The 57,671-nt window shown below is 42.9% G+C and carries 49 protein-coding genes, 2 tRNA genes and 2 pseudogenes (2 of these 53 only partly in view); 11 read left to right on the top strand and 42 right to left on the bottom strand.

Annotation, left to right across the window (positions count from 1 at the left end; all coding sequences use genetic code 11):
• Both FDF36_RS02740 and FDF36_RS02735 read right to left on the bottom strand, forming a co-directional pair.
• Positions 1–304, bottom strand: partial view of a zinc ribbon domain-containing protein gene (locus FDF36_RS02740; RefSeq protein WP_005787827.1) — the 5' portion only. It extends 521 nt beyond the left edge of the window; the window shows 304 of its 825 coding nt (coding positions 1–304); its start codon is at positions 302–304; the stop codon falls past the left edge of the window.
• A gap of 5 nt (positions 305–309) precedes the next feature.
• On the bottom strand, positions 310–1,404 hold the full coding sequence (locus FDF36_RS02735; protein WP_220390244.1) for a Nif3-like dinuclear metal center hexameric protein: 1,095 nt from the start codon (positions 1,402–1,404) through the stop codon (positions 310–312).
• 106 nt (positions 1,405–1,510) lie between these two features.
• Here FDF36_RS02735 and FDF36_RS02730 point away from each other — a divergent pair, with 106 nt between their 5' ends.
• Positions 1,511–1,924: a DUF4891 domain-containing protein gene (locus FDF36_RS02730; protein WP_220390243.1), complete on the top strand. Its 414-nt coding sequence runs from the start codon at positions 1,511–1,513 to the stop codon at positions 1,922–1,924.
• Here the strand turns inward: FDF36_RS02730 and FDF36_RS02725 are convergent.
• From FDF36_RS02725 to FDF36_RS02710, 4 genes are all read right to left on the bottom strand, one after another.
• A complete protein-coding gene (locus FDF36_RS02725) occupies positions 1,917–2,300 on the bottom strand; it encodes a VOC family protein (RefSeq protein WP_220390242.1) in 384 nt (127 codons plus the stop codon). The two genes, FDF36_RS02730 and FDF36_RS02725, sit on opposite strands and share 8 nt — an antisense overlap.
• Positions 2,301–2,390: 90 nt before the next feature.
• Positions 2,391–2,663 carry a hypothetical protein gene (locus tag FDF36_RS02720; RefSeq protein WP_005815829.1) on the bottom strand — a complete coding sequence of 91 codons (273 nt, stop codon included), beginning with the start codon at positions 2,661–2,663 and terminating at the stop codon, positions 2,391–2,393.
• A 7-nt stretch (positions 2,664–2,670) separates the two neighbouring features.
• Positions 2,671–3,465 carry an ABC transporter permease gene (locus tag FDF36_RS02715; RefSeq protein ID WP_005787816.1) on the bottom strand — a complete coding sequence of 265 codons (795 nt, stop codon included), beginning with the start codon at positions 3,463–3,465 and terminating at the stop codon, positions 2,671–2,673.
• 3 nt (positions 3,466–3,468) lie between these two features.
• A complete protein-coding gene (locus FDF36_RS02710; RefSeq protein ID WP_220390241.1) occupies positions 3,469–4,089 on the bottom strand; it encodes an ABC transporter ATP-binding protein in 621 nt (206 codons plus the stop codon).
• Between the two features lie 94 nt (positions 4,090–4,183).
• Between FDF36_RS02710 and FDF36_RS02705 the strand changes: the two genes are divergently transcribed.
• The 3 genes from FDF36_RS02705 (at position 4,184) to FDF36_RS02695 (ending at position 6,804) form a co-directional block, all read left to right on the top strand.
• Positions 4,184–4,711: a ferredoxin domain-containing protein gene (locus FDF36_RS02705; protein ID WP_005787811.1), complete on the top strand. Its 528-nt coding sequence runs from the start codon at positions 4,184–4,186 to the stop codon at positions 4,709–4,711.
• Positions 4,712–4,792: 81 nt separating this feature from the next.
• Positions 4,793–5,908 carry an agmatine deiminase family protein gene (locus FDF36_RS02700; RefSeq protein ID WP_220390240.1) on the top strand — a complete coding sequence of 372 codons (1,116 nt, stop codon included), beginning with the start codon at positions 4,793–4,795 and terminating at the stop codon, positions 5,906–5,908.
• A gap of 11 nt (positions 5,909–5,919) precedes the next feature.
• Complete coding sequence (locus FDF36_RS02695; RefSeq protein ID WP_220390239.1) at positions 5,920–6,804, top strand: carbon-nitrogen hydrolase; 885 nt, start codon at positions 5,920–5,922, stop codon at positions 6,802–6,804.
• A 78-nt stretch (positions 6,805–6,882) separates the two neighbouring features.
• On the opposite strand, the gene FDF36_RS02690 is transcribed toward FDF36_RS02695, so the two are convergent.
• The 3 genes from FDF36_RS02690 to FDF36_RS02680 all read right to left on the bottom strand — a co-directional run bounded on the left by FDF36_RS02690 (position 6,883) and on the right by FDF36_RS02680 (position 10,163).
• Positions 6,883–7,266: a GtrA family protein gene (locus tag FDF36_RS02690; RefSeq protein WP_220390238.1), complete on the bottom strand. Its 384-nt coding sequence runs from the start codon at positions 7,264–7,266 to the stop codon at positions 6,883–6,885.
• A complete protein-coding gene (aspS, locus tag FDF36_RS02685) occupies positions 7,267–9,024 on the bottom strand; it encodes an aspartate--tRNA ligase (RefSeq protein WP_220390237.1) in 1,758 nt (585 codons plus the stop codon). It lies immediately after the preceding gene.
• An 80-nt stretch (positions 9,025–9,104) separates the two neighbouring features.
• Positions 9,105–10,163, bottom strand: coding sequence for a diacylglycerol/lipid kinase family protein (locus FDF36_RS02680; RefSeq protein ID WP_220390467.1), 1,059 nt, complete (start codon positions 10,161–10,163; stop codon positions 9,105–9,107).
• A gap of 219 nt (positions 10,164–10,382) precedes the next feature.
• On the opposite strand from FDF36_RS02680, the gene spt reads away from it, so the two are divergent.
• Entirely contained in the window at positions 10,383–11,567 is a 1,185-nt protein-coding gene (gene spt / locus FDF36_RS02675; RefSeq protein ID WP_005787799.1) for a serine palmitoyltransferase, read from the top strand.
• Between the two features lie 218 nt (positions 11,568–11,785).
• Here the strand turns inward: spt and FDF36_RS02670 are convergent.
• From FDF36_RS02670 to FDF36_RS02625, 10 genes and pseudogenes are all read right to left on the bottom strand, one after another.
• Positions 11,786–12,130 (bottom strand): annotated as a pseudogene (locus FDF36_RS02670) (TlpA family protein disulfide reductase); the annotation flags it as partial.
• 158 nt (positions 12,131–12,288) lie between these two features.
• Complete coding sequence (locus FDF36_RS02665; protein ID WP_220390236.1) at positions 12,289–12,963, bottom strand: ABC transporter ATP-binding protein; 675 nt, start codon at positions 12,961–12,963, stop codon at positions 12,289–12,291.
• 28 nt (positions 12,964–12,991) lie between these two features.
• Positions 12,992–15,328, bottom strand: a complete 2,337-nt coding sequence (locus tag FDF36_RS02660; RefSeq protein WP_220390235.1) for an ABC transporter permease — start codon at positions 15,326–15,328, stop codon at positions 12,992–12,994.
• Between the two features lie 10 nt (positions 15,329–15,338).
• On the bottom strand, positions 15,339–17,567 hold the full coding sequence (locus tag FDF36_RS02655) for an ABC transporter permease (protein ID WP_220390234.1): 2,229 nt from the start codon (positions 17,565–17,567) through the stop codon (positions 15,339–15,341).
• A 193-nt stretch (positions 17,568–17,760) separates the two neighbouring features.
• Positions 17,761–20,160 (bottom strand): ABC transporter permease, encoded by a 2,400-nt coding sequence (locus FDF36_RS02650; RefSeq protein ID WP_220390233.1) that lies wholly within the window; start codon positions 20,158–20,160, stop codon positions 17,761–17,763.
• 13 nt (positions 20,161–20,173) lie between these two features.
• Positions 20,174–22,501: an ABC transporter permease gene (locus FDF36_RS02645; RefSeq protein ID WP_220390232.1), complete on the bottom strand. Its 2,328-nt coding sequence runs from the start codon at positions 22,499–22,501 to the stop codon at positions 20,174–20,176.
• Positions 22,502–22,517: 16 nt separating this feature from the next.
• Positions 22,518–24,863, bottom strand: a complete 2,346-nt coding sequence (locus tag FDF36_RS02640) for an ABC transporter permease (protein ID WP_220390231.1) — start codon at positions 24,861–24,863, stop codon at positions 22,518–22,520.
• Between the two features lie 149 nt (positions 24,864–25,012).
• Positions 25,013–27,437 (bottom strand): annotated as a pseudogene (locus FDF36_RS02635) (ABC transporter permease).
• A 134-nt stretch (positions 27,438–27,571) separates the two neighbouring features.
• Positions 27,572–28,822, bottom strand: a complete 1,251-nt coding sequence (locus FDF36_RS02630) for an efflux RND transporter periplasmic adaptor subunit (RefSeq protein WP_220390230.1) — start codon at positions 28,820–28,822, stop codon at positions 27,572–27,574.
• Positions 28,823–28,860: 38 nt separating this feature from the next.
• Positions 28,861–30,333: a TolC family protein gene (locus FDF36_RS02625; protein WP_220390229.1), complete on the bottom strand. Its 1,473-nt coding sequence runs from the start codon at positions 30,331–30,333 to the stop codon at positions 28,861–28,863.
• A 316-nt stretch (positions 30,334–30,649) separates the two neighbouring features.
• Here FDF36_RS02625 and FDF36_RS02620 point away from each other — a divergent pair, with 316 nt between their 5' ends.
• Together FDF36_RS02620 and FDF36_RS02615 are read left to right on the top strand one after the other, a co-directional pair.
• Positions 30,650–32,014 carry a sigma-54-dependent transcriptional regulator gene (locus tag FDF36_RS02620; protein WP_220390228.1) on the top strand — a complete coding sequence of 455 codons (1,365 nt, stop codon included), beginning with the start codon at positions 30,650–30,652 and terminating at the stop codon, positions 32,012–32,014.
• Positions 32,011–33,288, top strand: coding sequence for a sensor histidine kinase (locus tag FDF36_RS02615; RefSeq protein ID WP_220390227.1), 1,278 nt, complete (start codon positions 32,011–32,013; stop codon positions 33,286–33,288). The genes FDF36_RS02620 and FDF36_RS02615 overlap by 4 nt, the downstream gene beginning before the upstream one ends.
• A 6-nt stretch (positions 33,289–33,294) precedes the next feature.
• Here the strand turns inward: FDF36_RS02615 and FDF36_RS02610 are convergent, their stop codons facing one another.
• The 3 genes from FDF36_RS02610 to FDF36_RS02600 form a co-directional block, all read right to left on the bottom strand.
• Positions 33,295–33,468: a hypothetical protein gene (locus tag FDF36_RS02610; protein ID WP_220390226.1), complete on the bottom strand. Its 174-nt coding sequence runs from the start codon at positions 33,466–33,468 to the stop codon at positions 33,295–33,297.
• A gap of 68 nt (positions 33,469–33,536) precedes the next feature.
• Positions 33,537–33,878 carry a DUF1622 domain-containing protein gene (locus tag FDF36_RS02605; protein ID WP_220390225.1) on the bottom strand — a complete coding sequence of 114 codons (342 nt, stop codon included), beginning with the start codon at positions 33,876–33,878 and terminating at the stop codon, positions 33,537–33,539.
• An 8-nt stretch (positions 33,879–33,886) separates the two neighbouring features.
• Positions 33,887–34,837 (bottom strand): fimbrillin family protein, encoded by a 951-nt coding sequence (locus FDF36_RS02600; RefSeq protein WP_220390224.1) that lies wholly within the window; start codon positions 34,835–34,837, stop codon positions 33,887–33,889.
• Between the two features lie 184 nt (positions 34,838–35,021).
• Here FDF36_RS02600 and FDF36_RS02595 point away from each other — a divergent pair, with 184 nt between their 5' ends.
• From FDF36_RS02595 to FDF36_RS02580, 4 genes are all read left to right on the top strand, one after another.
• Positions 35,022–35,240, top strand: a complete 219-nt coding sequence (locus FDF36_RS02595) for a hypothetical protein (protein WP_005777804.1) — start codon at positions 35,022–35,024, stop codon at positions 35,238–35,240.
• 210 nt (positions 35,241–35,450) lie between these two features.
• Positions 35,451–35,525 (top strand) — tRNA-Pro (locus tag FDF36_RS02590).
• Positions 35,526–35,558: 33 nt separating this feature from the next.
• A tRNA-Pro gene (locus FDF36_RS02585) sits at positions 35,559–35,633 on the top strand.
• 146 nt (positions 35,634–35,779) lie between these two features.
• Positions 35,780–37,021, top strand: a complete 1,242-nt coding sequence (locus FDF36_RS02580; protein WP_220390223.1) for a site-specific integrase — start codon at positions 35,780–35,782, stop codon at positions 37,019–37,021.
• A gap of 183 nt (positions 37,022–37,204) precedes the next feature.
• On the opposite strand, the gene FDF36_RS02575 is transcribed toward FDF36_RS02580, so the two are convergent.
• From FDF36_RS02575 to FDF36_RS02480, 20 genes are all read right to left on the bottom strand, one after another.
• On the bottom strand, positions 37,205–37,750 hold the full coding sequence (locus tag FDF36_RS02575) for a hypothetical protein (RefSeq protein ID WP_220390222.1): 546 nt from the start codon (positions 37,748–37,750) through the stop codon (positions 37,205–37,207).
• Positions 37,740–38,258 (bottom strand): glycoside hydrolase family 108 protein, encoded by a 519-nt coding sequence (locus tag FDF36_RS02570; protein WP_220390221.1) that lies wholly within the window; start codon positions 38,256–38,258, stop codon positions 37,740–37,742. Before FDF36_RS02570 ends, FDF36_RS02575 begins: the two co-directional genes overlap by 11 nt.
• Positions 38,251–38,727: a hypothetical protein gene (locus FDF36_RS02565; RefSeq protein ID WP_220390220.1), complete on the bottom strand. Its 477-nt coding sequence runs from the start codon at positions 38,725–38,727 to the stop codon at positions 38,251–38,253. Before FDF36_RS02565 ends, FDF36_RS02570 begins: the two co-directional genes overlap by 8 nt.
• Positions 38,728–38,809: 82 nt before the next feature.
• Positions 38,810–42,649: a hypothetical protein gene (locus FDF36_RS02560; RefSeq protein WP_220390219.1), complete on the bottom strand. Its 3,840-nt coding sequence runs from the start codon at positions 42,647–42,649 to the stop codon at positions 38,810–38,812.
• A gap of 5 nt (positions 42,650–42,654) precedes the next feature.
• Positions 42,655–43,062 carry a hypothetical protein gene (locus FDF36_RS02555; RefSeq protein WP_220390218.1) on the bottom strand — a complete coding sequence of 136 codons (408 nt, stop codon included), beginning with the start codon at positions 43,060–43,062 and terminating at the stop codon, positions 42,655–42,657.
• Between the two features lie 111 nt (positions 43,063–43,173).
• The gene (locus tag FDF36_RS02550) at positions 43,174–44,346 is read right to left on the bottom strand and encodes an RNA-directed DNA polymerase (protein WP_220390217.1); all 1,173 of its coding nucleotides are present in this window, start codon (positions 44,344–44,346) and stop codon (positions 43,174–43,176) included.
• A gap of 437 nt (positions 44,347–44,783) precedes the next feature.
• Complete coding sequence (locus FDF36_RS02545) at positions 44,784–46,121, bottom strand: hypothetical protein (RefSeq protein ID WP_220390216.1); 1,338 nt, start codon at positions 46,119–46,121, stop codon at positions 44,784–44,786.
• 21 nt (positions 46,122–46,142) lie between these two features.
• Positions 46,143–46,931: a hypothetical protein gene (locus FDF36_RS02540; protein WP_220390215.1), complete on the bottom strand. Its 789-nt coding sequence runs from the start codon at positions 46,929–46,931 to the stop codon at positions 46,143–46,145.
• A 15-nt stretch (positions 46,932–46,946) separates the two neighbouring features.
• Complete coding sequence (locus tag FDF36_RS02535; RefSeq protein WP_220390214.1) at positions 46,947–47,738, bottom strand: hypothetical protein; 792 nt, start codon at positions 47,736–47,738, stop codon at positions 46,947–46,949.
• Complete coding sequence (locus tag FDF36_RS02530; protein WP_220390213.1) at positions 47,728–48,702, bottom strand: hypothetical protein; 975 nt, start codon at positions 48,700–48,702, stop codon at positions 47,728–47,730. Before FDF36_RS02530 ends, FDF36_RS02535 begins: the two co-directional genes overlap by 11 nt.
• A 4-nt stretch (positions 48,703–48,706) precedes the next feature.
• The gene (locus tag FDF36_RS02525; protein WP_220390212.1) at positions 48,707–53,137 is read right to left on the bottom strand and encodes a tape measure protein; all 4,431 of its coding nucleotides are present in this window, start codon (positions 53,135–53,137) and stop codon (positions 48,707–48,709) included.
• On the bottom strand, positions 53,134–53,322 hold the full coding sequence (locus FDF36_RS02520) for a hypothetical protein (RefSeq protein ID WP_220390211.1): 189 nt from the start codon (positions 53,320–53,322) through the stop codon (positions 53,134–53,136). The genes FDF36_RS02525 and FDF36_RS02520 overlap by 4 nt, the downstream gene beginning before the upstream one ends.
• A 29-nt stretch (positions 53,323–53,351) precedes the next feature.
• Positions 53,352–53,852: a hypothetical protein gene (locus FDF36_RS02515; RefSeq protein WP_220390210.1), complete on the bottom strand. Its 501-nt coding sequence runs from the start codon at positions 53,850–53,852 to the stop codon at positions 53,352–53,354.
• 95 nt (positions 53,853–53,947) lie between these two features.
• Positions 53,948–54,691, bottom strand: coding sequence for a BACON domain-containing protein (locus tag FDF36_RS02510; RefSeq protein ID WP_220390209.1), 744 nt, complete (start codon positions 54,689–54,691; stop codon positions 53,948–53,950).
• 10 nt (positions 54,692–54,701) lie between these two features.
• The gene (locus tag FDF36_RS02505) at positions 54,702–55,118 is read right to left on the bottom strand and encodes a hypothetical protein (RefSeq protein ID WP_220390208.1); all 417 of its coding nucleotides are present in this window, start codon (positions 55,116–55,118) and stop codon (positions 54,702–54,704) included.
• Positions 55,118–55,561, bottom strand: a complete 444-nt coding sequence (locus FDF36_RS02500; protein ID WP_220390207.1) for a hypothetical protein — start codon at positions 55,559–55,561, stop codon at positions 55,118–55,120. Before FDF36_RS02500 ends, FDF36_RS02505 begins: the two co-directional genes overlap by 1 nt.
• A gap of 3 nt (positions 55,562–55,564) precedes the next feature.
• Positions 55,565–55,882 carry a hypothetical protein gene (locus FDF36_RS02495; RefSeq protein ID WP_220390206.1) on the bottom strand — a complete coding sequence of 106 codons (318 nt, stop codon included), beginning with the start codon at positions 55,880–55,882 and terminating at the stop codon, positions 55,565–55,567.
• Complete coding sequence (locus FDF36_RS02490; RefSeq protein WP_220390205.1) at positions 55,879–56,199, bottom strand: hypothetical protein; 321 nt, start codon at positions 56,197–56,199, stop codon at positions 55,879–55,881. The genes FDF36_RS02495 and FDF36_RS02490 overlap by 4 nt, the downstream gene beginning before the upstream one ends.
• Before the next feature lie 10 nt (positions 56,200–56,209).
• Complete coding sequence (locus FDF36_RS02485) at positions 56,210–57,325, bottom strand: major capsid protein (protein WP_220390204.1); 1,116 nt, start codon at positions 57,323–57,325, stop codon at positions 56,210–56,212.
• A 2-nt stretch (positions 57,326–57,327) separates the two neighbouring features.
• Positions 57,328–57,671: the 3' portion of a hypothetical protein gene (locus tag FDF36_RS02480; RefSeq protein ID WP_220390203.1), read on the bottom strand. The gene runs 211 nt beyond the window's last position; the window shows 344 of its 555 coding nt (coding positions 212–555); its start codon lies off the right edge, out of view — the gene reads right to left on this strand; it ends in the stop codon at positions 57,328–57,330.

The following is a 57,671-nucleotide window of genomic DNA, read 5'->3' as shown; positions in this document are numbered from 1 at the left end:
CGCGGTTATTACGAACATTGTCCTGCTGTGATTTATATTTCTCAACCGAAGCTTTGGCTGCTTCAATTTCCACTCTCTTACCGGCGATAGCTGATTTGAGTTCGTCTACTTCCGACTTAATTTTGTCGATACGTGTACTCAGACCGGCAATTTCGTCTTCAAGGTCTTGTACTTCCAATGGAAGTTCACCTCTCAACGTTTTAATCTCGTCAATCTTAGATAATGTTGTTTGCAGCTGGTACAAAGCTTTCAACTTCTGTTCCACTGTCAACTCTTTCGGTTCATTTTTAGCTTCTCTTGCCATTTTACTTATAAATATTTAATGGGATTCGTGTTTACCTTACTAAATTGGAGTGCAAAATTAGGAAATAAATCCCGTATTATAGAATAAAAAATTTCTTTTGTATATTGTTCGCTTTCGTAATGTCCTATTTCAGCAAGCAAAATGTCAGCTTCACGACCGAAATAGTCGTGATATTTAATTTCACCCGTGATAAAGACATCAGCTCCGTTACGAACTGCCTGCGGAATAAGGAAAGCTCCTGCCCCTCCGCAAAGGGATACTTTCTGAATCAGGCGGCCTGTAAGTTTGTTGTGCTTCAAACATCCGACTTCGAATATTTTCTTTATTCGCTTCAGGAATTCGAGTTCGGATTCCGGTTCTTCCAATTCACCGACAATTCCTGATCCGACTTGGGCCCAGCTATTGTGGAGAGGATATAAGTCATAAGCCGGTTCTTCATATGGATGTTTGGAAAGCAATGCACGGATAACTTCTCCTTTCTTATATTCAGGCAGGATGGTTTCAATCCGCACTTCTGTCTCGTGATGAAGTTCTCCCACTGTTCCGCAGAAAGGATGGCTCCCTTCCTGTGCACGGAAAGTTCCCTCTCCTTCTGTATTATAACTACACGAATCATAATTGCCTATACATCCACATCCTGCTGTGAACAAAGCATTACGGACTTCTTCGGCCTGGGCAGACGGAACAAATGTGACTAATTTTATCAGACTGCTCTCTTTAGGGTCGAGTATACGTACATTTTTTAATCCTATCTTTTCGGCTATTTTGAAGTTGACTCCGCCCGGAGCATTATCCAGATTGGTATGGGCCGAATAAATAACGATGTCGTTTTTGATTGCTTTCAGAATGCATCGCTCAACATAATCTTTACCGGTGATTGATTTATAACCTTTAAAAATAAGAGGATGATGGGATATAATGAGATTACATCCGGACGCGATAGCTTCATCCAACACAGCTTCGGTAACGTCAAGACACAACAAAGCCCCTGTTGTTTCCGCATCTGTCAATCCGATTTGCAGGCCGGCATTATCAAATCCGTCTTGCAATGGCAGAGGCGCGAACCGTTCAAGGGCGCTTACTATTTCTTTAATTTTCATTTTTAGCAGAAAATTTGCCTGCAAATATAAGAAAAAGATAGCACCTTGCCTTGCTTTTATTGATTTTTTAATATATTTACCTCCCAATTTATAAAGACTCAAACCAATGAAGGCATTTTTACCGTTATTTCTCTCTTTTTTCTTTATTATTTCATGCCAGCAACACAAAGAAACTACTATATCTCCTATCGATGAAGAAGATGAATTGCAAGAAGAGGCCGATAGCCTTCCCCGTGCGACAGCCATTTTTTGGCTTGATAAATATCATATGAAAGAGCTGAAAAAGGACGATGCGCTTACTTTCCGTACGGCTAAGGCTAAAGTTATCATTCGGAATGATGGGACGATCGAACTTCTGTCGTTTGTGGAAAAACAGACCGGAAATGCACAACGGTACATCCGTTATCGACTGAAAGACTTCAAGGTTAAGAAAATCTTGATGGATAACGGCTATATCAATCCGGGTGAACAATACGTCCAACTCCGTTATATACCTGCACTTGCAAGGCGCGTCAAATAGTGATTTCTACTATGTTTCCTTCGGGATCAAGAATAGCGCTTTCAAAATAACCGTCTCCGGTGGTTCGTGGCTCACTCTCGATAACAAAACCATCCTTACGGAGTTGCTCTGTGAGTTCCAATACAGCTTCTTTGTTACCGACAGAAAAGGAAAAATGAGCTAACCCGAGGCAGTCTTTTAATGCAGGTGTTGTGATATCTTGTCTTTGCATAATTTCCAGAGAAGCAAATCCTTGATCAAAGCTGATGAAATAAGATTCAAATCCTTTTTTAGGATTAATATATTTTTCATTACTTGTTCCGTTGAAATAAGTGATATAGAAATTTCTAAGTTCCTCTAAACGGGTAGTCCAGATGGCAATGTGGCTGATGTGCATATTTCTGATAGTATCGATTAATTATTAATATTTGCACAAATATAGTAAATATTGATAGTTATGCTTTGATTTATATCAATAATCATGCAATTATCGTTTCTTTATCATTTTGTTCTTCATTGCATATTTCTCGTCGACTACCCGGTCGGTAGGATAGAATGTAAATGCCATGCGCCAACCTGATTCTTGATAAATAAATTTTCTTCCGCTGGCACCATGAGATATTTTATCGTACTTTTCTTTTAAAAAGCCGCTTATTCCTTGAGGAATAGCCTCTCCGATTTGCAGGAAGTCTACGGTAATAAAAAATCCCGGGATATGTATTTCACTTATTAATTGTAAAATGGAGTCGGTTGATGTCATAGTACGGCTACTTTTGAGATTCTTTGGTTACTTGCAAAATACGTCCGTATTCATCGAACGATTTACGGGATGCCAGCGAGATGGTGATCATTAATGATAACATAGAGGCTGTGAAAGTAATGACCATAATCATCATTTGATATTTTATGGCAACGTTCGGACTGCTGCCTCCCAAAATTTGCCCGATCATCGTGCCTGGAAGTGCTACTAATCCCATAACCGCGATATTGGCAATCAGTGGGCTGAAAGATTTGATAATCGCCTCCCGTATGAATGGTGCCTGTGCTTCCTGACGAGTGGCACCATTGCCCAACAAGTAACAGTACAATTGCTGTTCACGTTTCAATCCACTATAATAAGTGTTCAAGGCGATCACATTGCTTGATAACATATTTCCCATTAAGATTCCGAAAATGGGAATAAAATACTGGGCGCTGAATACATTATCCAGTTGTAATACAATGCCAATAAAGTACATGCCCACCAGCACAACGCTACAGAGAAAACCTACTGATATAGGGATCAGGAGTATTTCACGTTTAAGTCCTGTACGTACCAAAGCTGTTTGTCCGGCTACAAAAATCATGATGATAACCCACAGGAAGTTAATCCATGGGTTATTCCACAGGAAAAGGTATTTCAGGTACATACCTATCAGGAAGAGTTGCACAATCATGCGTGCTGTTCCTATCAGGGTGGCTTTCAGTAATCCGGTTTTGAATTTCCAAAGATAAAAAAGTGGGATTACCAATAACAGTAGCCCTATAAGCAGATTAAAGTAAGATATATCAATAGTTCCCATATACTACAGTGTGATTAGCTGGTTACATCCGTAAGCGAATGTCCGGTCATGAGAAACGGCGAGTATAGCCGTTCCCTTTTCTGCCTGATTACGGAAGAAAGCTAAAACTTTGTCTGTGGAACCGGCATCGAGTGCAGATGTCGGTTCATCTACAATAATCAAAGGTTTTTCCAGCATGGCTGCAACGGCTATCATAATGCGCTGACGCTGACCACCCGATATTTCGCCTACCCGTTTCTGATAGAGCTCTTTGTCCAGTCCTAATTCATCAAAACAAGTGAAAAGCTTTTCTTCGGAAAAAGAGATGTGTCGATTGGCTTTCAATGCAAAAGGAAGCGATATCATTTCTTTTACCCATTCGGAGGGCAGGGCTAACTCCTGTGGAATCCAAGCTATATGTCTGCGTATGGCATCGATATTAGTAGGTTCAAGCAAGATACCTCCTACTTTGATTTTGCCTTTTCTTAATGGGACAAATCCCATGATTGCATTGAGTAGAGAGGTTTTTCCACGTCCTGATTGACCTGCTATGCAAGCTGTCTCGCCTTTATTTAGTCGCATACAAAATTCCGAGAAGAGTATATCCTCGCCGAAAGCAATGCATGCATTGTCTATTTGTAACATCGTGTATCTTTAAATCTATCTTGCAAAGTTAGTCAAAATTCATAATATGTGCGGGATTTCTTTTATCTTTGTGTCACTAATTAATGAACGAGATATGATACTGAACGAACGAGACAGTCGCCACGAACATGTATTAAATGTGGCACGGCAGATGATGACTGCTGCCCGTACGGCTCCTAAGGGAAAAGGAATTGACATCATAGAAACTGCAATTGTTACCGGTGAAGAAATACAGCAACTTTCGGATACGTTGAAAGCCATGTTCGAAGAGTTTGGTATGAAATTCTTTTTGCGGGATGCAGATAATATTCTCCAGGCTGAGTGTATCTTGTTAATAGGTACGCGTGAGCAAGCTCAGGGATTGAATTGCGGTCATTGTGGATATGCTACATGTTCCGGACGTTCTGAAGGTGTCCCCTGTGCGCTGAATAGCATTGATGTAGGCATTGCAATTGGTTCGGCATGCGCTACAGCGGCTGATTTGCGCGTAGATACCCGTGTCATGTTCTCAGCCGGATTGGCTGCGCAACGTCTTGAGTGGTTGAAAGGATGTCGTCAGGTAATGGCTATCCCGGTTAGTGCTTCTTCCAAGAATCCTTTTTTCGATCGTAAACCTAAGTAATATAGGTAGCGAGTGGCATTTATTACTATTGGTGTAGTGTCCGTTCGCTATTTATGATTTATTCTTTAAAAACTAAAAAAAATGGGAATAATGGTTGGTCTTCCTACTTCAGGAGGCACAGAGAAAGATTTGCAATTGAACTTTGGTTTAACTGTCAATGATCAAGTAGAGATGTTAGCCCCCTTCTTGCCTGCAGAGTGGTTTCTGCAAAGTGGTATACAACTAACTTGGCCGCATGCCGGGACAGACTGGGCATATATGTTGGCTGAAGTTCAGGAATGTTTTATAAATATAGCCCGTGAGATTGCGAAACGTGAACTTTTGCTTATTGTCACCCCCTATCCTGAGGAGGTGCGTAAGCAGATCATTGGTACGGTGAATATGGATAATGTACGTTTCCTGAAGTGCGACACGAATGATACTTGGGCGCGCGATCATGGAGCAATTACTTTGATGGATACAGGTGGAGCAAGTTTGCTGGATTTTACTTTCAATGGTTGGGGAGAAAAGTTTGAGGCTCGTTTAGATAATCAGATAACTCGCCGGGCAGTAGAAGCCGGTGCACTGAAAGGGCAATATAAAGATTGTCTGAATTTTGTACTCGAAGGTGGTTCCATCGAAAGTGACGGAGCCGGTACTTTGCTCACTACTTCCGAATGTTTATTGTCTCCACATCGTAATTCGCCAATGAATCGTGTCGATATAGAAAAATATCTTTGCAGAGTATTCCATTTACAGCGGGTTTTATGGTTGGATCATGGATACTTATCGGGAGACGATACAGATAGCCATATAGATACATTGGCCCGCTTTTGTTCTCCGGATACTATTGCGTATGTAAAGTGTACCGACTCTGAAGATGAACATTACGAGGCGCTTTGCAAAATGGAAGAGCAATTGAAAACGTTCCGCACTACATCAGGTGCTCCTTATCGCTTATTGGCATTGCCTATGGCAGACAAAATAGAAGTAGAGGGAGAGAGATTGCCTGCAACGTATGCCAATTTTTTGATAATGAATGATGTTGTGCTTTATCCGACTTATAATCAACCGGAAAATGATAAATTGGCGAAAGAGGTGCTGTGTGAGGCTTTTCCGACATACGAAGTGGTAGGCATTGATTGCCGTGCACTTATTAAGCAACATGGATCTTTGCATTGTGTGACGATGCAATATCCAACAGGAGTGATTAAATAATAAATTAAAGTATGAGAAAAATAAAAGTAGGAATCATTCAACAGGCTAACACATCAGATATTAGGATAAACCTGATGAACCTGGCTAAAAGTATTGAAGCATGTGCCGCTCATGGCGCTCAACTTGTTGTTCTGCAAGAACTTCATAATTCTTTGTATTTCTGCCAGACAGAGAATACGGATTTATTTGAACTGGCAGAACCTATTCCTGGTCCTTCTACCGGATTTTATTCCGAACTGGCGGCAGCCAATCGGATAGTACTGGTTACTTCTTTATTTGAGAAACGCGCTCCGGGACTATATCATAATACAGCTGTTGTCTTTGACCGGGATGGAAGTATTGCCGGAAAATATCGTAAGATGCATATTCCTGATGATCCGGCTTATTACGAAAAATTCTATTTTACTCCGGGAGATATTGGCTTTGAACCGATTGAGACCTCTTTAGGCAAGTTGGGTGTGTTGGTTTGCTGGGATCAATGGTATCCGGAAGCTGCTCGTCTGATGGCGTTGAAAGGAGCTGAAATTTTGATTTATCCTACTGCTATCGGTTGGGAGAGCACAGATACGGATGACGAAAAGAAACGTCAGCTTAATGCTTGGATTATTTCTCAGCGTGCGCATGCGGTAGCCAATGGGCTTCCGGTGATTTCAGTCAATCGTGTCGGTCACGAACCTGATCCGTCAGGGCAGACCAACGGGATATTATTTTGGGGAAATAGTTTTGTTGCCGGACCACAGGGTGAATACCTGGCTCAGGCGGGAAATGACCGTTCTGAAAATATGATTGTTGAAGTGGATCTTGAACGTTCGGAGAATGTGCGTCGTTGGTGGCCATTTCTTCGTGATCGGAGGATAGATGAATATGGGAATTTAACAAAACGTTTTATTGATTGAAATGATTTCTCTCTGATAAAAAAATCCCGCAGAGAGTTTTTACACTTTGCGGGATTTTTCATTATCTTAAGCACTATTTTATCTGAATGTAAGCTTTTTATTAACGATGAAGTTTACTGTTCCGTAGATAAACAGCCCCAGGAATTGTGCCAGATACTCGTTTACATCTCCACACTCTACCAGTGTGACTAAAAACAGGAACTGGGCACTATATGCCAATCCGAAAGCAGAACAGAAGAACAACACCTGCTTCCAAATGTTGTTCTTTTTATTTTCAATCGGAAAGATCCAATATTTACTCCAAATAAAGTTATGAATTTGGGCTACTACGTACGCTGTAATATTGGCCGGAATGTAATCGTATGACAATTCATCCATCATCAACCAAATAACAAAAGCTGTGATTAATGCATTGAGCGTACCAATTACGGCAAATCGAAAAATGCGTACCGACTCTTTCACTTACTCCTTAATATCTACAATCAGGTTCAGTTCTTCCAGTTGTGACGGATCGAGTGCTGCGGGAGCATCCAACATAACGTCACGACCGGAGTTGTTTTTCGGGAATGCAATGCAATCACGGATTGAGTCCAGTCCGGCAAAAAGAGATACCCAACGGTCCAATCCGTAAGCCAGTCCGCCATGAGGAGGCGCACCAAACTTGAAGGCATTCATCAAGAAGCCGAACTGCTCTTGCGCACGCTCCGGAGTAAATCCGAGTAATTCGAACATTTTGTTCTGCAACTGGCTATCGTGGATACGGATTGATCCCCCTCCTACTTCTACACCATTGATTACCATATCGTAAGCATTAGCGCGTACAGCAGCAGGATTTGTGTCCAGCAGATGGATATCTTCCGGTTTTGGTGAGGTAAACGGATGGTGCATAGCCATTAATCTGCCTTCTTCTTCGCTCCATTCAAATAGAGGGAAGTCTACAACCCACAAACATGCAAATGTGTTTTTATCCCGTAATCCCAATTGATTTCCCATTTCTAAACGTAATTCACAAAGCTGCTTACGAGTTTTCATGGCATCATCTCCCGATAAAATCAAGATTAGGTCACCGGGTTTAGCACTGAACGCTTCTTTCAACTGTTGCAAAACTTCTTGCGTGTAGAACTTGTCAACGCTTGATTTCACAGTACCGTCAGCTTCGATACGGGCATAGACCATACCTTTTGCACCAATTTGTGGCTTTTTCACAAATTCGGTCAAGGCGTCCAGTTGCTTACGGGTATAGCCGGCTGCACCCTCGGCACAGATACCGCCAATATATGTGGCATTATCGAATACTGAGAAACCGTGTCCTTTTAGGATATCCATTAATTCGACGAATTGCATGCCAAAGCGAATGTCCGGTTTATCGCTACCGTACAATCTCATTGCTTCGCTCCAAGGCATACGTGGGAATGGTTCGGTCAGTTCGATATTACGGATCACCTTAAACAGGTGTTTGGCCATTCCTTCAAATGTGGTAATCACATCTTCCTGCTCTACGAAGCTCATTTCACAGTCAATCTGAGTGAACTCAGGCTGGCGGTCGGCACGCAGATCTTCGTCACGGAAACATTTGGCTATCTGGAAATAACGATCGAAACCGGAGACCATCAATAGCTGTTTCAGTGTCTGCGGAGATTGCGGTAATGCGTAGAATTGTCCCGGATTCATGCGGGAAGGAACTACGAAGTCGCGTGCTCCTTCAGGAGTTGAACCGATCAATACCGGAGTTTCCACTTCCAAGAAACCCAATTTATCGAGATAACTGCGAACCTCGATCGTCATTTTGTGGCGTAATTCCAAATTTGAACGAACAGCACTACGGCGTAAGTCCAGATAACGGTATTTCATGCGGATATCATCACCACCATCGGTGTTGTCCTCAATAGTAAAAGGAGGAGTAATGGCTGAGTTCAGGATATTCAGTTCCGAGACGATGATTTCAATGTCGCCGGTCGGGATATGACTGTTTTTGCTGAAACGTTCGTTTACGGTTCCGACAATCTGTATGACGAATTCGCGCCCCAATTTATTGGCACGTTCGCAAAGCTCAGCGTCTATTTCTTCATTAAATACTAATTGAGTGATACCGTAGCGATCACGAAGGTCAACAAAAGTCATACCTCCCATTTTACGGCTGCGCTGTACCCATCCCGACAGCTTGACTTGTTTATTAACATCGGAGATTCTTAACTCTCCGCACGTGTGCGTTCTGAACATTTTAATATATTATTTATATTTTTGTTAAAGTAGTCTGCAAAAGTACATATTAATTCGGATTCCGTGTTATTTCCAAAGGTCTATTTTTTAGTAAGTTTTTGTATCAGCTGCTTATTCTTCTTCAGAATAACTTTATTTTTATGTGCTATATCTTCTACTATAGCTTCGTTTATCAATTTAATACCGTTTACGTATTCTTGTGCTTTTTGTAATACGTTGGGATTATCTTTTTTTTTATCACCGGGTACAACTACCCGCAGTCCTTTCTGAATCAGTTCTATTTTGATATCTTCGTCAGCCTGCATCGGATCGCCGTCAAAATGGACAACACCCGGGGAACCGCGATGAATACATAACTTTTTGCAACGGAAAGTTTTAATGCGACTGTTTTGGTCGATTGTTTTGTTGAAGAGCTGAAAGGCCAGTGCCGGAACATCTAATACCGTAAACGGTTCGAGAATGGTTACATCTAACAAACCATCTGTCAGAGTGGCCTGTGGGGCTATATAAGCATTGTTCCCGTATTGAGAAGCGTTGCCGCAAGCAATGAGAAAGGCTTTGTATTTGGAAGTACCGTCTTCCGTTTCCAATTCATAAGTTTCGGGTTGATACTTTAGGCTTTCCTGCAAGGTTTTCTCCAGATAGGTCAGAAGTCCACGTTTGCCGGCATTAGCAAATTTCAGACTTACAAAAGCGTCAAACCCTACTCCGCAGGTGCAAAAAAAGTCTGTGCCATTTATTTTTCCGTAATCTATGATATCGATTATCCCATCATTCAAAATTTCAAGTGCTTTACGCGGATCCATTGAAATTTGAAGATGCCGTGCTAATCCGTTTCCAGAGCCGCAAGGGATAATTCCCAATGCTGTATTGGTGTGTACCAATGAACGGGCAATTTCATTAATTGTTCCGTCTCCTCCTACAGCAACTACTATATCTGCATTTCTATCTGCCGCATTTGCTGCTATTTCGATTGCATGTCCGGCTCTTTCGGTATACACAACTTCCCAAGTATACATTTCCTTATCTATCTTTTCATCCAGTAGACTCAGAACAAGTTCCTTACTTTGTGTACCCGAAATTGGATTAACGATGAATATTATTTTTCTCTTGTTTTCGCTCATGCAAGTTGATTCCATCATTTATATCTTGTGATCGGCAAAAGTAATATAAATATCTTAATTTTTGCCCTTTCACAGCTTTCTAAAACTATAAAGAGTATATTTTTTCATAGAAAAAGAACAGCTAAAAACATATTTTGTTATCTTTGCCCCCTGTTTTAAACACTTGTTAAGGAAAAAGGATTTAGACTATTATATAAAAGATAGTCAATAAGCGAATTATATAAATAACTATTCATGGGATTATTACAAGAGAAGTTAGCTAAATACGACCTCCCTCAGCAGATAAAGGCTAAAGGCGTATATCCATACTTTCGTTGTATCGAAAGTGAACAGAACACAGAGGTGATAATGAGTGGCAGAAAGGTGTTAATGTTTGGCTCAAACTCATACTTAGGCCTGACTAATCATCCGAAAGTAATTGAAGCTGCTGTTGAAGCTACCCGCAAATATGGTACAGGTTGCGCCGGATCGCGTTTTCTGAACGGTACACTTGACCTCCATCTTCAATTGGAGAAAGAATTGGCCGAATTTGTTGGTAAAGAAGATGCTATCATCTATTCTACCGGATTTCAGGTAAATCTGGGTGTGGTTTCGTGTGTGACAGGTCGTGAAGATTATGTGATCTGCGATGAACTTGACCACGCTTCTATTGTTGAAGGACGCCGCCTTTCTTTTTCTACCATTCTTAAGTTCAAGCATAACGACATGGAATCTCTTGAGAAAGAGTTGCAGAAATGTCGTCCTGATGCAGTGAAACTGATTGTAGTAGATGGAGTATTCAGTATGGAGGGTGATATTGCCAATTTGCCTGAGATCGTTCGCTTGTCTAAGAAATATGATGCCAATATCATGGTAGATGAAGCGCATGGTCTGGGAGTTTTGGGTAATCACGGACGCGGTACTTGTGATCATTTCGGATTGACTAAAGAGGTGGATCTTATTATGGGCACATTCAGTAAGTCATTGGCCGCTATCGGTGGCTTTATTGCAGCAGACGAGTCCATTATTAATTATTTGCGTCACAATTCACGTTCGTATATCTTCAGTGCAAGTAATACGCCTGCTGCCACTGCCGCCGCTCGTGCCGCACTCCAGATTATGAAAAACGAACCGGAACGCATCGAGCATTTATGGGACATTACCAATTATTCTTTAAAGTGTTTCCGTGAACTTGGTTTTGAGATCGGACATACCTCTACTCCTATCATTCCTCTATATGTACGTGATATGGAGAAGACGTTTATGGTAACTAAGATGTTATTTGACGAAGGTGTGTTTGTGAATCCGGTTGTGCCTCCCGCATGTTCTCCGAACGATACGCTGATTCGTTTCTCGTTGATGGCTACACACTCCAAAGAACAGATTGATTTTGCTATTGGTAAGTTGGTGAAATGTTTCAAGGCACTTGATCTTTTATAATCCATTATAGAGATAAATAAAGTCAGAGTTTATATCTATGGGTATTAGTTTTGACTTTATTCTTTTAAGCATTGGAATGCTTGAAGAAGAGGTGGTAAAGTGAAAGGCTTTATTACCTCTTTCTTTTTTTAACAAATTACTCTCTTGTATTTCTACTACTACTGAAGTCTGCATTTGTTTATTGCAGGTGAAACCTGAAAAGTGTTGGAAATGGAAGATTATATTTTTACCCTAAAAATCAGTGTCTTATTTTCCCCTTGTTTCAGTCTCTCAGAGAGGCTATCTTTATTATATCCGTACCAAATATCAGAAATTCTTCCATCAGGCGTTACAAGTACATAAAAGGGAATGCCATTTGCTTTGTAACGGATATACAATCCGAATGCTTCTTTGGGATCATTTAGATTGATCCATTTGATATTTTTTTGAGAGAATTTTTTCCATGATTTCTCATCATCAATATTTATACCGATAAAAGTAATTTTTTCTTTCCACATATCGGATAAGATTTCCATCTCGGGAAGTGATTCAATGCAGTGTTCACAAACTCTGCTCCAAATATCGAGTAAAAGGTAATATGGAAGTCATTTGCATGAATATAGCACTCAATTATGCAAATGTATCAAGAAGTAAAATGAATCAAGAATTACTCAGATGTACCGGGTACATTTCTCTCAGCTTGCGTATCCGTGTTAATCTGAGTAATTCTGTTTGAGGAGTGTTAAATAGTAACTTCCGTCACAACTTGACCATCGAATAAATTAATTACCCGGTCTGCGAAACCTGCATCATGCTGGGAGTGGGTTACCATAACGATGGTAGTGCCTTCCTTATTCAATTCGCTCAATAGTCCCATAACCTCTTTACCATTTTTAGAGTCAAGATTACCGGTAGGTTCATCGGCAAGAATCAGTTTAGGGTTGGCTACTACGGCGCGGGCAATGGCAACACGTTGTTGCTGACCTCCGGAAAGCTGTTGTGGAAAATGCTTGCTTCTATGGGTAATGGCCATGCGCTTCATTGCTTTTTCCACTCGTTGTTTACGTTCAGAGGCCGGAATACCCATGTAGAGTAAAGGCAATTCAATATTTTCATATACATTCAGTTCATCAATCAGATTGAAACTTTGGAATACAAAGCCAATAACTCCTTTGCGGAGATTGGTGCGCTGCGATTCTGTATATTTGGATACTTCTTTTCCATTCAGATAATACTCTCCTCCTGTAGGATTATCCAGTAAACCGAGAATATTGAGAAGAGTAGATTTTCCACAACCGGAAGGACCCATGATGGCGACAAATTCGCCCTCTTTTACCTCTACGCTGACATTATTTAATGCCCATGTTTCAACTTCTTCGGTCTTGAAGATTTTTTGCAAATTGATTGTCTTAATCATAATCGTAATTTTTTAAGAGTTTATATTATTATTCGTTTTTTATTATTTCTGCCGGATTGAGATGCATGATTCTGTAGATTTTATAGGCAGTTGTTACAAAGATAAGTAAACCTATCAGAATGAAGAGGTAAATCCCCCATGTAAATCCGGTAATACTGCTGATCGGGCTATCCTTGGTTATGTCTATCACAAGCAACCTTAATAATGGATAAGTGATGGTATAGGCCAGTATGAATTGGATTATATATGCTTTTCCGAACATCAAAGCAATTACTTTCGGAGTTGCGCCGTTTATTTTGCGAATAGCAACTTCTTTCTGCCGGCTGACAGTGTCCATAGAGATAGCTGAGTATATGCTCAGTATAACCAGAAGAGCACTGATGATGCCTAATAGCAGTGAGGCATCGCCCATCAGGTCTCTGATACCTTGTGTTGTACTTCTTCTTATATCCAGTCGTTGTATATCGAGTGGCAATGACTCTGGGACGTAATTACGGCATACCTTTTCTATTTCTGATTTGGCTTTACCAAAACTGCTATCGTCACGAAAACGGATATAAATTACGGATGCCTCTTTAGTCGGGAAGAAAACAGAAATATTGTATTGATTGTGTTCTGAGATGTTCTCCCCGTAACAAGCCTTGTATGTACCTGCTATCCGATAGTTCTCTTTACCTAATTTTACATTTCCGCTTACAGAATCATTTTCCAACTGCTTTTGAAAGGCTTCGCTGATGTAAACCACGTTACTTGTATGAGGTTCGACGATCTCTCCCCGGAAAGGAATCCGGAAGAACTGGAAGTAGCTGGGATCTCCTTGTCTGACTCTGACAGTGAGAGTACGGTGATCGGCAGACTCATAGTCACTGGTCAGAAACGAATTATAGTTGCCGCTCATTAAAGCTGAACTGATATTTTCCACTCCCGGCAACATCTTTATTTGTGATAAAATCGCATCTTTATTTTTGCCAAGAGTAACACTGTTCATTTCAAGGCAAAGCGTAGAATTTGTTTCTTTGTCTGATAGAGGAAGGTACAAAACGCTTCCTACACTATTGAATAAATGTATAGCGATACTCATACCTAGGAAAAAGATACATACACATAGCTGTACGCACATCATGATGTTGCGAAAGAGGTGCCGATGGCTGTTAGTCTTCATGTGTCCGGCAAGACCGGATCGTTGCAAACGCCGGATGGGATATAGCATTACAAGCGTGCAGATCAGTAACAGCCCTATATAAAGTTTAACTTGAATGCCATATAGAGTTTGGATATCTATTGGAATCATTTCTTTGGGCGGAATATAGGTTGTCAGTAGTAAACAGGTACATTCGGATAAGACCAGCGAGAGCAATAAAGAAAATGTCAGCATCCAGAAAGCTTCGGTGAACAGAAGGGTAAATAAACTTTTGGGGCTGGCACCCAGACTTTTCCGCAGGGCCAGTTCACGATTACGGTTGTAGAATGATTGTATGATGAACTTTAGAAAGTTTATCATACCCGATAACAGAATCAGAGAGGATAAGAAGGTAATGAATGCTATGCCTATCATTCGCTGCGGATCGTGATACGAGTCAGCTTCTTTGTTCGCAATGAAATATGCCATTTCATTATTATGAAGAGTTGTTATCCCCTTTAGGCTTTCATTGGCTTTATTCAATCCGTCTGCTGTTTCCAGTGTACCTTCTGTGATGTATCCTTGTTGTTCGTTCCCCTCTCTCAAATGAGAGAAATAGATATCTGTTTCAACATTTAGTGTTTTGGGAAGATTCCTGATAACATTGACAACTTTATAGTATGTGTTTTTATCTTTTTCGCTTTCCTTCAACTTGACTATTTTCAGTAATGTGCCTATCGGGTTGCTCTTTCCGTATACTTTACGGGCACAACTTTCGGACAACACAACTTCTTCCGGAGTTGTGGGAAGAGCATTGCCATATAAGAAGGATGCATTATAATGTGAAAAGAAATTAGGATCAGTATCCATATATGAAATGATGTAAGGCTTTTCTTCCTGCTCCCTATTGATGAATACAACTTCGGCTTCTCTTTGAAAAGAGTGGAAGCAGATTTGCTTAATACCCGGTATGGGATGTTCTGTCAGGGTCCGGATCTCAGAAGAATTGAGACTCCACCCCCATCCTCCTACTTCATGGTTGGAATTGATCATCCGGATTGAAATCCTTTGTTCGAAATTGGGCATATTACGCGATGCTCCATCTATTTCATTGATAAAAAAGTGGATGATGCTGAAACAAGTCATACCAACGGAAAGACAAATGGCAGAAATAATGCTGTGTGTCTTATACTTCAGCAGGTTGCGTATTGCTGTTTTGAGATAATGCTGTATCATATAGTTCATTTTCTCTGATTTATTCGTTTTTAATTACTTCTGCCGGATTAGTCCGTGCAATATAATATATTTGCCAGCTGATTGTAGCTGTTATTATGCCTATTAATAGCATGAGGGGACCCATCCAAAGCCATGGATCGGCATAATCAAACAATATAACTTGATGCTGGCTGCCAATGACCATGACAAAGAGGCTAATTAAACCTCCTACTACCGAAGCTATTAAGAATAAAATCAGGTAATTTTTAGCAAACAACCAATAGATATCCGGTAAACGTGCACCATTAATTTTACGGATGGCAACTTCTTTTTGTTTACGGATAGTGTCAATGCTGATAGCTCCATAAACGCCAAGTACCGTAATCACTAAACAAATGGAAGAGCAGACAACGAACAGCCACATCACCGAGATAGCTCCTAATCCGGTTTGTTCCTCATATAAACTGATGAACTCGAAAGGTTCGTTCTGTGGCAGATATTGATTCATCTCCTTACTCATTTCTGCTTTTACTTCCTTGCGAGAAGCATCAGGAACCAATCGTATATATATTTTCCCGATTTTGTCATTCATGGCAGAAAGCGGTAAAAGAGCCAATTGCTTTGCACTTGGAGAATCGGGACCTATATGAACTAAACCTTTAACCGGATATACTTGGTTTTGAAAGCGAAAAGACTCGGAGGTAGAATCAGCTTGCAAAGTTTGGTATAATTGTTCGTTTACGTAACAAAAAGGTTCTCCCGGTTTGTGATGGCATTTGATGTTCATCAAATTAAAATAATCATCCGAAACGAAGCAGAGTTCGGTAAATCCATACTCTTGGCTGTAATCCCTGTAAGTGTAGGCTGTTTCGGCATTCCAACGGCGTGAGCGCAGGAAGTTTATCAGTTCCGGTTGATTCTCCCGAATGCGATCGTAGCCTCTTATATTTACTACCATAATTTCTTTTTTTGTCTCTGTGCTCAGATTGGGATTGGCTGAAAGATCGTATTCTTTCATTTGCATACGGATGCCGACTGTACCTACGATGAATAGAAAAGAGAAAAGTAGCTGGACGCTCAGTAACGTGTTACGGATGATGTGACGTTGTCCGGTAGTTGTCCCTCCCCTCAATCCTTGCGCTATTGTCTTGCGGGCAATGTGCCAGGAAGAGATGAATGAGATCAGTAAGCTGATAAGCAACAAGCCTCCTATATATTGGCATTCATAAACCCACAATCGATGTGTATCTATGTATAAGTTTCTTTGTATTTCATTAGAAAATGTACTTATAAACCAAGGTAGAAAGCTTTCAGTAATGGACAGGGTAATTATTCCGCAGATCAGGATGATGACAGCCTGTTCAAGGAATAGCAATATGAAAAGTCCCCAGTAAGTAGAACCCAGCGTATTACGTAGACTGATCTCTTTGTAACGGTTGGTAAATGCTCCTATACTGAATGAAAAATAGTTGATCATGCCTACCAATAAAACCAATAGCCCCAAAATAGCAACCCATAATTCAGCGCCTGCCTTATGTTCTGTCTGGCTATCCAGTACTACTTGTGGTATCCATTCCGGATGGTTGGGAAAAAGTCCCAATTTAGGCAGTAATTGTGAAACGTGTTCGGCATCTTCCGGGCGTTTGAGCAGTAGCTTGTGTATCCCAAATGAAGCATTTTCAGGTAATGGAAGAAAAATATCGTAACTGCTGTGATAATTATTCATCCCTGCCGGATAAGGTTTGATAACGGCAATGATGGTATGAATTTTGCCTCTCTGGTTAAGGATCGTTTTTCCCAGCGGTGGGATGCCCCCACAGAATTGTTTGACAAACTCAGTCGTTACTACAGCTTCGTTACCCGAAATACCAAACTGTTTTAAGGAGCCGTCTATACATTCTGTAGGAAATACTTTGAAATAATCAGCATTACATTCTGTTTTGTCCACTTTACAATATACCGTTTCATCTAATGTGATTGTAGATGAAGAATTCACATAAAAAGCAACTGCTTCAAATTTGTCTTTTCCTATTTTCTTTTCAAAATCCTCTATCGGAATATTTACTTGGTAAGATCTTTCTTTTATGTATATTTCTGCCTGATTTTCGTAAGTTGCCAAATCCTTGTTACCTGTGCTGAAAATACGATTATAATAGTTGCATACACTGAAACAGAGCAAACCGGCAGTGATTCCCAATATAGATATAGCAGTTTGTGCTTTGCGTTTAGCCATCTGCCTGAAAACAATCTTTAAATAATGTAGTATCATAGATATATTGATTTCTTCGTTTTAATTATTGTTGTGTAAATACCATGTGTTTTACCGTTAAACTTCTCTTTTATAGTTTCAATAAATATGCCAAACTGCTAAATGATTGTATCTTTGATTGTTAGGTCCTCTTTGCTATCTCTGTTTCTGTGTGATATTGCACGATTGCAGTGCGTATTCGCACTGCAATCATTTATTCACTTTTCACCGACTCCGCCGGATTGATTTTGGCAGCTACTACCACCTGTCGCATGACCGAGAGAATAACGATGATGCAGGTGAAGAGGAATACACATACAAACAGCCATCCGTGAATATCAGTATGGTACGCATAGGTTTCCAACCACCTTTTGATAAATAAATATCCTAAAGGCAGGGCAATTGCGTTACTAACCAGAGTCAGCCATAAATATTCTTTCAGAAATAAGTATAGGATATCTGAAAATTGTGCTCCGTTTACCTTTCGGATGGCTATTTCTTTTTTACGCTGTTCGGTAGAGAGCGATACCAGGAAGAAAACGCCGAAAGAAGAAATCAGGATACAGAGTACTGCCAACAGCAGGAAGATGCGGAACATCGTCTTTTCCGGACGGTTGAACAGTTCCATTAAGGTGGAAAGTTGAATGATCTGCATATCCTCGGAGATTTCTTTTTTACTGTATTGAGAATAGATTTTCCGGGCATATTGCAGTGCTTGTTTTTCATTATCCGGATGTACCTTTATATAGAAATACCTGAATCCATTGTACCCCCTTGCTGCATCAGCATTGTTTTGATACATAAAGAAGACCTTCGACAACGGGTACTGCATCGGACAGTAGTAGAAATCACGTAAAATACCGCTGATTCTGGTGGGTACTGTCTGATTCTCCGAATCTCCGTCATCATTGAGTATAAGACGTCCTGTCAGTGAAGGAATGTTGAGTTCGCGGGCACCGGTTTCGTTGATAACTATATCTCTTGTCCCCTGATCCTGTATCCATTCTCCTTCTTTCATCTTCATTCCGAAAAAGGAAAGGAAATTCTTTTGCACAACGATGCAATTATCTTCTGTTGTTTCATCTGCATTACGTCCCTCGATGGGAAATTGAGTGATAAAACTGCAATACCACTCTCCTCTTAAAACGAGGAGAGGCTGTGTCAGGGCCGTTACATCATCGATGGCTGAGTTTTGTTTTAGGGCTTCTATAAAAGGAGTACAATCAGTGTTGTAGGTTGCATCGAATCCGAGGTCGATCTGCCAGATATGATCGGTGATCAATCCTTTGTCTGTACGGCTCATGAACCGATACTGACTGTAGAACATGCAAGAAGTCAGGAGGAATAAAGAGCCGATGAAGATCTGTCCGATGATCAATCCGTTTCTAAGTGTCAGCGAAGTTCCCCGGCTGTTTCGTTTTAACAGACCGACGATGGGGACCGTACTTAAACCCAGAAATATCAGGCAACATAACGGATAAACCCAATAGGATGCTTTCAGTACTTCTTGCCGGGTGATACTCTGAATGACTCCATTATAATAGCTACTGCTCTCTGCTACCAAACTGGTGTAATCCTTATAAAACGGAAACAAAAATTCGATAAATGCCATTGAAAGCAAAAATGCTATGAACAGGGGGAGGGTCAACTCAAGTAAGTTTTTCCCTATCAAACTGTAGATGGAAGCACCAAGAGTGGAAAAAGTGGCATTATAGCGCGCTTTTCGTTGTTGCTGGCCAATGAATAGCACAAGCAGATTCATTAATGCACTGGCAAATGCCAATATTCCCGCCGTAGCCAAAATCCGGATATGTTGGAGCCTGCCTTTCAGCTCAGGAGAGCAGCGGGTATGAATTTCGGGCAACGGACGCAAATGAAAGCGCCATTCAGAATATTTACTCCATTTGGTATCGGGCTCTTTGACTCTGTAGGCTGCTATCTTTTTACTTAAATGTGCAGCATCAGCCGAAGGGTGTAACCACACATAAGTCGTACTTCTTTTTACTTGATTTGGAGATGGAGTAGCCAGAATCAGGTATTCAAATTTGAAATCACTGTTTTGGGGATAATTTTCCATTACTCCCGCAATGGTATATGATACTTTATCGTTGATTTTCAACTCTTTTCCTACGCAACTACTGTCACCAAAGTAGAAGTTGGCCATTTTTTGAGTCAGAATCACATGATTTACGTTGAATGGAATCTTATAATAGCTTCCTTCGATCAGTTTACATTGAAAGATATCAAAGAAAGTGGAGTCTATTTTCATTCCGATCCAATTTTTTTTATCTTTCTCAAATTCGTATTTTACTTCGCTGACATGGCAAACTTTAGCTATTTCAGGGAAAGTAACCAGATCTTTTTCCACCATCTGATGTATCTGGTTTAATTCTCCTACAGATCCGTCGGCTGTTTTAAATATACCGGTGGTAGTCAAGGCATAAGTCCTTGAACTTTGAGGGTGGAAACTATCAAAATGATATTCCCAGTGATGCCAATACCCGCCTAACAAGAAAGCTGTAAAACCGATAGACAAGCCTATAATGCTTAGGATATTCTGTACCTTATATTTTAAAAGGTTTCTACATGCAATTTTAAAATAATGTTGTATCATATTATTGGATTTTTTATTCTGTTTTTACTACTTCCGCCGGGTTTTCACGGGCGGCTTTCCATACTCTCCAGCCGATGCAGGCGGTTATGATGATACCGATTCCCGTAAAGATAGTGACATACATCGAAACGCCTATGCTGATTTGTTCGACATAATTCTCCAGCCACGCTTTCATGATCACGTAGCTGACCGGAAAAGCAAGGAACGAGGCGCAGAGTAACAATATCAGGTACTCTTTTATAAATATCGAGAGGATGTTGCCAAGTGTTGCACCATTTACTTTCCTGATAGCGATCTCTTTACGCCGTTGTTCGCATGCCAATGTCACTAAAGAGAACACTCCGAATACAGCAATCAGAATACAGACAACAGCTACACAACTTAGTAGTTTCAAAAGGGTCTGCTCCGATTTGAGATAGCTGTCATAGGTCTCCTCCATATTGGATAATCTGATTTTATTTTCCGGATATTCTTTCTGGCATAGCTGTTCAATGTCTTTTTTAAGTTTGGGCCATTCGCTTTCTCTATACTTTATCAATATATCACCTTTGCCCAGGTCGAATCCGGAAAAGCCTTTGGCTATAAATGCGATAGGTTTTATGGGAGTGGTAGGCGATGTCGTATGGAAGTCTTTTACCAAACCGATAACGGTTGTGGCCGTTCCGTTCGGTCTGATTAGTTTTTTTCCAATCGGATCGCTCCAACCAAGTGCTTTGGCAGCTGTCTCATTGATTACAATAGTACTGGCATCTCTCTCTCCTTCTTTCAGCATCTTTCCTTTTAAAAGGCGAATGCCGTAGAACTGTGCTAACTCTTCACTTTCCATCAGTACTTCCATGTCGATCTCTGCATCTCCGGGTTGCTTTCCGTCCCAATCCTTGAAGCACAGACCCATGGATGCTGTTTTGGGTAGTAACGAGAAGTGTCCTTTCAGAACCTGAGTGACATAAGGAAACTGCTCTATTTTATCAGCGGCAGGCAATAGATTGTTTTGCGGATACATGCTTAAAGTCGCAATATTTTTGCGTTCTATACCAATGTCCGTAGTGCTGAGATAATAGAGTTGCTTCATGATGACACTGATGCAGAAGATAAAACAGATACTGATAGAAAGTTGAATAACAATGCTTATTTTGCGTCCCAGATATCCGTACCTGTTTACGGTCTTTTGCTGTATGTTACTTTGTAGTGTTCGTTTGTTAAAATAGAAAGTTACAGGCAGGAATGTGGCAAGAGAACATCCGATGACGAGGGCGAAATATAAAAAAGATTCCCAGTAGATATCGCCTTCTTTTACTCCCGACAATTCTTTGAACGGAGATAATACCAATTCTATCAGGGCCATTCCCATAAGTCCTGCGGCCAACAAGATCAGCAGATATTCTGTAACAAGCAGGATGAACAGATGGAGGTCCGATGAACCGCATACTTTGCGTAATGCCAGTTCTTTGCTTCGCATCCGTAAACGGCTGACAAACAAAGACAGGTAGTTGATCAGCGAACAAAGAATAACTAATCCGCCTACAATTGAGAAGAATAGGATATAGCTGAACTGGATGGCATTTTGGTCAGCCAGTACAGTATAGTGGCACTTACTGATAGGCATAACCATCAGATTCTGTATGCCGCCCTTGCCGTCTGCTTCAAGTTTCGTTTGTTCCAGTTTTTTCTGAAAAGCCTCGGGATTTGCTTCTTTGTGCAATTTTATAAATACATGGAATCCTCCGTTATACCATGAATTATGCCATTGGCGTATTCCTCCTGTTAAAATAGAAAAAGGTAAATTGGTATGCCGGTTCCATCCGTTGACGATCGCACATACGGTTTTAGGGGCACCATACAGCTTGATCTCCTTTCCGATCGGATTTTCCGTACCGAACAGGTCCTTGGCCGCATTCTCTGTCAGTGCTATCCGCTCTTCCGATTCCAAGAAATCAAGACTGCCAGAAAGTACTTGTATCCCGAACATATGCATGAAGCAAGAGTCGGCATTGATTTCATACAGTTGCCGGATAACGCCATCGTCTACTGTCACTTCCTGTTCATAAAAAAGAAAACCGCAGGCATCTTCCACTTCCGGAAACTGCTTTTCTAAAGAGGTGGATACCGGATATGGAATTGTTGTTGTGATGCCTGTGTCACTTAATGCCGATTTCTGATACACCAAATGAATACGGTCGAAATCTTCATGGAAGGTGTCGTATGTCATTTCGTAACGTATCCATAAGACAGCAAGCGCAAAACAGGTAAATCCGATAGCTAATCCCAGGATGCTGATGATACTCTGAGTCTTGTATTTCAGCAAATTTCTACATGCAATTTTCAAATAATGTCGTATCATATTATTAGATCCTTTTTTATTCTGTTTTTACTACTTCTGCCGGATTTTGTTTGGCTGCATTCCACACTCTCCAGAAGATGCTGATGACGATGATGATACCGATACCTGCAAACAGGACGATATATATCCAAAATGGGATGGAAGTTTGTTTGACGTAACTTTCTATCCACACTCTCATCATCCCATAGCTTGCCGGGAATGCTATAAGAGCCGCGACAAGCAAAAGGACGAAATATTCTTTGATGAACATCTGCAGGATACTTCCTATGGTGGCTCCATTCACTTTGCGGATAGCGATCTCTTTGCGTCTTTGTTCGCACGACAAAGTTACTTGCGAAAAGATGCCGAAAACAGAGATAATGACACATACGATAGAAACGATCCCCAACAGGGTCATCAACGCATTTTCGGAACGCAGATATTTATTATACTCCTCTTCCTCGTTATAAAGTCTCAAGAATGAAGAGGAAAAATCTTCTTCTTTCATTTTCCGGATCGTATCTTTGCAGGCTTCCCAGCTCCCTTCCGTAAACTTAAAAAGAATACTGGCACGAGACCATAGATATTTCTGCTCTTCAGTGCGGACAAAGGCGAGGGGGCGTGGAGCGATAGTGGGTGGCAGGTAGCTGAAGTCCTTCACCACTCCTACTACTGTATAATATGTCCGGTTGTATTCGTATTCTGAGTAGAACTGTTTTCCTACTGGATTTCTCCATCCGAACATCAGTGCTGCCGTTTCATTAATGATGACATCTCCGGGAGAATTCTTTTCGGATAGCCACTCCCCTTCTGTCAACTGCAATCCATAAAAGTCGAAGAACTCTTTGCCCGAGGGTATCAGGCCGACGGAATATGTTTCATCAGTGGTTTCATTGAATCCGTCCCAGCCATTAATATCTGTATACATCATAGGTCCTGTAGGGACTATCGGGAAGTAGTGGGGAGGCAGAGCTTCAGTCACCATAGGCAAATTGGCGATCTTAGAACTCCATTCATTAATATCTCCTTTCATCCAGACAGCAACATTGCCTATATTGTGGCGTTCTATTCCCAGATCTGTGTTTTTCAGATAATAGAGTTGTTTCATCATGATAGTGGTGCAGAAGATGAATCCCAGACTGATGATCAACTGTGCTATCAGTCCGAGTCGGCGGAATATTCCGCGCTGGGGACTTCCTTTTTTATTGCGAATACTACTCTGTAACGTACGGCTTCTGAAGTAATATAGAGGAATTTGTGAAATACCGAAAGATAAAATGATGACTGCTAATATGTAAATGATGACTTCTGTATACAGCGAGGTAGCTTCTGATATCTGAGCCAGTTCTATGAAATGGGGTAAGCAGGCCTCAATGAAAGCCATGCCCAGCAGCGAACCGGTTAGCAAGACGATCAGATATTCGACAGATAGCAATGCGAACAGCGAACGGTTGGTAGATCCACAAACCTTTCGGAGTCCCAGTTCACGACCGCGCATTCGAAGACGGCTGACAAACAGGGTCAGATAATTGAATAATGAACATACAATGACCAATACTCCTGCCATCGCAAAATAGCGAATGTAGTTGAATGAAATAACGATCTCGTCTTTTTGCAGATAATCAGAATAGCGGAGCGAAGTAATCGGGGTAAAATTCAATTTACCTAATGTACTCTCTTTCTCCTGTGAGGAAGCATCGAGGCTGCTTATCCTTTTTTGAAGAGCTGATTTGTCGGTATCCGGCAAGATGCGGACAAATATCTGTTCTGAATTGCTTTGCCAGCTTGGATGGTGGCGTGCCGGAAGCAAGGCCCCGTATGAAAGATTTGAATGTTGCGACCATCCGCTGACAACGGCACACACTTTACATGGCCGGCTTCCCAACTCAATCTCTTTTCCAAGAGGACTTTCGTTGCCGAAGCATTCTTTCGCTACCGCTTCGGTTATGGCTATCTCGTTGCTCTTTTTCTTTAGAAAATTGACATTGCCTTGCAGGATACGCACATCGAACATGTGCATAAACGCAGAGTCCACCTCAATGGCCAATAAATCCCCGCCCCTGTCTTTGAATCGAAGATTGGTTTTGAACGGAGATATGCCACATATATCTTCAATCTCAGATATGTTCTTCCGTAGATACTCTATAGCCGGATAGGGCATTGAGTTGCTGAGCGTACCGTCCGTGATTGTGAGTTGCGCCCTTACCATGTAGATGTCATCGGCCCTCCTATGAAAGGTGTCGTATGTCATCTCGTAGCGTATCCATAATGTGGCAAGGGCAAAGCAGGTGATTCCTACAGCCAGTCCGATAATGCTGATAATGCTTTGTGTTTTATATTTCAGCAGATTGCGGAAAGCGATTTTAAAATAATGTCGTATCATTCGGAGTCTTGTTTTTACAAATAGTGTCTCAAGAAGTATGCCAAAGAGGCAATTCGTTGAAACACTATTATTTATGTGCTTGTGATGTTAAAATACACCGTGTGAATTAGCACGATCGTAGTGCGCATGCGCACAAAAATACAAATTTACTACTCTCCTTTCAATACTTTGGCCGGATTGATATTGGCAGCCTTCCGTATTTGCCATATCAGAGTGCCCAGCGATATGAAAGCAGTCACTATGGTGGCAACCGCAAACAGCCACCAGGATATAGGAGCTTTGTTGGCGAATCCTTCCAGATATTTCGAGATGATATACCAGGACAGAGGTGCCGAAATGACGAATGCCACTCCCAGAATAATCGAGTATTTCTTTAACAGAAGCGGATAGATCTCTTTCAGGGTGGCTCCGTTCACTTTACGCAGTGCTATTTCACGATATCGCTGACGGATGTCGAACATGGACAATCCGAACAGTCCCAGGCAAGATATAAGAATGGCAATGACACTGAACAAGGAGTATATCTCGGCAGTTCGCTTATCTTCTTGATACATGGTCGCTATCTCGTCTTCTAAAAAGCTGTATTCAAACTCACCTTCGCCCAGTATTTCATCGTGCAGCTTTTTCAGGAAGGCAATGGCTTCTTGCTTTTTTCCGGGAATGATTTGTGCCATCAGCCGATCTCTATAACTGCCCCGCGGATCTTCGTAAACAATGAAGAGCGGAGGAGTCGTTTTCGATAAATGGCCGATCTTGAAGTCCTTGATCACTCCGATAACCTGATATGGAGGATTCTTCTCCATTTCTTCGGATTTTGAAGAAGACCACCACAATCTTCTTTCGGGTTGAATCAGGGCTGTTTCTATATTGTTTATTTCTAAGAGTGATTTGGCCGATTCATTGATGATCATTTTATAATCAGTCCATTGGTCAACAGAGTCATTCCACAGGCGGCCTTCTTTTAGCTGAAAACCGAACAGTTCAATATATTTATTGCTCAGGCTGCTGTAAATAACTTGCTTGAACTCGTCCCGCTGTGCATTCCGCACATTATTATAGTTGCCGTCCAGTTGATTCGGGTTCTCTCCGTATTCCCAACGGATAAAGAGCGGGGAATGGTCCATCTCTTCTTTGATGTAGGCCAGATTACTTTTCTCTCTCTGCTCCCGTCTCTCCCACTCTTCGTCTGATATATTTATATCATACGAAGAGCGTTCGGCGTATAACTGACATTGAATGATGTCCTTGGTGGTATAGTTCAGATCGGCAGACAGCATGAAGCGGACTTGCTTCGTGAAAAAGAGGGAAACAATAATAAGTACAAAGGTGATGATGTATTGAACGAATAAAAACAGCACACGGGATACGATGGAATGTCCTCCCGCATTTACCGAACGGATAGATACGGAAGGTGAAACGTAGTTGTATCTGATGAATGGATAAATAGAAGTCAATAATGGCAACAGAATCAGGATTCCTACGGATAATGTGGCACTAAATTCCGTATTGGAGGTTTGCGGTATCCGGAGCACATGTTCCATCATGCCACCGGTTATTTCGATAATGCACCAGGATATGCATAGAGCCATGCCTGTCAGGATAAAGTTTTCAGTGAAAATCTGTGCGAATACATCCTTTGCGCCGGCACCATATACTTTTTTGACCCCAAATTCTCTGGCACGCTTGAGCATCATCACTGTATAGATGTTGATGAAATTGAACAAGCCGATTATCAACAAAGCAATGGTGACAACGGCAAGTACTAAGATATTATTGTAGTTGCCTTTCCGGATATTGTTATTATAAACGCGGACAGTCTTATCGAAATAGAAATCTTTTAATGGAAAGAACTGCAGGCGGGTCGGTGCATCCATATGGCACCTTAACTTCATAAACTTCTCGTTCTTGACGTTCAGTTTCTTAAAGTCCGTTCCGGGTATCAGTTGTACCAGACTATTGCTTAAACGCGACCATGAATGTTGCAATCGTTCGGAGATAATCAGGTCAAAATCTAAAAAACTTTTCGTCGTCGGCTCCCCCTATTACCCCCGCAATTGTGATGATGTCCCCTGTGCTGTAAGTCATTGTTTTCCCAATCGGGTTCTCTTCTCCGAACAATCTTTCAGCCAATCGCCGGGTGATGATGGCATCATTTGGAGACTTCAGAGATGAAATGCCGGACACGGACGGATAGGGTAATATCTGCAGAAACGCACTGTCGGTCACTACGGTTTTTACATTATATATCTGTTTCCCGACTGTAATCCTGTCTTCCGGAAAGTTAATCCATCGGGTACTTTTCAGGACAGACGGGTCGTTCAGCGGATCGATAAAGTTGGGGTCGTTATTCCTATCTTCATTACTGCTTATTGTCCGCCTTCCATCTTTGTACTCGATATATAGCAGATAGGTGTTTTCAAGGTCTTTGCAGAAATGATTTACGGTAACCTCCTGATGGATATATCGGAGGATGATAAGTACACAAGCCAGACTCATGGCCAAGCCCAGTATATTGATGAATGTGTATGTTCTGAAACGTGCCAGGGCCTTCCAGGCCAGCCTTATGGTTTTCATGTTTATAATGGTTTTGAGTTTGATTCACCACGGAGTAACACAGAGTCTCACAGAGTTTTAATCTCTTGCTTATTAAAATATTAAGAGAGAACCATCTCTGTGTAACTCTGTGGTGAGTTCGATTCATTTTTATATTACTTAAGTATTAATTCTTCCGCCTCGCCAAAGGTATCATATCCTGTTGTAATGACATAATCTCCGGGCTCTAATCCTCCGGTAATTTCATATTGTTGCGGATTCTGGCGTCCGATGGTGATGGGTGTACGTACGGCTTTGGTTTTAGATGCATTGGTTTTGTAAATCCACTGTCCGCCGGTGGCCTGATAGAAGTTGCCGCGCGGGATGACGATGGCTTGTTCCGGCTGTCCCAATTCAATTTGGACACGGAAACTCTTACCTACACGTACGTTATCGGGCATCTCGCCGGTGAAGACCAGATCGACGTCGAACATGCGGTCTTTTACCTCGGGCACAACTTTGGTGATGCGAAGCGGGTACTTTTTGCCCTGATAGTTGACAGTAGCAGGCAGTCCGGTGGTAATGCGGTCGATGTAGTATTCGCTCAGTGAAGTATGAATCTTATATTGATCGAGTACTTTGATTTCGGCTATACTTTCGCTGGAGCCCACCTGCTGTCCCGGGGTCACTTTCACGAAGCTCAGCTGTCCGCTGATGGGTGCTTTCACTACCAGATTGCCCAGCCGTTCCGTGGCCCGTTCATACTTCTTACGCTCCCGCTCCATATCGGTCCGTATCAGATCTTTGCGGATGATGGTCACGGCCGAATCGTGACGAAGGCTTTCGCGTTGCAGTTCGGCATTTTTAACCTTGTAGTTGTATTCGTCTTCCGACACTTCGAGTTGCGCTTTACTCTTGATACCCATGCGGAATTCTTCTTTGTCCAACGCGAAACTTTTCTTCAGGCGTGCCAGTTCGTAATTGGTTTCCAGCGTCTGTTGTTTCAGGCTCAGGCTTTTCTGTTCCATTTCGATCTCTTTCTCCTGATAAGTGATGCGTTGCTTCTCCCAGTCGTCCCGCTGGTCTTCGATGCTGCGCAGCAAGTCCGGATTCGAGAGGGTCAGAATCGTATCTCCTTTCTGGAGCAGACTGCCTTCCTCGGCTATGATACGCTCTACGCTTCCCGCTTCACGGGTGTTTACTTTAATGGTGAGAATAGGCTGTATCAATCCTTCCACATCGACGTATTCCATAAACTTGTCATCTTTGACTTCGGCCACCTGTATGTTTTCCGACTCGATGCGGAGCTTGCGCGGCCCGGCCGACAAAATGATGACGTAAACAAGGAAAGCGACAAATGCAATTCCTCCGGCTATGTAGAATTTATAGCGGATGTACCAGGGTTTCTTTTCAATTTTAATATCCATATTATTTTGTTTTTTCGATTTGCAGTTTATAATTCCGGTCAGTCTATCAGCAGGTCATAATTCTCGGTAAGCGGTGTTTTACCTTCAAAGTCGAAGAGAGTAAGGCTGCGTAACGTGTAATACAGACTCCAGTAGTTGTAAAGAGCCGTTATGTAGTTGCGGCGTGCCTGGTCCTTCTCGGTGATGGAAGCGTTCAGATCGAGAATGGTCGACTTGCCCAGCAGATAAAGTTTGCGGGCCACGTCGCTGCGTCGTTGAGCTGTTTCATCGGTCCGTGCGGCTATTCTGACCCGCTGGGCCTGAAGATTAAATTGCTTCACCAGTTTGCGTACGTTTAGTTCGAAATCGGTCTTGTCTTGTTCCACCTGTGTGTACACAAGGTCGCGGTTGGAGCGTGCCACGCGCACTTTGCCCTTGCCCCGTCCCCAGTCGAGGATGGGTAGTGCTACACTCAGGCTGACGTACTGCTGGTCCAATGGCCTCTTGTAGGCGCTTCCCAGCTTGTCGGCAGTTTGTGTCAGGCCGAAACGCAGATAAATATCCGCTTTCAGTCCGGCATTGGCACGGGCGTACGACACGTTGCTTTCGCTCTCCAGTTTCCGGCGTATCATGTTTTGTATTTCCGGACTGTTTTCGTTGGCCAGTAATAAGGCTTCGTGCAGTTCTACACTGAAGTCGGGTACGTGGTCGTTGATTTTCACCTTGAGTTCCTCGTCACTCTGAATGCCCAGATACGAGCGTAACTCCTGCATGCAGTTGTCCATCTCGATACGGGCATTCATTCGGTTGGTTTCTTCGGTCAGTTTGTTCAGTTCCAGTTGCAGCATTTCGTTTTCGGTGATGGTACCGATGTTGTAGCGTCCCTGGGCATATTGATAGAGTGTGTCTGCGTTAGCGTAGTTGGTATTGGCGGTTTCGTAATTGCTTTGTGCGGTGGCAAGGTTAAAGAATTTTTGAGTAGCACGTGTGGCTACTAGTTCCAGTGTTTCTACATACGATTTCTTTGCTTCCCGGTAGCGGACCGGTTCGATGCGGCGATCCCACTTCAGGCTGTTATATCCGAAGAGCGACTGACGGTAGCCTATATTAATAGGTGAAGTCTGCCAGGCTGTCGTGTGGTCGCTGAAGATATCCATTCTTTGTGCTGCCGTCTCCACAAATAGTGAACCGCCGGTCCATGGAATGTTCTGTGTTAAATTCAGAGTAAGGTCGGTGCTGAGCATGTTTTGTTCTACAAATTTCACGGTTCCGTCTCCCAGTGTTACCTTATTGATAGCCCGGTTCAGGTTCGGGTCCGAGGTCAGGCTCAAGGCAGGCAGATAGTTCGCCCTGTAATATTTATAGTTCCAGTAGGCTGAGCGGAAACTGTGGCGTGCGGTTTGTGCGTCGGGTGACTGAAGCTTGGCAAGCTTTACGGTTTCGTCCAGCGAGAGCTCCATCGTGCGTTCCTGTGCAGTTGCCGGAAAGATATAACTGCATCCGGCAATGATAAGTATCGTTTTCAAGTTCATTGTGCATTTCTTTTTCTATAAACCATTCAAAAGCCGTGCCATACGTGTAATATTTTGTTTATTAGTAGTTTGCATCTTTATTCCTTACTGCTTTCGTGTGCATATACGCACAAAAATAGTGCGAATTAGCACACACAACACATGGATATAATATGTACCTTTGCCCTCAGGCTAAAGGTAAGTGAATATATCTGGCTTACTTTAGCATCATTACATGGTAAGATAAGATGTACGAGATGTATAACCGGTACACGACGAGTTGTACAACTGGTATATCCTATCCTTTAAAGGAAAGTAAATTAGCTCGTAATATAACATGGGACAGCTTGGAAAGATATTAATTGTAGACGATAACGAGGATGTATTGTTCGCCCTCAATCTATTGCTCGAACCTTATACTGAAAAGATTAAGGTGGCTACTACTCCCGATCGTATCGAACACTTCATGACTACGTTCGGTCCGGACATCATCTTGCTCGATATGAACTTCAGTCGTGATGCCATCAGTGGCCAAGAAGGATTTGAGAGTCTGGAACAGATTTTGAAAATCGATCCGCAGGCCATTGTGATCTTTATGACGGCTTATGCCGATACGGACAAGGCCGTGCGTGCCATCAAAGCAGGTGCAACGGACTTTATCCCCAAACCATGGGAAAAAGAAAAACTGCTGGCTACACTTTCTTCGGGCATGAAACTCCGGCAGTCACGCCATGAAGTGAATATGCTGAAGGAACAGGTAGAAGTGCTGAGCGGACAGGGTGGACCCGAAAATGAGATTATCGGTGAATCGGCGGCTATGCAAGAGGTGTTTTCAACCATCAACAAGTTAAGCGAGACGGATGCCAATATCCTGATTTTAGGTGAAAACGGTACCGGAAAAGATGTGATTGCCCGCTTGCTGTACCATTGTTCTCCCCGATACGGCAAACCGTTTGTAACGATCGACCTGGGGAGTATTCCCGAACAGTTGTTCGAAAGCGAATTATTCGGATACGAGAAAGGTGCTTTCACCGACGCACGCAAAGCAAAGGCGGGACGCATGGAAGTGGCGACAGGGGGTACTCTGTTTTTGGATGAAATAGGTAACCTTTCGCTCCCTATGCAATCAAAACTGCTCACTGCGATAGAGAAAAGGCAGATCAGCCGGTTAGGCTCTACTCAGTCGGTACCTATCGATGTCCGCCTGATCTGTGCGACTAATGCCGATATCAGGGCAATGGTGGATGAAGGTAACTTCCGTCAGGATCTGCTCTATCGCATCAATACGATAGAAATTCATATTCCTCCTCTACGGGAGCGTGGCAACGATGTCATTCTGCTGGCTGAGTTCTTTTTAGAGCGCTATGCCCGCAAATATAAGAAGGAGATGCACGGGCTGACGCGCGAGGCAAAGAATAAGTTGCTGAAGTATAATTGGCCGGGCAATGTACGCGAGTTGCAGCATACCATAGAGCGTGCCGTGATTTTGGGTGACGGCTCCCTGCTGAAGCCTGAGAACTTTCTTTTCCACTCTTCTGTCCGGCAAAAGAAAGAGGAAGAGGTACTCAATCTGGAATTGCTGGAACGGCAAGCAGTAGAGAAAGCCATGCGTCTGAGCGAGGGGAACATCACCCGGGCAGCCGAGTATCTTGGTATCACCCGTTTCGCTCTTTATCGCAAACTTGAAAAACTGGGCTTATGAAACGTTATTCCATCAGTGTGGTGCTGCACATTCTATTGTTGGTGGTGCTCTCCATTGGAGGATACTTGCTGTTCTGTTACGAATTATGGTTCAGCACTCTGATTGTGGGCATCCTGCTGATCGCTACAGGCGTTCATCTCTATTCCATCCAGATGAAATTGGCAGGCATGATGAGACGGCTGACAGACTGCATCCGCTTCAATGACATGACGCAGAACTTTCAGCCGCCGTTTAAAAGCAAGATGATGGTTGAACTGGCGGACGAACTCTCTCAGACGCTTAGGTTGTTCCGCGGACGCCTGCTCGAGGAAGAAATCAAGCATCAGTATTACGAGAACCTTTTAAATAAGGTAGATACGGCTGTGGTGGTGACCGACCGTTCGGGCCGGGTGGAATGGATGAACCGTGCGGCCGTGGTACTGGTCGGACAAGAATCCCGGTTGCCTCAGGAGTGGCTGACCACTTCCTGGAACGAGACGCAGGTGGTACGCATCCGGCAGCAAGGAACTTCGGTAGAGATGGCGGTATCCTGTACTTTGTTTGCCGCACAAAATAAGGAAAGACTGTTGGTCAGCTTGAAAAACATCCATTCGGTATTGGAACGTAACGAGATGGAAGCCTGGCAGAAGTTGATACGGGTATTGACTCATGAAATAATGAACTCTATCACTCCTATCATTTCATTATCCGAAACATTGAGTGAGCGCGGAATACCCGAACGGCTCAGTGAGAAAGAATACAGAGTGATGTTGCAAGCCATGCAGACCATCCATCGGAGAAGTAAAGGTCTGCTCGATTTTGTGGAAAACTACCGTCGGTTGACTCGTATCCCCACTCCTGCCTGCACATCGGTAGCGGTGGATGAGCTCTTTTCCGACCTCAGGAAACTCTTCCCTGATTCGTTCATTCATTTTGCAGCAACACACAGGGGGGCCACTCTGTACATTGATCGTGCCCAGATAGAGCAGGTGCTGATCAATCTGATTAAAAATGCCAAAGAGTCCTGCGGACAAAATACTGCACCGCATATAGAAGTAGAGTTGGAACAGGTCCCCGGAAAAGTTTGCAGTCTTATGGTGCGTGACAACGGTGAGGGCATTCTTCCGGAAGTGATAGACAAAGTATTTGTTCCGTTCTTTACGACCAAGCCGTCGGGGTCCGGCATCGGGCTCAGTTTATGTAAGCAGATCATGAATCTGCATGGCGGTACCATTACAGTCTCCTCAGAAATAGGGAAAGGAAGTTGCTTTACATTGATGTTTCCGGGAAGATAGGGGCTGTTAACCCCTATCCAATCCGCTCATGTCCGGATTAAGTTCTTTTACTGCATCGCGCACTTCTTTCTTGGTGGCTTCGCTGTAGCTTCCGGTTTGCTGTACGGGAACTTTGTCTTTAAGCACTTTTTCAGCCTTTTTTTGTTCTTCTGATGAAGCTTTTTCTTTTTCGGTATTCATAAGTCCGATCTCCTTTCTTTTATTAATAATGATATAAACGCCATTACAGATGGTTGGTTCACTATGTTTTAGTTATTTTCTGTTTCCAATTCTTTAATTTCTTTGTTGAGAAACACCGATAATATGGTTCTTACAACGACAATACCTCCCAGAATAATCAGTTCGTTCATTGTAGGTTCCAATACCGTTTTCAAAATGTCCGAAGCGATTAGGAACTCCAGTCCCAACAGTAGGTAAGTGCCGAACACGGCTCTCAACTTCCGGATATTGGTCGGAGTGTAGGTTCCGGTTATTCTCTTCAGTTCATTGATAATGAAAGAGATAATGGCAACAAGCGCACCATAAGTCACGATCAGTAAACTGATGACACTGATGATAGTAGCAAGCAGATTTAAAAATTGTGTAAGCATAAGAGTTGTTATTTTTGTAATGGATAAAGTGGGTTACCTGTTTCGTCTACTTCGGTCCAGTCCTTTACGCTGACGGAGGGAATGGAAACAGAACTGCCGTTGATCACCGCACTGAATAAGTAAGAATCTCCGGCTTTCAACTCTCCGCTTGGGACAGGGATCTGAACGCTATAAGTTTTCGAATTGTTGTTTCCATCTGTTTCCACTTCAAGCGTAAGTGTCATCGGATCATTGGTTTGCAATGGAAGCATGATATATTGCGCCAGAAATCCATTAATGCCCATTTTATCGGGTTTGTCATATGATGTTGCGGGAGGAATAACTCCGGTGGAGAGTGTCATGTTCGCTCCTGGAACCGGCGGAGTGATAGTAGCTGATAGTAGCCTGCTTAATTGAATACCATCTCCGGCAGAGACTTCAACAACAACTTGTGTACAGGCATGCTGGAATACAATGGGAATATTGATCTGTGCACTGCTTACATCCTGGTCGGTACTGCCCCACCAAAGATAATCGATGCCATTGAATAAAGGTTCTGACTCTTGTCCGGTAAAAGAAGGTGGTATGGTTGAGAAGTTGTCGGATACAGCGTAAAAATTATAGATACCGTTCGCAAGATACATTTTATACCCGTCTTTTCCGGATAATACCCCCGGAGAGGAAGTGATGTACAATCCTTCGGCAAACAGAGTTTCCTGACTGGTGGTACTCTGTGTCTTTTGATAGGCGTACAAAGTGCTTTTGATTCCTTTTTTCATAGGAGACATGGCACGGGTCAGGTTTCGGCTTTCGACAGAAGCATTGAAAGTGACGAGTGTCGTCTCCTTTTGTGGAGTTTCGGGAAGGTTATCTTCTCCGTTGCCATAAATAATAGTGGTATTTTTGGCACAGCCGCCTATAAACAAAGCCATACCGGCAAAAGCAATGAAATACATAGGTTTAGGAATTCTAAGTCTCATGATATTTGTTTTTATAGTGATGTTTCTGTATTATACGTTTGAAACGGGATTTAGTTCACAGCTTTCGGAAATATTGCCGGAAAGTACCGTTTAAAATCTATCTAATAGTATCAAACTTCATTAACAGAGAGAACTTTTTCTATGTTTTATTGTCATTATAGCATAACAATAAAATGTAGAACATATGGCTAAAGTAATTAATAGGGATGTACCTATCGCAGAAGAAAATACCACCCTGACCGGTCAGCCGGCATCGAACATGTATGATGACTGGAGTGAAGAGATGGTGGATCGTGCAGACAATGTGTATGATGATACCAAAAAGAAGCCTGCCCAAAGCAAAAAGATAAGAGAAAAGAAGATCAAGGAAATAGATGAAGTTATCAAAGAGGATCTTGAATAACTTGTCTCTGTCGTGTGTTTAGCATAAAAGTCCTGATTCTGACGGAATCGGGACTTTTTAGGTTAATAGCTTCTATTTTTCTTATATATCCAAATATGTGACTGATAGGATGTTAAAAAATAAATATGAAAAAATACTTCTTTCACTATTGCATATTTAAAAATAGTCCCTATCTTTGCACCGCTTTTGAAAGGAACTTCCCTGTAAGAACGGGGTGTAGCGCAGTCCGGTTAGCGCACCTGCTTTGGGAGCAGGGGGTCGTGGGTTCGAATCCCGCTACCCCGACGAAGAAAAGAGAGGTTCTTGAAAGAAGCGTATCGGGGTGTAGCGCAGTCCGGTTAGCGCACCAGTTTTGGGAACTGGGGGTCACAGGTTCGAATCCTGTTACCCCGACAAGGAAATAACGCTGATAATTAAGTTTTAAAACTTGGCTATCGGCTTTTTCTTTTGTCCGATAGCCATCTTAAAAAAAAGGGTGTTTTTGCACATTTTTGATTGTTCGAGATTGAAAACGCTGCAAAATCCCTGCAAATTTAATTATGGCATCTATAAAATTCTACTTCGACCAGCGTGCGAAACGGAAAGATAATAAGTTTCCGTTGAAGGTCAGCATTTCGCACAAGCAGCAATTCGCATTGATAAGCCTTGAAGTGTTCTTGTTTCCCGAACAATGGGATGCAGGGAAAGAAAAAGTCATAGGCCATCCCAACAGATTGTTTCTGAATAACTATATAGCCCGGCAAAGGCTTAATGTTGAAACGGAGTTATTGAACTTGAAAGCATCCGGTTCCTTGGATGCACTAACCGGGAAACAAATAAAGGACAGAATACAGCAAGTTTTGAACGGCCATACGGAAGAAGTCAAAAACACTCCCCCTCTGTTCGTAGAACGTTGCAGGAAATTTGCAGGGGAAAAGACGAACCCAAGAACAAAAGAGAGCTATTTATATACTCTTAGCAAAGTCATGGCCTTCTGCGATAAGCCGGAAGAACTGACATTTGAAGATATATCGTTTACATGGCTCAAAGACTTCGATTTCTACTTGTCTGAAACGTCTGCCGTTAATTCTATCAGCATACACATGAGAAATGTTCGTGCGGTCTTTAATGACGCTCTAAATTCGGAAGTAATCACTTGCTATCCTTTCCGCAAATATAAGATAAAAAGCGAGGCCACTGTAAAAAGGTCACTGTTACCCCAGCAACTCGTTACTTTCAGAGATTACCCATGCGAAGAACATCAAAGGCAGTATTTGGATGCGTTTATGCTCACCTTTTACCTTATTGGGATAAATACCATTGACTTATGTAATTTAAAGGAAATACGCAACGGGCGCATTGAATATCGCCGGGCGAAAACAAAGAAACTGTATTCAATAAAAGTAGAGCCGGAAGCAATGGCGATTATTGAGCGATACAGAGGAAAAGGGCAACTTTTGGATATTCTTGACCGATATACTAACTACAAGGATTACGCCCATAGACTTAACGAGAACTTGCAGGAGATTGGAGAAGTTAAACTTGTAGAGAAGGTCATCAAAGGGAAAAGAAGGCAAGTAAAGGAACGCAAACCATTATTCCCGGATATTACGACGTATTGGGCGCGCCACACGTGGGCTACGATAGCCCATAAAATAGGCATACCGAAAGATACAATATCAATGGCTCTTGGGCATGAGTTCGGATGCAAGACTACCGGCATTTATATTGATTACGATATGGAAAAAGTGGATGAAGCAAACCGGAAGGTGATTGACTATATTAATAACTTCGGAAAATAGAGTTATTTTTATCAAATCTTTGCGTAGTGAGACTTTCTTGCGTCCGCTTGATAACTTATCAGCAAGGGAAAGAAAATCAATTTAAGGCAAGAAAAAGCCCGGACTTTGGAAGAAGTTACCGGGCTTTTAAGCGGAATAAGCACTTAGTGCTATAATCCACAACAACGATGCAAATATAATCATTTATTTGTAACCACCTTCCGTTTTTTTAATTTTCTTCACTATATAGAAGATAATTAATGCAAGAAAGGATAATGCAAAGGCACACCAGCCTATTTGTTTGAATTGGGTGCTTTCTTCCCTTTCATCTTCTGTCTCACTATTTGAAGCCTGCTGTTCGTTTCGGTTGGTATCTTCTGAAACTCCTTTATTAATGTTTGTTTCGGATGATGTTTCCGTTCTTTTTGCGGTTTCTTTTTTCGTGGTGGTAGTTTCCTCACTCTTAATTGGAGGTTTCCCGGTTTCCGGGTCAACTGGCTTTTCAGTATCATATTCGGTTTTTGTTGTGGTGGTTACTTCGGTGATTTCTTCTTCTCCTTTTGACTGTTTAACCTGCTTTACAGACGTTGTATCAGTCATTTGCGTTTGCTCGCAACTTTGCGCAAAAGAATTGCTTTTCGTCGCTGATTTATGCGTTCCACAAGAAGCGAAAAGAACCAGGACAAACAAAAGCTGCAACGGACATCTTAAAATGCACGATGCAATCAATTTCAAAAACTTATCCAACATATTGCAAGCTATTAATACGGTTCAACCACCCTTTCTTAAACTTGTTATTCGCCGGACGTTTACGGCAAATATCTTCAATGAATTGTATGCGAGCCTCACTGATTTCCTCAAACAGTTCTTTGGGGTTTCGAGCGTTCAAGGCTGCAAGTGTTTTGGCTCCCACAATTCCGTCAGCGGTCACACCAAGAACTTTTTGAGGTATCTTGATTCCATTAACCCCCGAAGCCCAAACCCAATCAACAAGGATATTAGCAACTGACTGCGATTTAATGTTATCGGCCTTCCATCTATCCCAATACAGTGTTTTAAGAATTTCCGTCCAATCTTTGTCCGATAGGTTTTTCAATCTTTCAACTGTTGGTGCTGGATAACCTTTCTTTTTGCAATAAGTCGCATAGGTTCCAATAGTTACACCTCGATTAGTAGCCCCGCCCAAATCGTCCGGGTCATCCACAAAGCCGCCTTCCCATCGTAGGATGAACGGCGCAAGTTTCGTTACATCAGCCATTTTTGACCTCCTTTTCTGAATTTAAGTATTCGGCAATAGCCTTCGCAAGTTCTTCCGGCTCTGCCTTGTTTTTGGCAATTTCAGCCGCTAAAGCTGCTACTTGTTTCATTTCCCTACGTTCCTTGTCGTTTGCTGGCTCCATGATACTTTTCACTTCAATAGCACCTACGAAGATTGCCCCAGCAAAGACGATAAACGGGAAAAGCGGCGCACTCCAACCGCTAAAATTGTTTAGATACCAAAAGCCCATAACCTGCATTGCATCAAGCACAAGCAAGGCCAATAGCATATTGTAATACCGGGCAATTTTAGCGGTTGTTCTTTTCCATCCATTGCTTGTAATAGGTTCCCCCCTCAATTTCGCTTTTCTTGTACCTGCCCAAAAGTCAAATCCAATGAAAAAAAGCGGAGTAATCAGTATTACAAGCGTAATGAAAAGGACAATGATTAATTGATTGTAATTTTCCATTTCTGTACTTTTTTCCTCAAAACTACCAAATAACGCTTACAATGGAAGCGTTATTAAGATACAATTAACCCTCTTTATTTAATTAAGTATTAGAAAGGACTTTTGTATCATTCGATACTCTGAACCATTTTTTAAGAAACGCACTGTATCTCATAACACAAAATGCGGAACCGCCTTTATAGCACGCTATTTGAAAATCTTCCACTTTAATGGCAAACCATTTCCACTTATCATCTTTGCCTTGATTGGCATATAGGCCGTTGACTATAACAGTCAGTTCCATACCGTCCTCAATAGCACCCTGCAAATGTATTCTTCTTGCATTTTTTGTAATATTAGGATAATTCAATATCAAATTATTGTAACCCAAATTACAATAGTAATGACCGACATTACCACCCGCTGCCTCCCAACTTGGCCCCGGATTAACGAAATCAAAATTATCAAATGGGTCTTCAGGAACATCTAATGTGCTATCTGTTGGCATATTTATTGTTATGAATGGTGTTTTTATTCGTCCATTTACCATCAAGTTACCCACTTTATCCCATGAAATATTTTCATTTGCTAAATAACCGCTTCCGTTCTTGTTTAAACAGATGCTTTTATTCCCCACTATAAGCCCGTTGGTGTTAATTATATTGCTAATAAGCTGGGAAGTAACTATTGCAGTAGCTTCAATCAACATAGTATTAATCTTTCCCCCACTGATAATGGTTTTCCCTTCTGTTGCAGCCTTTTCCAAAGCTGCAAAATTGGCATACCCAAGGTTTTTAGCAACATTGTCTTTGACGGTCAACGAAATGCCATCAGCATGATTATAGGCTTCATCCGAATACCCTTTCAGCGTGTCTTGTATCGCTTTGTAGGCAGCTTCTACGGCAGTATTAAAGCTGGCGTAGGCAGAATTGAAGGCTGCAAACTTACTGTCAACGTCCTTCTTTTCCGCCGCTGTCGTTTTACCGTCGGAAATGGCGGTGTTTATTGAAGAAATAAGGTTGCTAATGGCACCGAAAAGCGTCACCTTTGCATTGAGCAAGTTCGTTTTGGGTGTCCCGGACAAATAAGCATTTGTATATAGCTTGTTATACGTGGCTTCAACAGCCGATTTCGTTGCATTTACAGTATTGATATATTTTTCAATAGCTTTTGCCTCCGAGTCTTCAATAATTCCATCAGCGAACGCACCATCTACATAGCCATTCAAATCGACAACGGCCTTATTTGCTTCGCCTGCACTATTGGCGGCGTCTGCGGCAGCTTTCGCAGCATCCTTGGCAGCTTGTAGGGCTTCATCCGAATACCCTTTCAGCGTGTCTTGTATCGCTTTGTAGGCAGCTTCTATCGCTTGGGACATAGAAGAATACGCGGCGTTGAAAGCTGCGTATTTGGCATCCACATTTTGCTTTTCCGCTTCGGTAGTTTTTTTGTCTGCAATCGCGTCACTAATGGCTTTCAACAAATCGTCAACAGCACCCATAAATGTAATTTTCGCATTGAGCAAATTTGTTTTAGGTGTACCTATGAGATAGATGTTTGAATACAATTTTGTGTATGTAGCTTCCACGTCAGCCTTGGCCGATTTAACTACATTTATGTACTTTTCAATGGCCTTCGCTTCGGCCTCTGTGATGATACCATCCGCAAAGGCTCCGTCAACATATTTATTGAGGTCTGAAACTGCATCGTTCGCTTTATTGGCTGCATCGTTCGCGTTGGTAATATCCTTGCTTACTTCTTCCCATTCGTCAAGGTTCTCCAATCCGGATGAACCGGAAGCAAACTTAATTTTGCCTCCAATTTCTTCTTTTATGAGGTCAAAGTAAGTTGTTCCGCTTGGGGAAACAATGCGTTCAGTTGTCACCCTTCCCGGAAGAATTTCGGTAAACCCGTAAAGCTCAACAAAACTTCTTGTACCGTCATACTCGCTGTTTAATACCCCAACAAGTAAATGATAATAGCCACTTATTTGCTCCATTTTGATTGCGGTTTCACTCAAAAGAAATGTGCCTGTTTCCTCCGTCTTGCTCACCTTGGCATATAGGTAATACTTGGCATCTTCGTCAACCAACGACGCTGAATTGTATTCGGCCATCTGCCAAAACTTGTATTCATTCGTCTTATGAGAAGAAGAAAGGATTTTAATATCAAGCGTCATGTGTTGAATGAGACCGGAAGGAACGTGCAAAACTCTGGCTACTTCATCATAAGTTATGTTATGAGAAACTTGTACCGGGTTCGCCTTCGACATAACAAAACGAAACTGCAAACTTTCATCGCCAACCAATAACTGCATTGTCTGAATAGCTATCGGATTGATAGCCCCCGAAAAGTTCAACAGCGCATCTTCGAGCATCCGCATGGTTTCCTTTGCATCCCGGAACCTGCGTTTGGTAAACTTCAATGCGTCCTTATACTTGTCATCAATAATAACTTCATTCTGTCCCGGCTTGTTTAAGTCGCTGGATATGGAAGAACCCGCCGTTGTGTTTGATAGTTCTATTTCCGGCATATACGGCTTGTTTACATATCGTTTCACTCCGGTAATACGAATTAAGGAGCCTTCCTTCATGAATTGTTCATCGGAGAACAGAACATAACCGCCCAAGATTATCTTTCCGCCTATCTGTAACCAGCGTTTCTTTGCCCAAATCCCGTCAAGGATTCCGGTGAAAATGAATGTTTTATCTTCATGCTCATAAAGATACTTCGCGGCCTCTCTGAACATATCCCAGCTTGCACCCGTTCTTGTGGTATTATCGCAAATGTAAGCATCAGGCAATTGGATGCCAAACACCGCATAGGTATCGCCCGGCTGGGGTGTAAATGTTGAGCCGTCGGGCATGGTAATTCCGTCTATCTCTTGCGGAATAATCTCAAAGCGTTTTCCGGCCTTTTCCTTTCCCGCAACGGTCTTAGGCTCATGGAAGTATTTTACTTCAAATTCGCCACGTCCTGCAAGCATACCTGTTTGGAAGATGATAGTCATGTTTTCACCTTCAATCAAGTAATCATTAAAGTTTAAATCATCCGGTATCGAGTTGTCAATGAAATCATAAAAGTTCTTTTCTGCATCAACCTCAATAACGCTTCCAACTGTACCTTCCCGGCTGGGGTAAATCTCCGAACAATCCAAGCTATCTTCATGTGCGGTTGTTAATGCCCTATTCGCGTTCATTACAGAAAGCCCGTCAGCGGAAGTTATGTATGTTCGGCCTCCGTAGTTCAATGTTTGAGACTTCGGCAGAAGGAGTTCTTTGTTTCCGTATCTGCTGAAATCAATATTTCTGTCTGTACCCTGTACCAAGAGAATTTCAACCGGGACATCGCCCGTTTCACGTCCAACGCCTGTCTTAAATCCGTTTCCCTTCCCGTATGAGAGAACAAGCGGATTATTCTTGTTGTACTCAACTTTGCGTAGATGAACCGTTTTGTTTGTTATCTGCCATTCCGTACCCAATTGGCTTGCAAAGTCATTAAGACCGTCAAAAATGTAGGTATGATTGTATTCAAAGGTAACTTCTTTCCCTTCAATACATTCGCCCACACTCCAACCGCTACTACGGCGATTGGCATTTGAAACTAATAGTTCCAAGTGCTCGCGAGGCGTTGCGGTATATGAAAACTTTATTCGATTATCAACCGGATTGCGGATTTTCCATAGCTTCAAATCCGCTTGGTCTGTTTCCAAAATCAGCGTATATTCAAAGTTACGGGTTCCATGCTTCGTGAAATTACTATCTTTTTTCAAAGAATAATATTCCCCGCCAAAGGAACAATAAGAACCTACCGGGATTTCAATATATTCAGAGGATGAAAAGTAAAGCGTTAAGCTGTTTTCACCCATTATAGCGTTGTATGAATAGCTGTCATCCGTTACCGGAAGAACTATTTCTTTATTTCCATTGTACAGTGTAATCATAGTTGTTACCTTTTATTCCGGCGCGCTTTCTCAAACATCTTTTCAAGTTCTTTCTCGTTTGGCTCAAAAGCATCGCCCGGAGCGTCAATCAAATAATAAGCTCTATCATCGCCAACAGAAAACATACAGCTTTCGATTGGGAATACAATTTCTCCGGTGTCCTGCTGGTGTTCGCGACAATCTTCAAGGAAATGTGTCAGCACTTCCGAAGAATGCCAGGTAACGCATAAAACACCCGATATGCGCAATTGCATACGGCAATAAAATTCGCAATTCCTCACGTTGCTCTTTTCTTCTTTTTTGAAGTCGATAACGTCGAGTTTAACCCGCTTATCAATAAGCTGGGTTATATCAATATAGGAGCCGCGAAAGCCGCCCCTATATTTTACGGCAATAGAACTAATCTTTGGCATTACTCACCTGCAAGAATTACGTCAATTTGTTCATCAGTAAATCCATTCTCAGATAAAACAGTTCTCCATTCTTCCTCTGTGGGTTCATGGTCTGCTTGTACGGCAACGAAATCAGCACAAGGGACGGCCACGATAGCGCGTTGCTCGTTGTCCTCTGCTGTTTCTTCCTGCTCTATTTCGCGGTGATTGTAAAACCGTCTGTATTCGTCTATTCCCGGTTGAGGTACTGACAACTTCATTGTCTTTACTTCTACTTCCCTTGGCATATCTGTCGATGCGCCGAAAAACTTCACTGTGCTCATTTTTTAATTGTTTTAAAAGGTTATAACTATCACAATACTTCAACATTCCTAAATAGCTGCAAATGCTGTTTCTTTCATACATTCCGTTGATGGCCGGACGTTTATCAAACTCATTTAATTTGCTGGCAAAGCGCATTGATGTTGCTTTACGTAGCCGAATATTGTCCTTATTCACTGCATATCCGCAAAAGTCAATTCGCCGGGCGTTTATCGGAAATACTTCTACCTTTCCGAAGGTGATACCAAATTGAGCCGCATATTTTTTCATTTGAGGTATCCATTCTGCCGCCTTTTCTTTGCTTTCGCAAATAATAACCATATCATCCACATAGCGGGCGAAGTATTTCACGCCAAGCATCTGCAGAACGAAATAGTCAAAAGGTGTCAAGTAAAAGTTGCCATTATTCTGCGAGGTCAAAGCCCCGATAGACACGCCAACTTCACTTTCCGGCTGATAGCTCCTTATTACTTTCTCAAATAATCGTAGAGCCGCCTCACCTTTATATTTCCAGCGTATAAGCTCAATCAACTTCTGTTTGTTGATGTTGGGATAATACTTTTTGGCATCCAGCTTGATTACATACTCAAAGCCGCTTCGGTGCAAGTCTTTACGCACTTGCTTGTTGGCTTTTAGCGTTCCCCTGCCTTTAATGCTTCCAAACGTCCGGTTTATAAATTTCCGATGAAGGGAAAAGTGATAAACCAATGCTTGGTGTACAATCCTATCTTCAATTCCAACAGTATGAATTTGCCGCCATTTACCCTCTGTAAATAGCCAAAAGGTACGGCCAGCATCCGGTTCCCAAGTTTCATTAAGCAACCGCCTTTGTAGGCTCTTTAGGTTTGCTGTTAAATTGTTTCCAAAATCAATAACATCTCTGCGTTTGTCCTTCCCATCGCCCGTACTGCACAAACGCCAACCATTGTACAGGCTGTTAAAACTCGCTATCTCCTTTAAATCGACAAATGTTCTTTTACTCATAACATTTCATTTAGTTTTATAGAAGGTTGCTTCCTTCTATGCGGGTGGCTTTCATACCTGCGTACAACTGCATCGCTACTAACCAACCGTCCGTGTAGCATATTTCACTCGCCCTTCGTTTTTTGAATCCTGTCCGGGCGGCAGGGAATTTCCCTGCAATTAGTGAGGCCACTTGCTCTCCGAGAAAATTGTTTTTTTAATATCTTTACTTCGCTGCTACAAAGCATTTAGGAGTTAGGGCACCCCCGTAGTTCGCGTTCGAGTTCGAGGCAACGTTGTTCGAGTTCAAAACCGACACACCAAGTTCGGCACCGTTGTTCGCACTACCAACACCAGCGGGAGTTGAGAGCAAAGCCCACGGGACGGACAAGCCGCCCCGATTTCGATTTCAATTCATTCGGTTTTCCGATTTCCAAGACCGATTTTGCTTCACTTCGTTACGCCACTACCGAGCCATCGGGTGTCGTGTCGGTCGGATCATCGGAAGCAAGGGCACCCCCGCAGTTCGCGTACGAGTGCGAGGCAACGATGGTCGAGTACAAAACCGACACACCAAGTGCGGCACCGTTGTGCGCACTACCAACACCAGCGGGAATATAAACCGTACCAGCACCGGGAGAAGCAACACGCCAAAACCTATCGCAATGTCCGGTTGTACTTGAACCGCCCAACATGGTAGGTATCAAGGTGTCTTCAAAATCTTCGAGAATATAACCACCATCTGAATACCCTGATTGTACAGCGGGTTCCGTACAGATAGCTTCATAGTCTGCGGTAACAGTGAAGGCAATCTTTGAAAGGTCTTTGCAGCGATACCAAGTGCCGTCCTTCTTCAAATATCCGGTTTCCCAAATCCAATATGGCCCGGAAAGCATATTTTCACGCCATAACCATTTACAAGGTTTTACCGTTACTTGCGAAGCGGCGGAGTTGGTGACACTGATGCTCTTTTCACCTTTGTGCCCGGTAATACTCATAGTTTCTCCGGTCTTATGGAATTGGGCGTATGATGATTGCCCGCCGTTATCCGCCTGCGTGAATTTACCCCACCAATCCCAGCTAACAGTTGAAATACCGGCATAAAGACTTTGGGAATTGAACGTTTTTTCAAGCAACCAAAAATACATTCTGTACACTTCCCGGTCTTGGGTTGCTATATCACGGAAGTTTTCACCAAGGTTCTTGGCAAACTGATGATACTGTGTCAAGTTGTAGCTTTGAGTAGTCCATTTCCCGGCATTGGATAAAAGAACTTGCTTTCCGCCTTGCGTTTCTACGGTTCCGCCGAAAAGGTTGAGAAAACGGCGGCGAACATACTTGTAGCCTCGTACCTTCTTAGTTGAGAACTTGAAAATCTTCTCGTTTGTCACGGCATTGTATTCATACTTCTTGTAAAAACCGCCACACCGTAACATGGCCTGCAACGTCCAATCGTCAAGCGTAGCCGGAAGTCCGTCAACGGTCTTTGCAATGTCATTCCCATTAAGATAGGCTACAATATTGCTATTGCGGTCAATCAGTACCGGATATGCCGTTGCTGCAATGGCATCAATCATACCTACATTGTCAACGATAACGGGCGTTGTACTTGTCTGTCCGCTGTATCGTTTCAGAGTGACGCGGTTCAAGGGAACATCTGGGTAAACTCCGTTGCTATCCGGCTGGGCGGACGCAATCTGTTCGAGCGTACAACGCTTTGATGTACCGTCTTGAACTATTTCAATACTTTCCGCACCTGTCAAGGTGGTTACTAATTGCATTTCTGAAATCTTCATATTACATTGATATTTAAAAGTTTAACATTCTATTGCTGTCCCGTCCTCTGCTGTTCGGGCTGTTCCGTTCTCTGTTGTTCGGGCTTGAAGTGCTCTAAACTTCACTGTTACTTGTTTCCAAAGGGCTGATGATATTGTGGAAATAACATTGATAACCACATTTCCGGCCTCTGTGGGCGATGATACAACCCCATCGGGAGTAACTGAACCTTTCCCGTTTAAAAGCTGGAAAATGACGCTCTGATTGGCTGTTTTGGGAAACAAATCTTTTCTTATGATAGGCGAAGAACCTACAACGGCGTTAATCGTTTCCTCAACTACAAGGGTGGCTGGTATTCCGGCGAATACATCAACGCCGCTAATCTTTGAAACAAGGTCATAAGCATCTTGCGCGGTTTTTGTAGCGGTTCTTACTTCGGAAAGAAGGCCGCGAAGGGTGGCAAGTTCCGTTTCTGTGCCAGCAATAAGGCCGTTTACAACTTCGGCAGCGGCATTGGCACTACTTGCGGCTGAACCTGCATTTGCGGCCTGTTGTGTGGCTTGAACAACGGCAGCTTCGGCCTTCTTGACAGCTTCCAACGCCTTGTTGGTTGCGTCCAATGCTTTTACGGCGGCTTCGGTTGCTTGCGAACCTTTCGCGATACAACGCCACCAAGCCGTTTCAGTTATGGCGTGCCCGGTGTTTTCGTCCTTCAATGATAGGTAGCAACTATCATCTGTTACGATGAAGTCAAGGCGAGCGTATTTGACTGTGCTCGAATAACTTCCCTTGTCTGTAAAGGCAACTTTGCCCAATGGAATTTTTGTCATAATCGTATTTTTTAATTATCCAACATTCAAAACCAGCATCCCGGTAGCTTCGTCAAACTTGAAAAGTTGCGGGCTGACTTCATCTTCAAAGCTCATATAGAGCACCAAATCGTCCTCTATGGCGAAGGTGGGATAAATGACACCGCCTTTCGCAAGTACACCCGTATCAACGTAGGCTTTCTTGGTTTCATCCCATTTCCACCAATTACCATTGTCGCCCATCTTCGGCGGATTATCCGCCTGTTCCTTCGCCCGGCCAGCCTGTGTATTAGCGTTCCCGGTAGCTGTCTCTGCGTTTTTCTTGATAGTGGCAAATTCAGTCACGCGGTTCTTCTCAACATCAACACGAGAAGTTTCCGCCGTAACACGGGCGGTTTCAGCGGTCACGCGGGCTTTCTCCGCATTAGCGCGGTTTGTTTCGGCAGAAGCGCGGGCGGTTTCAGCATTGGCACGGGCAGTTTCAGCCGTAGCTCGCGAAGTTTCGGCGGTCACGCGGTTCTTCTCAACAGTCACGCGGGCAGCTTCGGCGGAAGCACGGTTCTTTTCTGCATTAACACGGGCGGTTTCATTGCTTTGCCGGGTGCTTTCGTTCGCCTCAATTTGCTTCCGGGAATTATCCGCCGCCGTTGCTGCATCATTGGCCTTCTTCGTTGCCGCAACTACGTCATCATAAGCCTTCTTGATAAATTCAAGGCTCACCTTGACGCTTGTCTGTACACCGTTCACCATCTTAACGCCAATGGTGTACAATCCTACCATGCTATCAGCAAGCGTTAATTCGCTGATTTTCTTCTTTTTAATTGGCATAATCTTTCAAGTCTATATAATATTCACCGTCCTCTGTTACAATCAATTCGCCAGCCTCCGTAGCAAGAAGGTATTCAACACCATTTACCCGAAAAGAAGTAAAAGTCAATGTCAAGGTAAATTCAAGCCAAACCCGGTCACCGGATAATAGCTGAAACTTAGAAGCTGATAAGCCATTGAAATAGCAGGGATATTCTTCGCCAAGGCTTTCAACGTACAAATAGCGTTCTGAATCCTTGTATTCGTAACCTTCGTTGTCGTACTTCGTCGTGAGCTTTGTTAAGTCATATACAAGCGCATTAAGGTTCCGCCACATGGTTGTTACATTTCGGCAGCGCATCCAGCATTTCAAAGCAACATTCTTCTTTTCAAACACTACTTCTTTACCGTCATAGGTTACACCTGATTGGCTGGGAACATCAATCAAAAGGTTCTTCTTCACAGAAGGCATTTTGATTATCTCTGCATCGGAACCGTCCAAGATGAAAACGCCATAATCAGAGAACATTTTCCCGTCAATGTCGTAATCTTCCTGCGCTGGTATTCCGCCATCAAATAAAGGCTCCAGGTAGTTGTACCCTTTCATCGGAAAATCATCGGAGAAAGACAAGGAAAACGTTTCTATATTCCGGTGTATTTTCTTGCTGGGATTGGAAACTAAACGTAAATGCCGGGCGCATCCCGCTTCGATAAAATTATATTCATGGTAGGAACCATCGGAAACAAGGGCTATAAAGTCCATCGTCTTGAAGTAATCGCAGCAATAGAAATTAATGCTAAACTCCAAGGCGTTGAGGACGGGCGATGATAGGTCAACTTCTTCGCCATCATCTTCCGGCCAAACATTCTTGTCAAGCTCTTTAAAGCGGGGAAAGGCTATCAATCCATTGTAGCCGTTATTGGCAACAAATAAGCCATACGCCAAATAAGCGTCCTTTCCGTCAATGTAAAACTTCCCTTTCATGATGTTACTTCTTTATGGTTACGCCTCTTGTATTGATACTTTCTACCCCCTTTTTTATTGAGTCGTTTTGCTCTATGACCTTATCAGTCTTATCGCATAACTCCTTGGTGTTCCGGTCAATACTTGTCAGCTTTTCAAGTGCTTGTGAACTTACAGCAACAAGAACTTTCACGTTCTCGTTAATCGTGTATGTATGTCCCTGTATAGTGGTTACACGCCCACTCATTTCATCAACGCTATCCTGTGACGCTGTAATCCCGGTTTTTGAACTTGCTTTCCGTTCTTCTTCGTCCGGCTGGAAAATATTAATGCCTTTATTAGCGGCCATTTCTTGATACTTTTGCAGAAGAGCGTTAAACGTTTCTTGTTGGGAAAGAACCCCGCTTGTAAGCCCGTCAAGGATTGACACGTAACTATTGAATTTTTGTTCGTCGGTTAAACTGTCATCTTTCATAACTCCAAGCATTTGTTCCTGTGCCTGCTCGATATACGGTGCAATGGTAACGGTGTAAATCATTTCCTTTGCAAGTTTTTCAAGCATCCCGGAAACGCTTTTAGTAAATGCTTCGGCAGCATCCGTCCCGTTCTTAAAAGCATCTACAAGGGCATCGCTCATTGTATTACCCAATTCGCCGAAGATGTCAGTCAAGTAATCCTTTACAGCCTGCAATGCTTCTTCGGCCTGCTTTGAGAGGTCAATCATGTTCTGCAACGCCGCCTTATCTTCGTCGGACATCGTGCGGGTGCTTATGATTGTTTCGGCAAGCGAAGCATTGAACTTTCCGTTTTGGTCTATCAGTTTTGGGTAAACGCTAAGAATAGATGAATAAATGTCTTTTCCCTTTCCCCAGCCAAACAGACCTGTTTTCTTGTGTCCGGTCTTTATCTCAATATCAGCAAGACCGGCATACGCTTGTTTTAAAGCTGCATTTGCATCCTTTACACCGAAATACCTTTGCATGAAAGTCGCTTTCCTCTGCTCTGCTTTCTGTGCATAGGTTCCGGCAAGTTCTTTGTTAAGGTCTGCAATGGCTTGCTTCATGACCTTTATTGCGTTCGTTGCCTTTCCGTATGCGTCTGTCCCGAATATGGTTGTTGCTCTTTCATATTCTAAGTTTTGTTGCATCAGGAGAAGGTTGTATGCGCGTTGCTGGGAAATGGTTTCTTTCATTATCTCCTTCAACGCGGCTTGGTGTCGAGCTTCTGCAGCAAACGCCTTCCCGATGAAATTTGCGGCTTCACCAACAGCGGCGGCGATACCGCCAACAATACCACCTTTGGCGAACCCTTCGCCGATGTTTGAAACAGCACTCATGACATCTTGCACTGTGTCCATAGCTTCGGCGGCTCCATTGTTCCCCATCGCTTCAAACATATCAGAAAGACTTCCGGCCATATTGCCCACCATGTTAGCGGCTTCGGCGGCAGCTTCGCCAATTTTCGCAAGTTTGGCCTCCGTTGATTTGTTCCCGCTATCTTCGCCGGATTTAAACAAGTCCTTGATACCTTTTATCAAAGCGGAAAACGGGTTCTTCTTCACCCCAGCCGAATACAGTTGCTCAACCGCGTCTTGTATGGCCTTTATATCTTTCGGGGACGCTTTCAAGGCTTTTAGCTGTTCAGCGGTGAACCCGAAATTGGGTGTAATATCTTCGGCCTTCGTCTTGGAAAGGTAGGAAAGCATTTGTTCTGTTTGAGACATAATTTTATTTATCTCTGAAACAGATTTATTAGATGCGCCCTCAAACAGTTTAACAAGCAAATCTGATGATTTCTGCATTGTGGCAATCTCTTCATCATTTACGCTTTTAATTGCCTCCTTGCGCTTAATTTCAAGCTCTACAAGTGCAGCATCCTTCACGTCTTGGGCAATATCTTTTCCGTCAACCGTTTTCCCGTTCTCAATGGCTTTCCGTTCAGCGTCATACTGTTTGTTGATTTCAGTACGGCGTTGTTCGTAGTTCTTGTATTTATCAAACAAATCCTTCAACAGCTTATCATTGGCCGTTTTTTGGTATTCGTTGGCAACATCGGTGTATTCCTTCAACTGCTTTTGCTGGGATGCAGACAAATCGGCAACGGTAGAAGAAGGAGTGAAAATTTTGCCTTCTTTTTTGTAGTTGGGATTTTCGTTAATCCATTCCTCACGCTGCTTGTCTTGAAGCTCTTTAACCCATTGTTCTTGGCGAAGTCTGTTTGCTTCAATCAGCCTATCATAATTGAGGTCAATTTGTTCTTTCTCCTTCTCAAAACCTTCTTTCAAACCGTCAATACGAGATTGGCGAATTTCAAACGCTGACTGCTTTTCTTGGTTAGCAAGCTCTTTGTCATATTCCGCAATTTTTTGCAGGCGTTCGGCTTGTTCAACTTTCAATTCGTTGGCTTCTTCCTGCGCTTTCTTGGCGGCATTTTCTTTTTTAGAGCTTGTTTCACCGCCCATATTCTCATACTTCTTCTTGGCGGCGGCTTCTTCCTGCCTGGCTTTTTCCAAAGCGGCTTGATAGGCAGCTTCATCCGGGTATTTTGTGCGGTCATTCCGCCCGGCAATTATGTCTTTCGTGGCCTTCTTCGCGCTTTCCCATGCTGCTTTGGAGTCTTTCAAAAAGTCTTTAGCTGCATTTTCCTGCAATGATTTGGCACGTTCGTTAAGCATTTTAATGCGCTGGGCAAGTACATCGGTACTCACGGGAACGGCTTCCCCTTGTATCTTCGCCCACTTCTTCCCGGTATCTTTAGCAAGTTTGAGAAGGCTGGAATAATTTTCAGCCATTTTCTTTGCTGTATCAGCGTTCATGCTGCTTACAGTAGTTTCCCATTTATTTTGCGCGTCGGCTCGAATTGCTTCTGTGTCCTTGTTTATAGTACCTTCCATTGATTTTATCATTTCTTCAATGGCAGAGTTGTATAGCTGGAAGGTGCCGCGACTTTTCTGCACTTCCGGCTTGTATTTCTTATCGAGGTCGGAATACTTCTTGAAATCGTCATCGGACATTCTCATGCGGCCATATTTAGTGTATTCCTTGCGCAATCTCAAATATTCCTTTAAGTCAGAAAGACGCTTCTTGTCATCGGTCAAGTTCTCGACACCTTTCAAGGTTTTTTCTTCGCGGAGTTCATTGTTATAAGCCTTGCGCGCTTCCGTAAGGTGCTCAATCAGTTCTTTTTCAGTTTTATATTGCTTGAAAATAGAAGGCATTAAGACCTTTAACTCATTGAACTTTTCGTGCTTTTCTTCCTCCGTTGTATTTTCGTCCTGAATAGCTGTAATAAGTTCCTCAATCTTGGCCTTGCGCTGTTTTAATAAATCGGCCTGCGTTTTCTCTCTATCGTTCACCCGTTCCAATTCATCGGCCAATACGGTGCTGCTCTTTGAATAGGCCAAAGTTGCTGTTATCAATGCACCCAAAGCGACAGCCGCAAGAACATAAGGATTGGCAAGCATTGTTTTATTGAGTAACTTTTGCGCCTTCTCTGCGAGCATAAGAACTTTGATATTCAATGTTTGGGAAATGGTGTAACCCTTTTCGGCTTCGGTTGCTAAGATAACAGCAACTTTGTACATTCCATAAGTAGCAATCATTCCCATTAAAATACCGCCCAGCTTTTCGTAGTTCTTAACGGCAGTAGTCGCAAGCGAAATTCCTTCTGTAATAACGGTTTGGCCTTTCTCGCCCATGTCGTTAAGTGCATCTTGTATCGCACCTTCCAAGTTGGAAATACTACCACGAATACCCTTGCTTTGCTTTTCAAGCATACCGTTGAACTTGCCGCCTTCGGCAGTGGCATCCGCAAAGGCTTTGGCAACCATATCGGCAGAGATAGCCCCCTTTGACATTTCATCTTTGAGTGTCGCAACTGATTTCCCGGTAGTCTGCGCCATTACGGTAAGCGGGTTGAAACCGGCATTAATCATCTGCAAAAGGTCTTGCCCCATCAGTTTGCCCGTTGCGGACATTTGAGCGAAAGCAAGCGTCAATGAATTAAAGCGGTCTGCATTACCCATTGAAATATCGCCTATCTGTTTTAAGGTTGGCATAACCTTATCCAAGTCAAGGCCAAAGCCAAGAAGTAGTTGACCGCCTTTTGCAAGGTCATTCAACAGCAACGGAGTATTGACCGCAAAATCTTTCAGTTCGGAGAAGAAGGCGTTGGCCTTATCTTTACTTCCTATAAGGGTTTCAAAGGATATTTGAAAGCTCTCAATTTCACTTCGTGCGTCAATGATGGCTTTCCCGAAATCTTTCAAGGCTCCCACAGTGAAATATCCCGCAATCCCGGCACCTATGGTACGGAAAGTTTTGTCAATCTTCGCACCTTCGGACACAGCTTTGTTCCCGATAGACTGAAAAGCATTTTCAGCCCGTCTTGCATCCCGGAGCATTTGATTTATATCCAGCCCAAGGGAATAACTTTCTCTACCGTTGTCAGTGTTCATCTTACTTCTTCTTCTTCGTCAAAATCATTGAAATTATCCGGGTTGTTAGCGTCAATACTATCGTCCCATTCTTCCTGTTCACTTGCTCCGTCGTAGCTGGGCAATGAATAACCGTACATGATTAAGTTTTCGTAGCTTATTTCATTCAGAATGTAATCCGGCGTTAATCCAAGGTTTTTAGACATTCCGAGAATGACAGCCCAAATACTATCGTTTAGCTCGCCTTTTCCTTTGTTCTTCGCAGTATGTTCGCTTCGTTTAGGGAAGTTATAACACTGAAAAAAAAAGCGATATGCTGCATTTCAAGGGTTTGTGAAATCAGCGTCAAAAGTTCCTCGTTGGTGCAGTTATCCAACAGTTCTTGGGCAATCTCCTTTTGCTGGTTTACCTCAAATGTTTCAACCTTCTTGTAAAGGCCGAAGAAATGTTTGGTAACACGTTGCCGTGTGGCAATAAGACCTTTTCTGCCAAGAATAAGGATTGCGGCAATATCTCCGATAGCTTCGCAATCTTTGGCGTAGGCAAGCACATACGACAATACTTCATTCTCGCTTTCTATGAAGGGAGCAATGGGCAAAGTAGCAATGTACTTCGATACCTCGATAATCGTACCAGCAGAAGGACGGGCAACGGTGTAAACCTTATCGCCCAGAGTTATTTTTGTAGGTTCCTGCAAGACTGCATCAGAAACTTGCTTTTCAATTGTATTCTTCATAAAAATGGAGTTTTAAATTTAGTGAGCTTCCGGGAGTTGAACCCGGCTTTCACCCGTGCGGGTGCGTCCTTGCCGATGAACGAAAGCCCAACCTTTTACGCTCCGGCCTGTGTTGCCGGAACAATGGTTTCTTTATCGTCTGCCGAAATGGTAATTTCCGCAGCACGCTCAACACCTGCATTTGCAGTCACTTTGGCCGTTATAACCTTTGCGGAAACCGTAACCGTACACCAACTTGCAGAGGACTTGGCCGTAACAGCACCCGTTGATGTTGCGGTTATGGTTTTCCCGGTTGTATCAGCCGCCTTCGTAAAGTCTAATGAAGTAGGCGTAACCGTCAGCTTATTTTTTTTTTTGAACCTTGAATACCACACATCCGTTGCGCCTTTCAAGATTTCAAATTCAATGTCTGCATAGTTTCCTTCTTCTTCACTCCAACCGGGCTTGTAGCTGATGTTGGTCTTGGGAGCCTTTATACCGATAGCCCCCACATTCTTGGGGGTTACTCGCACAGAGAAATCACCATCTACAACGTGAGTTTTGACGTTGAAATCTTCGCCGGAAACGGCACCAAGTCCAAGAGTTGTCAAAAGGTCATCGTCTGGTTCAATTACACGGGTTTTGAGGACAAAACCGCCTTCAAGCTGTTCCTTCGCTACGGTCTTGCCGCCGCTGGCCTTCGCTTCGAGCGTATCACCGTCGGAAGGCTCCAAAGAGGACGATTTATCTTTAATCGTACCAATGCTGGAAAAACTTGCCGCAATAGCATCATCCGCGCCCGTCTTACCAATTTCAATGACGCATTCAGACCACGCCATTATTTTCTTTTTATTAGCCATAATCTTTGTTTTAAAAGGTTATTCTTTCAAATTCTAAATTCACATTAGCAAAGTGCTGGTTTATACCTGATTCCGCGAAGGTGTCTGTCATCTGATAAAGGCGAAAGGAATATTCCTCAAAAAGAGCATTGTTTAGGAGTTCTACAATGGTTTCGTCATAGTCGGATAATTCAGTCAAACGGGCTTTATCTTCAACCAAGTTGCCGCTACCATTATCAATGTCCGGGACATAGATATTGATATGAGCGCGCCCGGTTTGAACCTGTTCAGCATCACCACCGGAAACGATAATTACAGCATCTTCGGCTGTAGCATCAATCGGCCTTGTACCTTCTTTGTAGAGGGTTCCGCTGATACCGGGAAAGACATCTACAAGGGCGTTGTAAATATCATCCTCAATCTTCAATGCGTTCTTCTTCTTTCCCATTACTTAAATCCCAATCGTTTTAATGTTTTGCGTACCAACTTTTTAGCCATTATTTCGGAAGTATCAAGGACATTCAGCCCCTTGGCTTCCACATAGGCCGCATAGTCCATACCTGCAACCACTATCAAGACAATACCCGTTGAGTTTTTAGCAATCAATCTGTTCATGAGTTCTCTGCCGGAAGATGCGCCTTTTGTTGCAGTTGGCTTGACAGCTTCAAAGCCGCCCTGATGCACAACAACACCGTTGTAAAGAACACAATATCCGGTTGAGCTTCGCAAGTTTCCTGTTTGGTCGGTGTACCTTCGTTTGGTTCTCGCTTCCCGGACGCATTCAAGTCCAACGTAATTGAACATCTGTACCAAAGCGGCTATTTTGAAGCGTATGCGTTCTTCAACAAAGCGGCCAAATTGCCCTTCCGGTGAGTTCCTTTGTATCGGCATAACCTACTCAACTGTTATCTTTACGTTCTCAACGACATCAAGAAACTGTTTATCCTGCACACGAAACTTGCCAACCGTTACACCGCGAATAGTATTCAGTACGACATATTCGGCGTTGAAATCCTGCATATCAATCAGAATTACAAACTTGGCGCGGGTAAACGTGCCGCCTTCGTATCGGCCTAAATGGTCATTCGTGTTCGTAGTGAAGTTGCAGGGAATGGGTTCGCCAAGTGCCTCCTGGACTTTTACCGGGTTGCCGTTTTTAAGCCCGCCGCCTGTTGTTCCTACAATTTGCAATGTTCCGTTAGCGATAATCATAAATCTTCTCCTTGATAGCCGTAAACATCTTGATTGTTATAGTCCAATTCATTACGAATTAAATCAGCCTTTGCCTTAAATCGTTTTCTTTCACCATCGGAAAAGCTATATGAAATGCCCGCTTGCGATATATTCGGAGCTTCGGAAAGGAAATCATAAATACCAGCTTTCGCCAATTTATAATTGTTGCTATTCCGAATACTGGGTGTAATATCATCGGACGGGTTCAGCCCCAATGCTTCGGCTACTTCTTCAATGGTAGCCGAAGGAATTGGATAGCTGGATAGACTTTTCAATGATTTAGAAATCGTTCCCATAGCTCACTTTTTAGGCGGCATCGCCGTCATTCCAAGTTGTAGCCATTGTATTGATGAATACTAATGACTTTCTTCCGGTCAAAGCGGGCTGCACATAAGCCTCTGACATGGTAACTTCAAGCATTGGGTTTACGTCGGAGTAAACCGTCATCTTGTAGTAAGAACCTTGCGTTTGCAAAGCATCCGTTGCTTTCAGCATCGGAACGGGCTTGAAGTAGGTGTAACCCAAGCGCGGTTCGGCAGAAAGGGTACATACGTTCTCATTCCAAGGCTTGATAGTTTCTTGATTACCATCTTTATGCTCGATAGTGGCATAGGTGTCGATGATAAGAATTTGGGGAGCCTTTTTCTTGCGCATATAGCGGTTGATTGTATCAACGTCTACATCGTCAATGCTTTCGAGGCCGACAGCCTTCATGACTACACCAGCAACGCGCTTGATAGTCTTTTTCTGCGCACAGAGCAAGTCAAAAGCGGCCTGTTCCATGATTGCATACTGCGGCTTTCTACCACCTTTCTTGGCAACGATTTTCTGACCTCTCATGATGTCAGCCAAACCGTCGGCAGTTTCGGCGTTGTCCCATTTCGTTGTTGCGCCGATGAAGTTTTCTTCCGGCACATTGAAATTGATTTCGTCCTGTTCTGCCATATCGCCGTCAATCTTGGCAGTGAGAACCTGCTTACCACGTGAGCCGATACGCATTGCGTCGATTTCAACGCGGTAGTCCATACCGTCAGCGCAGAACTTAATGTCATCATAAGCGAGGTCAACCAAATGCTGGGCAGTTGCTGGGTCATCGCTGGCGGCAGCAATAGCCTGCAAGTCGTTGTAGTTATTGATTTCAATTTCATCTTTATCGCGTGAAATCTCAATCTTGCCCAACGTTCCACTCCAAGAACCAACCTTTTTGCGGGTTTTCTTCGGAGCCTTCGTATTGAAGGCAACACGGTCGGCTGATACTGGAATACCTTCGTCACCTTCAATGCCTTTGAGGTCGAATTTGGGCGTATATTTCAGCGGGAAAAGCTGCGGCCACGCAAGCCCTAAGCCGGGCACGTATGAATTGACTTCCAGCGTCAAGCCGGGCTGGTCAATCTCAAACAAAGGAGCGTTCATTTGTCCCATAGTTATACACGTTTAATAGTTGGTAACAAGGCTTCAATATCCTTTCCGATACAAGCCGTTTCTTTTCTCACATTTGCGCCGTTGATTAAGCGCACGGGCTGTTCACCCTTGCCTTTGAAAATCTTGTTTCCAAGAATGTACTCCGGCGTGTAGATGGGTGCAGCCGCAGAAGCGGAAGCCGCCTTTGCTTGATACAGACTTTCACCAGCTTTAATGGCAATACCCATTTCAACCGTTACTACGTCCTTATCTTTGGCGGATGTGTCTACCGCAGTGCAGGCAACGGCCTTCTTGCCATAGCCCAAAGCATCGCCAACGACAATACCACTACCTTTGGCAATGTTGA

This window comes from Bacteroides fragilis, assembly GCF_019583405.1.
GTDB lineage: Bacteria > Bacteroidota > Bacteroidia > Bacteroidales > Bacteroidaceae > Bacteroides > Bacteroides fragilis_B.
Note: the sequence above shows the minus strand (reverse complement) of the source record. Positions and strands in the feature narration are given on the sequence as shown.

Bases quoted from the DNA above. Each gene is read 5' to 3' on its own strand.
- FDF36_RS02735 (WP_220390244.1), bottom strand. From the start codon at position 1,404: ATGAAAATTAAAGAAATAGTAAGCGCCCTTGAACGGTTCGCGCCTCTG.
- FDF36_RS02730 (WP_220390243.1), top strand. From the start codon at position 1,511: ATGAAGGCATTTTTACCGTTATTTCTCTCTTTTTTCTTTATTATTTCA.
- FDF36_RS02725 (WP_220390242.1), bottom strand. From the start codon at position 2,300: ATGCACATCAGCCACATTGCCATCTGGACTACCCGTTTAGAGGAACTT.
- FDF36_RS02720 (WP_005815829.1), bottom strand. From the start codon at position 2,663: ATGACATCAACCGACTCCATTTTACAATTAATAAGTGAAATACATATC.
- FDF36_RS02715 (WP_005787816.1), bottom strand. From the start codon at position 3,465: ATGGGAACTATTGATATATCTTACTTTAATCTGCTTATAGGGCTACTG.
- FDF36_RS02710 (WP_220390241.1), bottom strand. From the start codon at position 4,089: ATGTTACAAATAGACAATGCATGCATTGCTTTCGGCGAGGATATACTC.
- FDF36_RS02705 (WP_005787811.1), top strand. From the start codon at position 4,184: ATGATACTGAACGAACGAGACAGTCGCCACGAACATGTATTAAATGTG.
- FDF36_RS02700 (WP_220390240.1), top strand. From the start codon at position 4,793: ATGGGAATAATGGTTGGTCTTCCTACTTCAGGAGGCACAGAGAAAGAT.
- FDF36_RS02695 (WP_220390239.1), top strand. From the start codon at position 5,920: ATGAGAAAAATAAAAGTAGGAATCATTCAACAGGCTAACACATCAGAT.
- aspS (WP_220390237.1), bottom strand. From the start codon at position 9,024: ATGTTCAGAACGCACACGTGCGGAGAGTTAAGAATCTCCGATGTTAAT.
- FDF36_RS02680 (WP_220390467.1), bottom strand. From the start codon at position 10,163: ATGGAATCAACTTGCATGAGCGAAAACAAGAGAAAAATAATATTCATC.
- spt (WP_005787799.1), top strand. From the start codon at position 10,383: ATGGGATTATTACAAGAGAAGTTAGCTAAATACGACCTCCCTCAGCAG.
- FDF36_RS02665 (WP_220390236.1), bottom strand. From the start codon at position 12,963: ATGATTAAGACAATCAATTTGCAAAAAATCTTCAAGACCGAAGAAGTT.
- FDF36_RS02660 (WP_220390235.1), bottom strand. From the start codon at position 15,328: ATGAACTATATGATACAGCATTATCTCAAAACAGCAATACGCAACCTG.
- FDF36_RS02655 (WP_220390234.1), bottom strand. From the start codon at position 17,567: ATGATACTACATTATTTAAAGATTGTTTTCAGGCAGATGGCTAAACGC.
- FDF36_RS02650 (WP_220390233.1), bottom strand. From the start codon at position 20,160: ATGATACAACATTATTTTAAAATTGCATGTAGAAACCTTTTAAAATAT.
- FDF36_RS02645 (WP_220390232.1), bottom strand. From the start codon at position 22,501: ATGATACGACATTATTTGAAAATTGCATGTAGAAATTTGCTGAAATAC.
- FDF36_RS02640 (WP_220390231.1), bottom strand. From the start codon at position 24,863: ATGATACGACATTATTTTAAAATCGCTTTCCGCAATCTGCTGAAATAT.
- FDF36_RS02630 (WP_220390230.1), bottom strand. From the start codon at position 28,822: ATGGATATTAAAATTGAAAAGAAACCCTGGTACATCCGCTATAAATTC.
- FDF36_RS02625 (WP_220390229.1), bottom strand. From the start codon at position 30,333: ATGAACTTGAAAACGATACTTATCATTGCCGGATGCAGTTATATCTTT.
- FDF36_RS02620 (WP_220390228.1), top strand. From the start codon at position 30,650: ATGGGACAGCTTGGAAAGATATTAATTGTAGACGATAACGAGGATGTA.
- FDF36_RS02615 (WP_220390227.1), top strand. From the start codon at position 32,011: ATGAAACGTTATTCCATCAGTGTGGTGCTGCACATTCTATTGTTGGTG.
- FDF36_RS02610 (WP_220390226.1), bottom strand. From the start codon at position 33,468: ATGAATACCGAAAAAGAAAAAGCTTCATCAGAAGAACAAAAAAAGGCT.
- FDF36_RS02605 (WP_220390225.1), bottom strand. From the start codon at position 33,878: ATGCTTACACAATTTTTAAATCTGCTTGCTACTATCATCAGTGTCATC.
- FDF36_RS02600 (WP_220390224.1), bottom strand. From the start codon at position 34,837: ATGAGACTTAGAATTCCTAAACCTATGTATTTCATTGCTTTTGCCGGT.
- FDF36_RS02595 (WP_005777804.1), top strand. From the start codon at position 35,022: ATGGCTAAAGTAATTAATAGGGATGTACCTATCGCAGAAGAAAATACC.
- FDF36_RS02580 (WP_220390223.1), top strand. From the start codon at position 35,780: ATGGCATCTATAAAATTCTACTTCGACCAGCGTGCGAAACGGAAAGAT.
- FDF36_RS02575 (WP_220390222.1), bottom strand. From the start codon at position 37,750: ATGTTGGATAAGTTTTTGAAATTGATTGCATCGTGCATTTTAAGATGT.
- FDF36_RS02570 (WP_220390221.1), bottom strand. From the start codon at position 38,258: ATGGCTGATGTAACGAAACTTGCGCCGTTCATCCTACGATGGGAAGGC.
- FDF36_RS02565 (WP_220390220.1), bottom strand. From the start codon at position 38,727: ATGGAAAATTACAATCAATTAATCATTGTCCTTTTCATTACGCTTGTA.
- FDF36_RS02560 (WP_220390219.1), bottom strand. From the start codon at position 42,649: ATGATTACACTGTACAATGGAAATAAAGAAATAGTTCTTCCGGTAACG.
- FDF36_RS02555 (WP_220390218.1), bottom strand. From the start codon at position 43,062: ATGCCAAAGATTAGTTCTATTGCCGTAAAATATAGGGGCGGCTTTCGC.
- FDF36_RS02550 (WP_220390217.1), bottom strand. From the start codon at position 44,346: ATGAGTAAAAGAACATTTGTCGATTTAAAGGAGATAGCGAGTTTTAAC.
- FDF36_RS02545 (WP_220390216.1), bottom strand. From the start codon at position 46,121: ATGAAGATTTCAGAAATGCAATTAGTAACCACCTTGACAGGTGCGGAA.
- FDF36_RS02540 (WP_220390215.1), bottom strand. From the start codon at position 46,931: ATGACAAAAATTCCATTGGGCAAAGTTGCCTTTACAGACAAGGGAAGT.
- FDF36_RS02535 (WP_220390214.1), bottom strand. From the start codon at position 47,738: ATGCCAATTAAAAAGAAGAAAATCAGCGAATTAACGCTTGCTGATAGC.
- FDF36_RS02530 (WP_220390213.1), bottom strand. From the start codon at position 48,702: ATGAAAGGGAAGTTTTACATTGACGGAAAGGACGCTTATTTGGCGTAT.
- FDF36_RS02525 (WP_220390212.1), bottom strand. From the start codon at position 53,137: ATGAACACTGACAACGGTAGAGAAAGTTATTCCCTTGGGCTGGATATA.
- FDF36_RS02520 (WP_220390211.1), bottom strand. From the start codon at position 53,322: ATGTCTAAAAACCTTGGATTAACGCCGGATTACATTCTGAATGAAATA.
- FDF36_RS02515 (WP_220390210.1), bottom strand. From the start codon at position 53,852: ATGAAGAATACAATTGAAAAGCAAGTTTCTGATGCAGTCTTGCAGGAA.
- FDF36_RS02510 (WP_220390209.1), bottom strand. From the start codon at position 54,691: ATGGCTAATAAAAAGAAAATAATGGCGTGGTCTGAATGCGTCATTGAA.
- FDF36_RS02505 (WP_220390208.1), bottom strand. From the start codon at position 55,118: ATGGGAAAGAAGAAGAACGCATTGAAGATTGAGGATGATATTTACAAC.
- FDF36_RS02500 (WP_220390207.1), bottom strand. From the start codon at position 55,561: ATGCCGATACAAAGGAACTCACCGGAAGGGCAATTTGGCCGCTTTGTT.
- FDF36_RS02495 (WP_220390206.1), bottom strand. From the start codon at position 55,882: ATGATTATCGCTAACGGAACATTGCAAATTGTAGGAACAACAGGCGGC.
- FDF36_RS02490 (WP_220390205.1), bottom strand. From the start codon at position 56,199: ATGGGAACGATTTCTAAATCATTGAAAAGTCTATCCAGCTATCCAATT.
- FDF36_RS02485 (WP_220390204.1), bottom strand. From the start codon at position 57,325: ATGGGACAAATGAACGCTCCTTTGTTTGAGATTGACCAGCCCGGCTTG.